Source organism: Crocinitomix algicola (genome assembly GCF_001661595.2).
Lineage (GTDB): Bacteria > Bacteroidota > Bacteroidia > Flavobacteriales_D > Crocinitomicaceae > Crocinitomix > Crocinitomix algicola.
This window is the reverse complement of sequence record NZ_LYPF02000020.1, coordinates 57,672-112,094: the sequence shown is the minus strand read 5'-3', so window position 1 is coordinate 112,094 and position 54,423 is coordinate 57,672. Positions and strand designations below refer to the sequence as shown.

Sequence of the window (54,423 nt, the reverse complement as noted above, 5' to 3'; positions counted from 1 at the left end):
AAGCATATAGTGATCATGCCCAGCAAAAGCTGGCCACACCGTGTATGCGAGACCGTTAAAACAACCTCAATAACCCGCAAATTTACTCACGTAAATACCCTTAAGCAACATTAAAATTAATGTGTTATATTTACGAAAAGCCCAACCCACACGATTAATTAATTTAAATATAAAGGAATAAAAGCCATGACTTTTATTAGGCTGTTAGGACGTCATTGGCGATTCTATTTGTCCAGTTCAATTTAATTACTTATCTTTGGCGTTAGTAACGCAATTCGTAACTATATTTATATGATTAAAAGTTTTGGTGACAAAGAGACCGAAAAAATTTGGAATGGCACTCGGTCTAAAAAGTTGCCAAATGAAATTCAGAATGTCGCAAGAAGGAAATTGAGAATGCTCAATAACTCTCAAAACATTAATGATCTACGAGTTCCCCCAGCTAACCGACTGGAAAAACTTAAAGGAGATTTGTCTGAATTTCACAGTATAAGAATTAACCAACAATGGAGAATTATCTTCAATTGGAAAAATGATGATGCTTACGAAGTTTTAATTGTTGATTACCACTAAAATGAAAAACATGGCTAAATTAGAAAACATACACCCAGGAGAAATATTGAAAGAGGAGTTTCTACTTCCTCTCGGAATCTCTGCGTATAAACTTGCAAAAGAAACTTTCATGCCACAAACAAGAATTAGCGAAATTTTAAAAGGCCGAAGAAGAATTACCGCTGATACAGCACTAAGACTTTCCAAATTTTTCGGAACTTCTCCTAAATTTTGGCTTGGATTACAAGACGATTATGATTTAGAAGAAGAACAGTTTGAGGTACAGAAGGAACTTGAACAAATCAAGCCAAACTCAGAAAACGCCGCCTAACACAAAATAAATATCAGCGCTACGCGCCGACAGCATAAATGCTTATATTTATTCAAACCGTTAAACAACCGTAATAACCCGCAAATTTACTCACGTAAATACCCCTAAAAGTAACATTAATTAGAATTAAAATTAATGTGCTATATTTACGAAAAACCCAACCCAAACGATTAATTAATTAGAACATTAATACAAATAAATATAAAAGGAATAAAAGCCATGACTTTTATTTGACCGTTGTGTACTATAAAGTCAAAAAATAAATTAACCAATAAACGAAAATATAAGTGACACGAGAAGAATTATTTCAAGAATATAAAGATAAAAGGCCTTTTTACGAAAGGTTCACAAATAAGTTATCTGAACTTATCGAAGAGTTAATTCGGGCTAATAAAATTGACTACCATTTAATTGATTCTAGGACTAAGGAGATTAAGAATTTTCAAGAAAAAATAATAAGAAAGCAAGATAAATATAATTCGTTAGAAGAGATTACAGATCTAAGTGGCATTAGAGTTATAGTGTATTACCCAGACGATATCGATGCCATAATTAGAATAATTCAAGATGAGTTTCTTCTTGATGAAGAAAATTCTGTGATTAAGGGTGCTGAGTTCAATCCTAATGAGTTCGGATATCGCTCAAGCCATATTGTAATTAAATTGAGTGACAATAGAATATCTCTGCCAGAATGGACTTCTTATCAGGAGTTTAATTGTGAAATTCAGATACGAACTGTATTACAACATGCATGGGCATCGATTTCACATGCACTTCAATATAAAACTACAAGAGACATTCCAATAAACTTACAAAGAAAACTATTTCAATTGGCTGGATTATTCGAAATAGCAGATGATCAATTTATAGAAATCCGTAATATTCATCAAGAATTAAAAAGACAAATCAATCAAGATGATATTGAAACTAGTAAGCGAGAACTTAATCTGTTATCAGTTTCTAATTTTATTAAAAAGTCAACTAAGTTAAAAGAGATTTATTCAATAGCTCTGCAAAACGGATTTACTGACGAAAATGACGATCCAACGATTGAGTCAAGCGAGACAAGTTCAATTTCAAGCATTCTCAAACTTTGCGAACATCTAAAAATTAAAACTATTCATGAACTTAACAGTATTTTAAATTCTATTGATAAGAATAAGATAGGATTGTTTTTTGCAAACCAGTTTACTGATGAAGAAAGAGGAGAAGGAGGAGTATGGTTTGTAAGCCCTGCCTTTATATTAATATTAACATTGATTTTTAAATTCAATAATGAAATAGATGATAATTTGTTAATAGAGACTGGATGGCATCCTCCTATCGCAGCCAGAGTAATTAAAGTTTCTAAAATGTAAATACAGTACACAACAAAAAGTATATGGCCATGTGATCATTTTAGCCATCACGCTTTCTGACCCGCAGATCACACGTCATATACTCAAACCGTAGGCAGCAATAAATATTAATATGAAGCAGTTTTTAACCTTTACCATTCTTAGCATTTTAATTTTGGGTTGTTCGTCACCCAAGAGTGAAACTAATGAAGAACCAATAGGTTCAATTAATGAAATTGCTTCATCCGAAATATTATTTCAAGTCAAAACGTCTGACAAAGAAGACTTGGAAATTTTTGAAGATGGAATTATACCTTGGATTTCAATTAATGATCCAGAGAATTCTCTTGACAACTTGCTTGAAAAGGATAAAATAGTTCTGAATACGAAAGAAGCAATTCTCTTAATTGATTACCCATTAAACAAACCTGTTGAAATTAAAATAAAATCTCAAAAAGATGTAGGGTTTAGCAGGGGTGAATTGATTCGATTGATAAGCCAAGAATATCACCGAATATACCAAGAGGAGGAAGAAACTGCAAAGGTAAAAACAGTACCTCTGGAAGAACGAGAAGGACTGATAAATCGGAATGAAACTGATGGGAAATATGGTATCTGGGGACATGACATAGGAGACCTTGATTTGTCTGCAATTATTGTGCATTTTAAAAATGGTAGTATACCAAAACTTGAGTTATACATAGAATCATAAAAATAAAGGTGCTAACAATGGCTAAAAAATCATAGCTTCCCTTCGGATAGCAACGCTTTTTAGCCGGACCGTTATAACAGCCTCAATAACCCGCAAATTTACTCACGTAAATACCTTTAAGCAACATTAAAATTAATGTGTTATATTTACAAGAAACCTAACCCAAAACGGTCAATTAATTAGAACATTAATACAAATAAATATAAAGGAATAAAAGTGATGACTTTTATTTGACCGTTAGCAAACAATAAAATTAAAGAATGAATAAATTCGACTTTTATAAAGAGTTTTACATAAAGGAAAATGAAAGAAGGCAAGAAGTTCTTAATTCATTCAATATCCCGATTGCTATAATTACAGCTCTGTCATCAGCTACATATTTTTTTATAACATCTTTTGATTACAAAATTGAAGTGTTTTTAACTGCAATTTTTATTGGGTTAATATCAATCACAATCGTTGGTCTACTTTTAGCCATTTACTATTTGATTCGAGCATTTAGTGACTTTACTAAAGGCTATGAATATTCTGGACTACCATACATGAAAGAATTGTATGACTGGAATAAGAACCTTGAAGAGTACTATGAGCATTACGAAAATGATTCAGGCATTGCAGACAAAAAATATGAAGAATATCTTATTGAGAAAATGGTAGAGCATACAGAACATAATATGTATGTGAATGATAAAAAACATGGATTCATATATAAATCCAAGAAATTTTTGATAGCATCATTGGTTTTGACCTTAATAACTTTGATCCCCTTTGGCTACAACTATTTTAACAAATCAGACAAAATTCATCATGTAGAACTAATAGGGTCAAAAAAAGTAGAAAATAAACAGGAAGAAATAATTCAAAAGTTAAATTACATAATTGATTCATTAAAAACCGATAAAAATGAGCGACAAAGAAAAGGAGCCGAAAAAACCGACTCCACCACCACCGCCACCACCAAAGGACAGGCTAATTAAGGAAGGTGCAAACCCTCCAAAACCAAAAAGTGATAAAAAATAATTAAATGAGTGATAAAGAAAAAAAGGAAAGTAAACCAAAACCTCCTCCTCCACCTCCTCCAAAAAGTAGGACATTTAGTGAATCTCCTAAAAAAGAGAAAGGGAAGGGGAATAAAAAATAATCGTTTGCTAACAAAACCTATACGCAATGCTGGCAGAAAGGATAACCGAAAGTTTGGAGCTTCTATTCCGCCAAAGCTACGCTTTGACGTTTTTCTTGTATAAATTTAAAAACACAAAACGCAGCTTTGGCTACCGTCAGTGTCGGTGGACAAGTACGATGTTCCAAAATCCGCACTGCGCATAGCCAAACCGTACAATTCTACCCGGCTTAGGGATAGAAATGGGTAGCCCGGACCCGTCTAAGACGGGGAGGACTATGAATGGATAGCCCGACCAGAACCGCTTTTCGCGGTGCTGGGAAGCCCCAAAAAAACAATATTATTTTCTAAGAAAGTATCGAAATTTTCACAGAGTTTGTCGTTAATGTGTTGATGATGAGAGTTTATAGGGATTTTATGAGCAAAAAGCAGCAATTTTGTATATTTGCTGTTCTTGTAAATTGAAATTTCAGATGGAAAAAATCGAACCTTATAAACCAAAACATAAAGTTAGAATTGTAACAGCGGCTTCGTTATTTGATGGACACGATGCAGCGATTAATATTATGCGTCGAATCATTCAGTCTACGGGCTGCGAAGTTATTCACCTGGGGCATGATAGAAGTGTTGAAGAAGTTGTTAATTGTGCCATTCAAGAGGATGTGCAAGCGATTGCCATGACCTCTTATCAAGGTGGGCATACGGAGTATTTAAAATACATGTATGATTTGCTAAACGAGAAAGGTGCGCCGCATATTAAAATTTTTGCCGGTGGAGGAGGAACCATTCTGCCTGAGGAGATAAAGGAGCTCGAAGAGTATGGTATAACGCGCATTTATCATCCGGATGACGGTAGGGCAATGGGATTACAAGGAATGATTAATGACTTGGTGGAACGGTCGGATTTTGCGGTGGGAGATGCTTTAAATGGAGAGGTTAATCATTTACAAGATAAAATTGTTCCTTCTATAGCACGTATGATCAGTGCGGCGGAAAATTTTCCAGAATTGGCGGATGCGCAGATGAAAAAAGTGCATGAAATGGCCGCTGAGGTAAAAACACCGATATTAGGAATAACTGGAACGGGTGGGGCAGGTAAGTCGTCACTTGTTGATGAATTGGTTAGGCGTTTTTTATTGGATTTTGAAGATAAGACGATTGCGATAGTTTCGGTTGATCCAAGTAAACGTAAAACAGGCGGTGCTTTATTGGGAGATAGAATTAGAATGAATGCGATAAAAAATGAGCGTGTTTATATGCGATCGTTGGCTACCCGTCAAAGCAATTTGGCATTGAGCAAACATGTGGCAGAAGCATTATTAATTTTAAAAGCTGCTCAGTTTGACTTAATTATTCTTGAAACTTCTGGTATAGGGCAGTCGGATACAGAGATTATGGACCATTCAGACGTTTCTTTATATGTGATGACCCCTGAATTTGGAGCCGCTACTCAGCTAGAAAAAATAGACATGTTAGATTTTGCTGACATTGTTGCCATTAATAAATTTGATAAACGTGGGGCACTTGATGCCGTGCGTGATGTGAAAAAGCAATACGTCCGTAACCATCAAATGTGGGAGGCCAAAGATGAGGAGATTCCCGTTTTTGGAACGATTGCTTCGCAATTCAATGATCCAGGAATGAATACGCTGTACAAAGCGATCATGGATAAAATTGTTGAAAAAACAGAAGGTAAATCTTTGGTTTCAGAGATGGAGATTACTGCTGAAATGTCGGAGAAGATTTTTATCATTCCGCCAAAACGTTCACGTTATCTTTCGGAAATTTCAGAGAATAACCGTTCGTACGATGAGGTTGCAGATGCGCAAATGGAAGTGGCGCAGAAATTATATGGAATATACAAGACCATTGAGTCAGTTGCTAAACAAAAGGTAACACTGACCAGTGTGGGGATTGATGATACGGATTTAGATGACAAGAATGAGTTTTTACAGTTATTATTAAAAGAGTTTGCCAGTGCAAAAATGGATTTGGATCCGTATAACTGGGAACATATTTTAAATTGGAATGATAAGGTAAAACGGTATAAAGATCCCATTTATTCGTTTAAGGTTAGGGATAAAGAAATTAAGATTGAAACACATTCAGAGTCTTTGTCGCATACGCAAATACCTAAAATTGCTTTGCCAAAATATTCAGCTTGGGGCGATTTATTGCGATGGATTTTACAGGAAAATGTTCCTGGCGAATTTCCGTATACTTCGGGATTATATCCGTTTAAGCGAACGGGAGAAGATCCTACCCGAATGTTTGCTGGGGAGGGAGGACCTGAACGTACCAACAAGCGTTTCCATTACGTGAGTTTAGGAATGCCAGCTAAACGTCTTTCTACAGCATTTGATTCGGTAACTTTATACGGTAACGATCCGGCAATACGTCCTGATATTTACGGTAAGGTTGGAAATTCTGGTGTTTCTATATGTTGTTTGGATGATGCTAAAAAACTGTATTCAGGATTTGATTTATCACACCCTTTAACTTCGGTTTCCATGACGATTAACGGTCCTGCACCAATGTTATTGGGATTCTTTATGAATGCGGCAATTGACCAAAATTGTGAGAAATACATTAAAGAGAATGGACTAGAGGCTGAGGTAGAAAAGAAAATCACTGCGATTTATAAGAAAAAGGGGGTTCAACGTCCAGCATATCAAGGAGAATTGCCAGAAGGAAACGATGGGTTAGGGCTAATGTTGCTCGGAGTAACGGGTGATGAGGTATTGCCTTTGGATATTTACCAAAAAATTAAGGCAGAAACCTTAACGCAAGTTCGAGGAACGGTTCAGGCAGATATTTTAAAAGAAGATCAAGCTCAAAACACTTGTATTTTCTCAACAGAATTTGCTTTGCGATTAATGGGTGATGTGCAGGAGTATTTTATTGACAAGGGGGTTAGGAATTTTTATTCTGTTTCAATTTCAGGATATCATATTGCTGAGGCAGGGGCAAATCCGATTACACAATTGGCTTTAACGTTGGCGAATGGTTTTACGTATGTGGAGTATTATTTAAGTCGAGGAATGGACATCAATAAATTTGGTCCAAATTTATCGTTCTTCTTCTCTAATGGTATTGATCCAGAATATGCGGTTATAGGACGTGTTGCTCGTAGAATATGGGCAAAAGCGCTTAAAAATAAATACAAAGCCAACCCAAGAGCGCAAATGTTGAAATACCACATTCAAACTTCAGGGCGTTCTTTACACGCGCAGGAGATTGATTTTAACGATATTCGTACAACATTACAAGCCTTATACGCGATTTATGATAACTGTAATTCTTTACATACAAATGCCTATGACGAGGCAATTACGACACCTACTGAAGAGTCGGTAAGAAGGGCGATGGCCATTCAGTTAATCATTAATAAAGAGTTAGGATTAGCGAAGAATGAGAACCCAATTCAGGGTGCATTTATAATTGAAGAATTAACTGACTTGGTGGAGGAAGCTGTGTTGCAAGAATTTGATCGTATTACTGAAAGAGGTGGAGTTTTAGGTGCGATGGAAACGATGTATCAGCGCAGTAAGATTCAAGAAGAAAGTTTGTATTATGAAACATTGAAACACAATGGCGAATTTCCAATCATTGGTGTAAATACTTTCTTAAACAAAAAAGGATCGCCAACTGTTGTTCCAGCAGAGGTAATTCGAGCAACGGATGAGGAAAAGAAATACCAAATTAGTATGCTGTCAGAATTGCATAATGGAAATCGAGATAAAGCGGAGGAGCAATTGAACATTATTCAGAAAGCTGCTGTTCAAAACGAAAATATTTTTGACCAACTAATGGAAGCTACAAAAGTTTGTTCTTTAGGACAAATTACACAAGCTTTATTTGAAGTAGGGGGACAGTACAGAAGAAATATGTAATTCTAATTTCAATAAGTAATTTTTAAAGAGGTTTTAGCGTTAAGTTAAAACCTCTTTTGCTTTTCATTCGGGATATAATTGATTTCAAGTCGACTAACATGGACTAAATTTTTCAGTTTGTGATGAATTGTTTCGGTTAAATTTTTTCATGTCAAAACTTTAATAAAAAACGCGCTAACTAGTAATCTTAAACGATTTGGTTAAGAATGTAACATAATACTTGAATATGACGCCAAAATAAATAAACCTTTGAAGTATTTATCTGTTTTAATATCAGATGATTGATTATGTTTGTTGTCAACTTTTTTAATATGAACGGAGGAAATATTTCTGTTTATTTTTATTATGCGTGAATAATTATTTATAAATTGTGAGAACCCAACTCAAAACAAACGAATGAGCGAACGATTTAAAGCCGCAATGTCTCCGGCCCTACTACTTGGAGCATTAATAAATGGAACGAATATTATTTTATTTCTTTCGCTCGGTGCATACCAAGCTGCGATCAGTCCAATAATAGCTGCTTTAATTTTTGTCGGGTTATATTATTCCTTACAATTCAAGAGAATCAAAGCGAAACACTCCTATTTAATAGGCGCTTATATTGTTTTGTTTGAAGTAATATTGCATACCTATTTTTTAGGGTTTCATCAAGGTTTTTATTACTTCGTATTTCTCTTGCCTATAATTTTCTTTCTCAATTCTTATTGGCGACCATTTGAAATGTATGGTTTTGTTGCTTCGTTAGTATTAGTGCTTTTTATTAGTTATTACTTTTTCGTGGATACAAGTCCAATTTATCCACTTTCGAACATGCAAAAGAACTTGGTTCAATTTTACAATTCAGCAGGAACAGGAATAGCCATTATTGTGGTTTTAATTTTTTACAATCGTTTACTCATGCGAAAAGACGAAGAGCTTTTAGCAGCTAATTTAGAACTTGCCATTCGAAATCATGAGATTTCCAAACAGCACGATCATTTACAATTGTTATTAAAGGAAGTTCATCATCGTGTTAAAAATAATTTACAAATCATTTCTTCCTTGATATCCTTACAACAACACGTTGTAGAAAATGATGACTTTGCTGAAATTTTAGATCAAACCAAACAACGAGTGGCAGCAATAGCTTTAGTCCATCAGAAACTATATCGAGACGGAGAATTTGATCGTGTAAATTTTAAAGCTTATCTAAATGACATAATACTTTCTCAACAAGTTGTAAATGAAAATGTGGTTTACTCTGTTGAGACGGAGGAGTTTAATTTAGATTTAGATACTGCAATTCCTTTAGGGCTGATTGTTTCGGAGTTAATCATGAATGCCTTAAAGCATGGGCTAGTTGATATTGAAAAACCGTTGTTGACTATTCGTTGCTTTCAGCAGAATAACGAACATACGCTGGTGGTACAAGATAATGGTATTGGATTACCAGATGATTTCAGTTTTGAAAACCCAACTTCTCTGGGTACGGAGTTAATTGTTGCTTTAACCGAACAAATTAAAGGGGATATTTCTTTCAAAAATAATAATGGAGCCCAATTTACGATTCAATTTAATAACTAACTTAGTCCCCACAATTGATCGACCTAACCTATGAGTAAACGTTTTAAAGATGTTTTACCTCCAGCTATTCTATTGGCCGGGGGAATGAATGTTGTTTTTATTTTTTTGTACCTATATTTAAACGAAACAGTTGCTATATGGAATCCAATCGTAAGTGCATTCCTTTTTTGTTTAATATATTTTTTTCTCAAGAAAGAACGGTTAAAACCAATCATAGGTTTTATTGTGGGGGCAACAATTGTCGTTTATGAAATTTATTTTCATACTTATTTATTCGGATGGGATGTGGGTTACTACATCTTCCTTTTTATTATTCCCGTGATATTTCTATTTAATTCAAACTGGACCAAAAAACAGGTTGTGATATTTATCGGTTTATTTATAATGGTAGTGAGTGGATTGATTTACTTTTTTTGGGCTGAGTTACCGGTGTATCCAATGGGGGAAGAAGAAAAGAATATTGTTAAAATATTTAATCAATACACAGCGGGATCTGCCGTATTTATTTTGCTCATTTATTTCAGTAGAACGATTGTTAAAAAAGATGCCGAATTACAAATAACCAACGAACGGCTTCTTCAACAAAATGAATTAATTTCTAATCAAAATAATCAGGCCCAGGTATTGCTCAAAGAGGTACATCATCGGGTTAAAAATAACCTGCAAATTATATCTTCTTTGATTTCTCTTCAAAAGAATAAAATTGAAAATGGAGAAGTGAAAAATGTCTTAATTCAAGCTAAAAGACGCGTGGAGTCAATGGCTAGGGTTCATGAAAAACTTTATGTTGATGATGAAAAAATTATCGTTGATTTCAAATCCTACCTCGAAGATATCGTACAAACACAACAAATTTTATCTGAGGATGTAAATATCACTTTAAAAGCTGATCAAGTGCGCATGCAATTAGATACGGCTGTTCCGTTTGGATTAGTGGTATCAGAATTAATTACAAACTCAATTAAACACGCTTACAAAAATATTGAACATAAAAAACTTTCCATTAGCTTTCAACATCAACCGAATGACTATCTCCTAAAAGTGATTGACAATGGTGTGGGATTGCCAGAAAATTTCTCATTCAAAAACGAACACTCCTTGGGAGCAGAGATCATTTACGATTTAGTCGATCAATTGGCTGGTGAAATCAACTATAAAAATGAGAATGGAGCCCACTTTATCATTCGCGTTGCCAAATGAGTTACTATTTATTGATTCTTTTCAATCGCGTATAACTCGTTCATAAAGTCCCATAAGTAGACTGCTCCATTTTTCGCCTTTTTAGGTATTTCAATGGTTACATTGCTTTTCATTCTACTTTCTTTAAGATTAGTTATTGCCTCAATTCTTCTGGTATTTTTTCGAGCATATTCGAGCAATTCCAATTCTTTCCCTCTAAACTCCTCGTTAGGCAATTGCTCTAATAATTTTTGAATATTCATACTTAAATACCCTTGATTTTTTTCAATCTTATTTCTGTGTATTTTATTGGTACCATTTGTTTTGTTTCCTTCAGCAAATCCCTCAATTTTTTTCAAGTCCGTTCCAATTATTAAGACATCATTTTGAATGGTGAATCCAATTTGAAAAGGGAGGTCTCTATTTTCACCAGAGGTATAATAATATTGATTGCCACGGTACATGACCTCATTTTTAACTGCTAACCCTAAGAGTTTTTCTAAAAAAGCCTTATTTCCTGTGGTGAATAAACCCATGAATTGAGGGCGAATTTCAGTTTTCGTTTTTTCGACTTCATAACGCTCGGAATAATCTTCAGTATACTCATAACTTGTATATTTTACTTCTGTTTGAACTAAGTCTTCCAACATAATGATTCCATCACCCAATAGAATTTTTCCAAGCGCTTCTTCATCCATAAAAATATCGATGAAATCTAATAGTACTTCAACTTCTTCTTTGTACCGATCATCTCGAGAAAATAAAGAAGAGTATATTTCAGCGTACATTTTTGGATAATATTTCCATAGCTTTTCAGCATTAAGAGAAAAAGCGTTTATGGCTATAGGATCAGCGTCCGAAACAAAAGACCATATTTTTGGTGAAATATTGGTTTTGTAAATTTCATTAAAATATTGAGCAATGTTTGCGCTATAATCGACATTTCCAAGTAGCTCAATGTTTTTCTCATTGAATAGAGCGTTAATCGAAATTTCATCACCAAAGTAACTGCCCATACTCATCATCATTTTACGATAATATCTGCGTCCACTGTAATAGAAATAATCTAAAAAACCGTTCGAACTAAGATCTTGATTCCGCTCAAACCAAAAATACAAATCTCCTTCATCATTTTTATTACTCGTGTACCCCTCGTTGGTCAAAATATTATTACGATTAGCACCTTTAAAATAAACCAGCAATGTATTATGATAAGCTTGTCTTAATTTCATCATGCGCTCTGCCTTTTTACGGCGTTCTTCCGCTTCAAGGGCTGCTTTTTTTGCGGCAATTTCAGCAGAATCTACTTGGTACACCTCCGTTTCAGGTTCTACTTCAATAATATCGCCATCATCGCAACTAGTCTCTTCAATTACTTCATATTCGATGACTTCTTCTACTTGTTCTGTAGAATAAGGATAGTAAGAATAGTCATTTGAATAATTGTTCGAAAGTGGCTTTAACGATTCATGTAAATAATCAATATTTAGATATAGAGCAAACTCATCATTCCATGCCAAAAGCGAATAGTTATCTTCGAAATAAAGCGCATTAAAACCGGTATACTTAATTAAGGTATCATTGACTGCATTTTCTCGAATATACTTTTCAAAGAGGTTGGAATTTTCAACTCCATAGAGCACACCTATATATTCCATACTAGTGTCTGCATTAAAAAACACGAGTAGGTCGGAAGCTACATCAATCCCCATCTCTTTCACATTTAAGTCTTCATTTCCTCTAAAGAAAAAATCGCGAATTATGGCATTAAAGCCATCTGACTTTTCAATTTTTTTCTGACCTATTTTGTCCGCTATTTTTGCTCCATCCACCTTAAACACAAATTCAGCAGTATTTGGAATAAGTTCTTCAAAATTTTGAGCAAATAAGGAGCTAGATAAGAGGAGGGATAGGGTTAAGGATAGTGTAAATTTCATTAGTTTAAATAAACAGTGTTATTAAATAGTTGAGGTTTTCGAATGAGTTCTAAAACTTTGGACTGCAAGATAAGTACTTTTTTGTTTGGTATTACTTTAGCGCTCGGATTAGATTGTTTTTGAATGGTTTCCTGAAATCGAAGAATTGAAGTGTAGTCAGCCCCAATTAATACCTCTCGGTCAGCTGGCGATAATCCGTTGAATAATTTGACTGCGCTATTCCCGATATTGACTTTCAGTTTTTTGTGTTCGAAAGTATAATATGAAATTTTTTCTGCTTTTTCAGGTTCGCTATTTTTCCACAAACTATAAATGCGCTCATTTAAAGTGTTCAAATTATCAAAATCACATGAAAATTCAAGGATATAGTCGATTTGATTAAAATGTGAATTCACATTACTTACTCCTGCAGTAACACGCGCGCTGTCTTCAAAAACTTTTAATTTCTGTGCTATTTCAATAGTTGAAGGTACATTGTGGCCATTCACTTCATCCAATAACAAAAGCATGTCAATTTTGGATTGACTCCTGCTAAAGTTAAGCACAACATTTAAATGTCCAGATCCATCACTATTCAAGTCCACTTCATGAATAAATTCAAAGCAACTTAAGAGTGGAAGGGTGAGAAGTAGAATTATAAATTTATGCATCATGTCACACTCGAATTATTAGGACTAAATTAGCTATTTTTTTCTTGGAGAAACAATAAGCATGCCTGTCTTAAATGGAACCGTATAATTTCTTATATTCACCCTGAATTAAATGCCCAAGAATGAGCAATCTATTAAATAGAATCGTGAGTAATTTAGCAACTCGTATGATGCTAATAATTTTCACGTGTATCATTCTTATCACTTCCTTTTTCATTATTTTTTCTTACTACAATGAATTGCGTTTACAAGAAGAACGTCAATATGATAAATTAAGAGCTATAGTATCTTCAGCGGCTATACATGTTAATGGCGATGAGCATACGGAGCTTCTGTCAACTTATTCGCAAGGAGATTCTTCAATTTTAAACGATTCTCGTTATCAAAAAATTAGTGAATCACTTCAGCACATTGTTTCTCAAAACAACCTCAGTCCAATGTACACCTTGTATTATGATGCATCGAAAGATGCATTTTATTATGGTGTCCGATCAGATGATTACTTGGATTTTAAAAATGAATATAAACAAACTCCGCCGGTACTAAAAAAGCAATATAAAAATGGTGGTATTATTCCAAAATATCAATCTGAAAATGGGACTTGGTTATCTGCTTTTTATCCAATTCTTAATTCGAAAAATGAAGTAATTGCAGTGGTTGAGGCCGATGTTGATTTTACACAATTTATTGATTTAGTTAACGCACATTATTTTCAAGAATTGCTCGTTGCTTTGGCGGTAATTTTAGTTTTAGCTTTGATATTGATTCCATATGCGAGACGAGTATTGAAGGAAGACGAGAAAAATAAAGCGTTATTGTTGCATCAAAAAGATTTGATTGAAGCTAAGAATCGTGATATAATGGATTCTATACAGTATTCATTGCGCATTCAAAAATCCATTCTACCATCCCTAGATATATTTGCAGAAAATAAACTAGAAGGATTCGTCTTTCATGAAGCAAAGGATGTCGTGGCTGGAGATTTTTATTGGATAGAACGTCACGATAATTACCTTTATTTTGCGGTTGCGGATTGTACAGGGCATGGTGTTCCAGGCGCAATCATGAGTCTAATTTGTTCCAATGCATTAAATAGGGCAGTGGACGTAATGAAGTTAAGGGATACAAATCTAATTTTAAATGCGGCACGAAAATTAATCAAAACTCAATTGGGTAAAGGCGGGGGAACTGTCAAGGATGGAATGGATATCGCCCTTTGTCGATTGGATTTGAAATCAACGAAATTACAGTTTACGGGTGCAAATAATCCAATTTACATTTATGAACAGGCAAAATCAAATTTCACGATTGCAAAACCATGTAAGCAACCTGTTGGATCACATGTGCAAGAAAAAGAATTTAAATGCCAATCATATCAGTTGCAAAAAGGGGATTTAATCTACCTTTTTACAGATGGCTATGCTGATCAATTTGGTGGGAATAATGGAAAAAAGTTAAAATATAAACCATTCAGAGCCCTGTTAGAAGAATATAAAAACTACCCCATGCAAGATCAAGAAGTAGCACTCCGTAAATTTTTAAGAAATTGGAAGGCAGATTTTGAACAAGTAGATGATATCTGTGTAATGGGGGTGAAGGTTTAATATGTTTAAAAGGTTTTTAGAAAACAATAGCCGCTCCGTATGGATGATTCTTTTATTGTTATTATTATGGCTTATTGCGATAATATATCAACAAACAAGTAATTCAGTTGATCGTTTTATTGGGGAACCACAAAAGGGACAGGTCTATATTTTTTCGGATAAACTGGAGTTCGCTCCTATGTTGTTGGACAGTGTTGACGGAGATTTTTGCTTTTTTAGGAATTATAACTATGTTTTTGTCGATGCAATTCCAGCTCGAAAACAAATTGAAACAAAGGAATTTGATTTTGACTTCTTCGCGATTTATGAGCAGTCTGAATTACGTAGGCTAGCGGAGAAGGGGCAAATAGTTGAGATTTATCCATAAAAAAACCTATGCCTGAAAAGACATAGGTTTCGATATTTAAATTTTAAATGTGAGTTTAGACAATAGCTTTTGCAGTAGGAGCTGCAGCTAAAATATCCTCACTTGCATTATCTGCAAATTGCTCAAAATTCTTATTGAATTGATTCGCTAAATGATTCGCTTTTTCGTCATAACCGTTTTTATCTTCCCAAGTATTTTTTGGATTTAAAATATCGGTTGGAACATTTGGACATTCACTAGGCATTGCCAATCCAAAAATTTCGTGGTTGGTATAATCTACATCGTTCAGTTTTCCTTCTAACGCCGAAGTAATCATAGCTCGTGTAAATTTAAGGCTAATTCTTTCACCAACACCGTACTCACCACCAGACCATCCAGTATTCACTAACCAAACGTTTACATCATTTTCTTCCATTTTCTTTCCTAACATTTCAGCATATTTTGTTGGATGTAATGGTAAAAATGGAGCACCAAAACAAGCCGAAAATACTGTTTGTGGTTCAGTAACACCTGCCTCAGTTCCAGCAACCTTTGCAGTATATCCTGAAATAAAGTGATACATTGCTTGACCAGGAGTTAATTTAGAGATTGGAGGTAAAACACCAAAAGCATCAGCGGTTAAAAAGAAGATATTCTTTGGAATTCCACCTTTTGAAGGCACCATAATATTGTCAATATGGTGAATAGGATATGATACACGTGTATTTTGCGTAATGTCACTATTCGAATAATCAGGTGTTGAACTACCGTCTTTAAATCCAATGTTTTCAAGGATCGCTCCAAACTTAATTGCTTTATAAATTTGAGGTTCCTTTTCAGCAGACAAATCGATTGTTTTGGCATAACAACCACCTTCAAAGTTAAAAATACCATTTTCAGACCATCCGTGCTCATCATCACCAATTAAACGACGGTTCTCATCTGATGATAATGTCGTTTTTCCCGTTCCTGATAATCCAAAAAATACTGCCGTATCACCTTCTTTACCAACGTTTGCAGAACAGTGCATTGACAGTACATTTTTCTCGTGAGGAAGGACAAAGTTCAATACCGAGAAAATACCTTTTTTAATTTCTCCAGTATAGCCTGTTCCTCCAATAATAATCATCTTCTCTGTAAAATTGATGATTGCAAAATTATGTTGTCTTGTTCCATCAATTTCCGGAACTGCCATAAAATCAGGAGCACATACGATATGCCACTCCGGAGTAAAGTTTTTAATCTCCTCATCGGTCGGGCGCAAAAACATATTGTTTGCGAACATGTTAGACCATGGTTTTTCAGTTGCAACACGAATGTTCAAGCGATAGTCATCATCAGCACATGCGTATGCATCTCTTACGTAAAGATCTCTACCATTGAGATATGCCTTCATTCGATTATACAAAGCAGCGAATTTGTCCGCTTCGAATTTTTTGTTGATATCTCCCCACCACACTGCTTCTTCAGTTTTAGCGTCACAAACGATGAATCGATCCTGAGGAGATCTACCTGTGAATTCTCCAGTCTCAATAGCTAATGCTCCTGTGTCTGTAAGGATTCCCTCACCATTAACGATTGCATCTTCAACTAATTCTGAAGGGGTTAGATTCCAGAAACAATTCCCTAGGTTTGTCAACCCAATTGATTCTAATGAAGCATTTTCTGCTCTTTTTCCATAATTATTCATGCGAATATTTTTTAGCCATTTTCTGTTTAAGACTAACAAAATTAAACTATTTCGTGGGTATGCCCAAGAAAAAAGTCCAGACTTTTCAATAAGATATTAACGATTTATTGATGAATTCGTAATTTTTACCCAATAAAACGGATTAATATTGCTTGATTTTTAATGAAGTACAACTTTGTTAAGGGTTGAGCTTTTCTCCGCAATATTTGCAAAAAATAGCATCTGGATCATGTCCTTCTTTCGCACAAGATTGGCAAACTTGGGTACTTTTATGCTTGCGATCAGTTGTTCCAGAGACAATTAGCTCATTCGTGACAATTCCGGTGGGAACCGCGATTATTCCATATCCTAAAATCATTACAATGGCCGCTATAAACTGCCCCAAGTCCGATGAGGGGTAGATGTCTCCGTATCCAACAGTAGTTAAGGTAACAATGGCCCAATATATACTTCGAGGTATACTTGTAAATCCTGATTCAGGACTTTCTATAAGGTACATAACAGTACCTAATATTATTACTATTGCCATCACGCTTCCTAAAAACACAATGATTTTACTTTTTGAGTTTTTTATAGCTAAGGCTAAAGTTTGAGCATCTCTTAGGTATTTTCCTAATTTCAAAATTCTAAAAACACGCAATAACCTTAACGTTCTGATTACCATAAGTGTGTGTGTGCCACTAATGAAAAGTCCAAGATATGTTGGAATGATGGAGAGTAAATCAACAATTCCATAAAAAGAAAGAATATAGGTAAAAGGTCTACGGATGGTCATTATTCTTAACGCATATTCTATGGTAAATAAAATGGTAAACGACCATTCAATGACCAAAAAGGTTGTTTTATACGCTTCTCCGTATTCTGGAACGCTTTCAATCATTACGACCAGTACACTTAGGATAATTGCGATGAGTAAAACAATGTCAAAAGCCTTACCAGAAGGTGTGTCTGCTTCAAAGATTATTTCGTGTAATCTTTTTTGCCAAGGTGTTAATTCTCGAATATTTTTTTCTTTCGGCATTTACAAGGGTAAAATTTCCAATTTACTATCCTTTTGCAACTGCATCTTTATGATGGAATGAAAGTCGCGGTTTGTTTCTTGTTTGGTTAGATATTTCTTAAATTTATTTCGGTCTCGTTTTAAGAGGTATCGATAAATATAACCATATCCTTCGTATTGTCCTTTTTTAATTGAAACAAAACTATATTCGTTCGAAGTTCTTCCTTTATCAATGATTAAAAAACTTTCACCGCCAAAATTGAGGTTAGAACAGAGTGCTTTTACCCTTTTATTATAATCTTCAACACTTTCTTTACCAACGCAAGCACCCAAACATTTTTCAATGGTATGATTAAAACAAGCTCCCTGAGTCTTGTGTAAATTACAATATCGCTGACAAAGCTGGAATTCATCCATCCAAAGTTCCAAATATTTTTTTCCACTTTGTAAAGAAGTGAAGGTTACTAACGGTTGCTCTGTTGTGTTGCGTTTTTTTACCAATAAATTTATTATGCCATTTTGATCTTCATAGGAATAAAGGCCATGGCTGAATTGAGTTGCTTTTTGAGCGCGATTATAACGAGGTTGGTGGTTTTTGATTTCTTCTGATTCTCTTAACAAGGCAATCAATTCTCCGCCTGTTAAAAAGTGATCAATATAGGCAACACGTTCGCGCATTTCAATCGCTTTTTGTGTTTTATTATTTTTAAAGTGTTGTTCGATTCTTTTTTTAATGTGGATACTTTTGCCAATGTATATTAACTCTTTTTCTGTATTGTAAAACTTGTATACGCCTATTTTGTTTGGAATTTCATCGAGCACATGAATATCTAGATTAGGATTCAATAGACTTGGATCAATCTCTCGTTTGACGAAATTAGTTAAATCTCCTTTCGCCGCTTCAAAAATGAATTTGAATAATTCTGCTGTTGCAAGTGTATCATCGATTGCTCTGTGATGATTTCCGAGTTCAATTCCTAAATCTTTTGTAATGTTTTTTAATCCGTATGAGTCGTGTCCGGGTAATAGAATTCGCGCGGATTGAATGGTGCAAAGATGATCTAAGCGATAATCATACCCTAATCGTTTATATTCCCTTCGAAGTACCCCGTAATCAAAACTAACATTATGTGCTACAAAAATCGAGTTGGCAGTAAATTCCACAATTTCTTTTGCAATTTCATAGAATTTTGGAGCCCCTTGTACATCTTCATCTGAAATTCCAGTTAATCTTGAGATAAAGGGAGATATCCGTTCTTCGGGATCAACAAAACTATGAAATCGATCAAGTTCTTGTATGCCATCATGCAGTACTATGGCTATTTCAATTACTTTAAAGTTTTTAGGTTTGTCACCGGTTGTTTCTATGTCTATTATAGCGTATTTCAAGTCAGAAGAGTAGAATTAAAATGCAAAACTATCCATTTTAAATTAAAGCTTTTAGAAATGACCGGTTTTTTTCGTTGTCCAAGCCTCCTGCACCAAAGTGCTTGTTAATAATGATTCCACCTTTGTCTAGAATAAATAAGCTGGGGTAGGACTGGATGTTAAACATGTTAGGATAGGCTGAAGTGGTATACAAGAAGGGGTATGTTTCACCTAGTCCTGAATTTACAACGGTATTAAAAGCTTCTTCCGAAACCGCTATAATGTGAATCTTATCTCCAAGTTCTTCATTTAATTTTGCCAATTCCTTCAATTCTACCCGACAAGGAGGACACCAAGTTGCCCAAAAAGAAAGCAGTATAGGACGATCAGTAAAATGGTTAAATTCGAATTCGTTTTGTTTGAGGTCTTGAATTGTCCATTGATTCATTATTTGCGCCGGTATTTCTTCTTCTAAATTACGTTCAAAGGCAATATCGTTTGCCATAAACCCTTGTATCCATCCTTGGAAACTAACTCGCCAAGAAGGAACCAGTAGAATAAGAACGATGATCCCAAGCAGTACAGTTGACCAATGTTTTTTTATTTTTTCTTTCATTAATTTATAATTCGGGAAATTGCTTCCATAATTGATTAAATTCTCTGTCGAACTCGCGTGCAACCTTTTTCGAATCGGTTATTAAAATATTCTCATGATTATATCGTTCTGCGCTTCTTGTCCAATTATAGCTGCCAGTTAATGTGATGGTGTCATCGAATAAAGCGAATTTATGATGCATATGACTATCAGTATTGTCAATCCTTACAGCTATTCCTGCAGATTTTAATGTTTCAATATCCGAACCTTTGTCGAATAGTTTGTCATTGTCCGTAATTACTAGAACCATTACACCATGGTTGTGTTTAGTAATTAATGCTTCTGAAATGCGATCATCTGAAATGGTAAAAAGACATATTTTAATACGGTTTACACTTGACTTAATATGCATTAAAATCGCTTGTAAACATTCTTCACCGGGAGAGAAATAAACACTTTCTTGTTGTACTTCGTATTTGTTTGCGGCCAAAATCAATTTATTAATTCCCTCTATCCAATTGATGACTTCAAGATAGTTTTCATTGTTAACACGATTTTTTGCAATATCAAAAAGTTGACTTCTAAGAAAATCACTAATCCGTTTGTCGGGATTTAGCGTCTTTAGAGCTTCTTTAATTTTTTTCTTCTCTCTTTTATCGAGAAAATTATCAGCTATTGATTGGTCAATTAAGTCAATGACATCTTCTTTCAAATTCATATTATTTAACGGTTAAGTTTTTGACTTAAATCATCAATTTTTTTAGTCAATTCGTCAATTTTTGTGTGCAGTTCTTGAATTTCACTTTCGTCAATTTTGGGCAGTTTAAAACCGGCTATTTTATTCACTGTTAACTCATTTTTAACCAATTCATCTAACGGAAGTTTAAAGTGGGAAGATATTTTAATTAATGTCTCTAATTTTGGTTCTGCTCTGCCTTCTTCATACGCACCAATACTTGACCTTGTCAAGTCGAATAAAGCCGCAAAATCATTTTGATTTAGACCTTTAAAGAGACGTAATTTTTTAAAATTTTTTGCGAGTAAAGTTCTTTTCATAATTGAATAAAACCATTTAAATTAGTTTTTAGCTAATTTTATTAGTATATTTGAATGAATTTGAATTATATAACGCATGAAATTAACAAAAAATCTGCTGTTTATATCGAATAATTCTCCACCTTTATAAATTTACGAGTAGGTTTAAAAAGAATAAAAGAATTATTTATATTTGGTAGAATTAAAAGTAAAAACTGTAAAATATTATGAGTCACTTTGATAAAGTTAGAGAATATCTGCTTGAGCTAGAATATTCCATTGTAAAAGAAGACAAGGAGAATGAAATCTTTGTAATTGAATCGCAAGAAGATGGAATACAAAATGTTTTAATTGGGATTGCTGACCCCATTTTGATTATTGAGCAATATTTGTTTGATTTACACGGGGAAACAGCTGAAGTGACGAGAGAATTATTGAAAAAGAATAGAGATATCGTTCATGGTGCATTTGCACTTGATGATTCTGGTTCAAAGGTTATCTTTAGAGATACTTTGCAAGTAGAAAGTCTCGATTTAAATGAGCTTGAAGGAAGTTTAACTTCACTCATTCTATTATTGAGTGAATACACAGAACAGATTATCCAATTCTCAAAAAATTAAAAATAAGTAAGATGAATATTTTTAGAAGATTATTTCGAATCGGTTCAGCAGAAGCAAACTCGCTTGTTGACAAATTAGAAGATCCGATTAAGATGACGGAACAAGGAATCCGTGATTTAAAAAGTGATTTAAGTAAAGCTCTCGAAGCCTTGGCTGAAGTGAAAGCACTTGCAATTCGTGCGAGAAACGATGCAGACGCAGATACTGAAAAAGCGAAAGACTATGAGAAAAAGGCCATCTTATTATTGAAAAGAGCTGAGAAAGGTGAAATTTCAATGGAGGAGGCAGATCGTTTAGCTAGTGAATGTTTGGTGCAAAAAGAGGCACATATCGCTAATGCTGCAACAAATCGCGCCAATCAACAAAAGTTTGAAGCAAATGTCAATAAACTTGATGCGAATATTAAAACCTTACGTTCTAATGTCAAAAAGTATGAAGTAGAACTTAAAACACTAAAAGCAAGGGCGAAGGTTTCAAAAGCGACAAAAAATATTAATAAACAACTTGCGGATATTGATTCAACAAGTACTGTTTCAATGTTGGAACGCATGAAAGAAAAGGTTGATCAAGAAGAGGCGCTAGCAGAATCTTATGCGGATATTGCTGGAGAAAACACGTCTATTGATCAAGAAATTGACAAGGCACTTGATTCAGGATCAGCAGAAGTAAAAGCTGCTGATAGTTTAGCAGCACTTAAAGCTAAAATGGGAATGTAACTTTGCTTTGATAAAATTTTATTCTACTGTCTCCAAATTTGCATCGTGCGAGTTGGAGACAGTTTTTTTATAACCAAAAATCATCGCGCAGTAATTACTACGATAAATTGCAATTTTTTACGTTTTCCCTTTATGGCAAATAAACACTTTTACTACACTTCTCTTTTTATACTACTTTTTATTAGCAGTTTCTCATTTGGACAAATTAACCCCAGTCGTATTGACCTGGATGCTGAATCCCAAGAAGAGTTTGAAATCTTATCTGATACTTTGTCTAAATATCAGGTTTATTTTACGGGCGAAAATCACCGGTTTGCCACTTTTAATTCCGAGTTTCAATTCAAATTTCTTAAGTATTTACATCAAAATCATGACGTAAATCATTTTATTTTTGAACAAAGTCCTGGTTTATCATATATCATTAACCAAATTATTATCCATGATAAACAAACCCATTTACATTATTTAAAAGATATTTTTTACGGAGCATTTTATGACCTCGTTGTAGACTTACAAACGTATAATAAGAATTTACCAGATAGTAGCAAAATATGGGTTCACGGGATTGATATAGAGCGTTTTCCTGCATTTTCGATTTATGCGTTAAATGAAATGGTTGATACCCTCAGCAACCGTGTGGAAGGCGGAGAGGTTTTTGAGCAGATTAAGGCATTGGCAACGAGCAAAGCAAAAAGAGAAGGACCTGCAACTTTTTACACTGATCAATCAAAAGATTTTTCATTTCAGTTTGGCGAAGTTAGTGCATGGAGTTCGCTGAAATCAATAATTATAGGTGCAAAAGAAAATCAGAAAAGTCTAAGTGTGGCTCTTGGTCAGGATAGCAGCTTATTTTATGCGATACTGGACGGGATGGAAGTGGGCCAAGAGTGGTTTATGACCGAAAAAATAGGCGATATAAAATCCCCAATTATTCGAGAAAGATACATGTCCGATGAATTTGAGAGGGTTTATAAGAATGATCCTACAGGTAAATTTTATGGTCAATTTGGACGTTGTCATCTTCATAAAGATCAAAAAGCGAGGTATTGCTATGATTATTATATGAATTCAATAGCTAATCGAATTAACGATATCAATCCCGACTTGAATAATAGAGTTTTAGTCATCCCAATTCTTTATGCCAATTCTAAAAGAATGGATAAAGAAATGATTGAGAATATGGACTTTGAAGAACAGTATTTAAATACTGATGAATCTTATATAATTGACTTGGCTTATTTAGAAGGGAATCATGTGATAGACGGATTTTATCATGATTTACCATTTGTTATTCTATCAAATGCAAAAGCAGATGAGGATAACTATTATGATTGGGGGAACCGAATTGAAGAAATTCATCTTGGTGCTTGGATTGGGAATAGCTATTTTAATAAAATAAGTAGTTTAAACTTTGCATTAGCGGATATTGGAGCAAATTCGTTCGATGCTCGGATGTTAACTTACGGTTTTTCTGCTGATTATATGATATTAAGAGAGTCGGGACAATCATTTTCTTTTATTTATTACCCTGCAATATCAAACGGAGACCGCTTTCAACTAAGTGGTTTTAACGTGACTTTTGGTGGCAGTTATCCAGTAGGTAATAAATATTTTTTAGCTGCTTTTGGACTGGATCTTGGTTATGGACAAATGAAATTATTGGAAGAGCAAATAGGAGGGGACCCGAATTTGATTCAAATTGATAATAAAAACATTAGCGTTTATCGAAATGACATCTTTACAATTGATCCAAATGTTCAATTTCGCCTAACATTGCCCGTTATTAGTTTGAATGCAAAAGCTGGGTATGCCTTTGATGCGTCAGGAAAATATTGGAAACTAGACGGAAAAGCCAAAGACTTTACTAAAACTAGCTTTACTGCGCCTTATGTAATGGTTGGAGCAAGTTTTAACTTCAAAAATGAAGAATAAGATAACCTAGGTTCAACACTTGGTTTCAAATGATAATTTTTCTGTTAATTCATTAACGATTCTTCCATTTTATCTTATAAATTTGATACTTTATTATTATCAATTTACAAGATGACAGTGCTTAAAAAACAATATATAGAATACGATAGAAAAAACTTGACTGATGATGAGTTGATTAGGATATACAAAGCACTGGTTAAACCCCGTTTGATTGAAGAGAAAATGTTAATCCTCCTTCGACAAGGTAAAATTTCAAAATGGTTTTCAGGATGGGGACAGGAAGGAATTTCAGTTGGTGTTGGTTTGGGATTGGATCAAGATGAGTATATCTTACCAATGCATCGTAACTTGGGTGTTTTTACATCTCGTGAAATTCCGTTAAACCGATTGTTCGCGCAATTTCAAGGTAAAATGACGGGGTTCACAAAAGGTCGTGATCGTTCATTTCATTTTGGCACAAAAGAACATCATTTAGTTGGAATGATTTCTCATCTCGGACCTCAATTGGCAGTAGGTTCAGGTATTGCCTTAGCACACAAGCTGAAAGGTGAACAAAAAGTTTCACTCGCGATTACCGGTGACGGAGGTGCAAGTGAAGGCGATTTTCATGAAGCGCTGAATGTTGCTGCTGTTTGGGATATTCCAGTGATCTTTCTCGTTGAAAATAATCAATGGGGACTTTCAACTCCTTCGAATGAACAATTTAGGTGTAAACAATTCGTTGATAAAGGAATTGGTTATGGGATCGATGCTTTTCAAATCGATGGGAATAATATTTTGGAAGTTTACCATGCTATTCAACAAATATCTTCTTCGCTCAGAGAAAAACCTCGACCTTTTTTATTGGAGTGCGTAACCTTTAGAATGCGAGGACATGAAGAGGCATCTGGTACGAAATATTATCCGGATGGTATTCAGGATGAATGGGCGAAAAAGGATCCGGTTGATAACTATGAAAAATATTTAATTGATCAAAATATTCTTTCGCAAGATAAAGTTGATGAAATTCGAAAAGGAATAAAGAAGGAAATTCAAGATGAACTTGAAATTGCTTATGCTGAACCGAACATTACGCCGAATACGCAAGTTGAGATAAGTGATGTTTACGCACCTTATCAACCTAAAATTATCACTCCTAATTCAAGTGCTAAAACTGAAAAAAGGTTTGTTGACGCCATTTCCGATGGACTAAAACAAGCAATGGAAAAGCATGATGATTTAATTGTTATGGGGCAAGACATTGCTGAATATGGAGGGGTATTTAAAGTAACAGAAGGGTTTGTAGAACAGTTTGGTAAAGATCGGGTGAGAAATACGCCAATTTGTGAATCGGCAATTATTGGAGCATCTTTAGGCTTATCAATTAATGGAATGAAAGCGGTAATGGAGATGCAGTTCGCTGATTTCGTAACAGTTGGTTTTAATCAAATAGTAAATAACTTAGCAAAACTTCATTATCGATGGGGTGAAAATGCGGACGTTGTGGTTAGAATGCCTACAGGAGGTGGTTCTGCTGCTGGTCCTTTTCACTCGCAAAGCAATGAAGCTTGGTTTACGCATACACCAGGATTAAAAGTGGTTTACCCTTCTAGCCCCAGTGAAGCTAAAGGATTGTTAGCGGCGGCAATAGAGGATCCAAACCCTGTTATTTTCTTTGAACATAAAGGGCTGTATCGAAGCATACGTGAAGACGTGAATGACGACTATTATACATTAGAGATTGGTAAAGCCAATACGGTTAAAACAGGGGGAACTGCCACTGTTATAACTTATGGAATGGGCGTTCATTGGGCTGTAGAAGTTGTGGAGAAGCACGGGTTGGATGTTGAGATATTAGATTTGCGAACTTTACTTCCTCTAGATTTGGATGCAGTTTATGCTGCTGTCAAAAAAACTGGCCGTGTACTTTTATTGCACGAAGATTGCCTAACTGGAGGAATTGGTGGTGAGATTTCAGCATTAATAGCTGAACATTGTTTTGATTATTTAGATGCACCAATTATGAGGGAAGGTAGTTTAGATACACCTGTCCCGTTTGATGGTAATTTAGAGTTAAACTTTATGCCAAAAGAGCGATTTGAAGAGAAACTCTTGCGTTTAATCGCTTATTAATTTTTTGAAAGAAAGTGATTTTAGATTTAAAGTCGCTTTCTTAAATCTTTTTTGCAAGAATCAGCGAGGTGCTGAAAATCTACAGCAAATTCAAGCAACTCTTTATTGGGTTCTTTATCATATAGGAGGTGCCAAACCTCTAACAAACCAATTGAATCGTGCAATCGTTCTGATAGGTGCATCTGATCACCTGCTTTCACAGCTCCTTCTTCAATAACTCGAACGTAAATCCCTGGGAATGGAGCAGCAATAAATGATTTTATTATTTTTTGAGTATCGAACCTTATTCCAAGTTTAAAACATGGTTGTCTAGGCTGTGAAACCTGAACACGAGCATCGCCGAGGTGAAAAATATCGCCTATTTGAATTTGACTTTCATTTAATCCTTCAACTGTAATATTTTCTCCAAAAAAACCTGGATGAAGATCAACCTCTGGAAACTTTTTCCGCCAATACGAATAATGGTCCGCAGAGTATATATAGCATGCTTTATCAATTCCACCATGGTATTTGCGATCTATAACATGGTCTTTAACAACATCAGTTTTACCTAACCAGATAGCAGTGTTTACAGGTCGTTTAAAAATACCTGTTGTTACTTGTTTACCTCGCCATTCTACGGTCTTTTTTTCACCAATGTTTACGCTAAGAACTTTCATTTAAGGTGTTGAAATTGATACTGGAATAACTTTGCCGTTGATCCATTTATTCGCGTTTAAACTGAAGTCAGCAATAAATTCAGCCATTTCTTGGGCAGTTATTGGAGCTTGGTAACCTGGAAAAGCTTCTTCCAACATTTCTGTTTGAACCGCACCTAACGCAAGACAATTAACTTGGATATCTAGTTCTTTTAATTCTTCAGCAAGGCATTCGGATAGACCAGCGACCGCAGATTTTGAAGCACTATAAATTGATAAACCTGGAAACTTTGAACTTCCTTGAAATCCTCCCATAGAACCAGTGTTTACGATGTGTCCACCGTTTGTCATAAAGGGGATTGTAACTTGGCAGGATTGTAGTAAGCCAGATACATTGGTTTGCAAAGTTGTGTTTATTTCGTCAGGCGTCAATTCTAGCACGGGCTTATTGATCAAGAAACCTGCATTATTTATGAGTACATCGACAGAATCAAAACATTCTGAAATAGAATTGTGTAAAGTTTGTTTTAGATTCTCTGCCTTTAAATCCAGTGTACCAAACTTCAAATTGCCTGTGTTGCATTTTTTCTTTAAGTCGACAAGTTTCTCGACACTTCTAGCCAGTACAAGTACGTTGTGTGATTGACTTAGAGATTCTGCCAAAGCACTTCCAATACCACGACTTCCACCAATAATAACTATGTTTTTCATAACCCAAAATTAGATAAAATTATCAATTGGGTGATGATGTTGTATCGATTAGTATTCGTCAAAAGAAACAACAACTTTTTCGGAAGTAGGGTGAGCTTGACAAGTTAAAATGAATCCGTTTTCAACTTCATCTTCTTCCAAAGCAAAGTTTAAATCCATTCTCACTGTTCCTTCTAAAACCTTTGCTCGACAAGTACAACAAACACCTCCTTTACATGAAAAAGGTACATCAGCGTCTTCATCTTGAGCGGCCTGAAGGATATTTGTTCCATTCGAATTCAACTCAAACTCATATTCCTCATCATCAATTATTACTGTAACTTGACTTTCTATTGGAGCTCCGCTTTCAACTGAAACATTTTCCGTAGGAACAGAAACTGTGAATAATTCAAAATGTATTTTTTTACTATCGATTCCTTCTGCCAAATAAAAGTCTTTTATAGTCATAATCATCTCTTCAGGTCCACAAGCATATATACCAGCTATTGCTTTTCCTGCTTGATCTTTACTGAAGAATTCTGCACATTTTGCACGATCAATTCTTCCTGTTGTCAAAGCATCACCAGAATTTTCTTGGCTGTAAATATAAGTCAGTTTAAATCCATCATTAGCCGATGACAATGCATCTAGTTCATCTTTAAAGATTACACTTTCAGTGTTTTTATTACCATAGTATAATTGTATCGTACTCTCAGATTCTTCGTTGAGAATAGCTTTAATCATAGATAATACAGGTGTAATACCTGAACCAGCTGCATAAAAAACATAATGCGCTGAATTACCTTGCTTAGGGTTTACTTTAAAATTTCCCATTGGAGGCATTACCTCTAATTCATCACCCGATTTTAGCGTATTATTTGCAAAAGATGAAAATAAACCATTTTCTATCTCTTTTACCGCTACTGTTAATTGATGCTCATGTGGGGCAGAGCAAATTGAATAAGAACGTCTTACATCTTCACCGTTAATCAATGTTTTCAACGTTAAGTATTGACCAGGTTCAAATTTGAATTCACCAGCTAAAGTGCCCGGTACATCAAATGTAATCGAGACTGTATCTGCAGTTTCTTTGTTAATGTTAGCAACTTTTAAATTGTAAAACGACGTGCTCATATTTCTAAAATTTTGCGTAAAAATAACAGTATAATCTTTATAAACCGTGAATGAATAGAGAGAAATTTTAACAGTTTGATGTAAATATTTGAAATATTATTGTCATCTATTTTAAGTTTTTCTTTTTCAATCTAAATTTCAATCATTATCTTTAAGCTTTATTGATGATACTTGACAACTGTTCGGTATCCCTTACTCAAAACAATGCAAAAGATAAATTACCTCAAAGGCTTACTAATAGTCTTTATTACGTTTCCTTGCTTCTGCTTTTCCTATGATTTGGAAGAAGTTTCAAACTATAAAAAAAAATTTCCGGAAAACCTCGCCGTAATTTTAAGTCAACATGAAATAGTTGAAATAGAATTGGATAAAAAAACGGCTGATTTACAAATATTTGAAACTTGGACGGAAGAAGTCTTGTATTTGAAACCAACAGCAAAGTATTATACAAGCGATGCAATTTATACTTCTGAGTTTTTTGAGGATATTGTTTCTGTAGATGTAACTGTTTACACCAATGAAGGTAAAAAATTTAAGTTAAAAAAAGACGATTTTAATTTGGTAGATTCTCCACCAAGTAGTTGGGTCTTTCATGATGATGATAAGGAATTAGTGTTTGATTTAAAGGAATTAGGGGAAGGGTATAGAACAGTAATTTCATATAAAAAGAGGATTAAAAAACCAGAATTTTTTGGTTCATTCAATTTTATGGCACATTACCCTATAGTTGATAAACAAGTGGAAATACATTATCCCATAGAAGTGAAGATGAAATTTTACGAACGAAATTTTCATGATTTTGGAATCGTAAAGCATCAAGAAGAATCAAAAAAAGGAATGGTGTCGACCTGGCGAGTGAAAGAAGTAAAAGCGTTTGAAAAAGAAAAAGGGGCAACTAACATGAAAAATCACATCCCCTTTTTAATTGCTCAAATTGAGTCTTACAACAAGAATGATAAAGTGGAAAAATTGATCGGTTCTGTTGATGATTTACACAGTTATTTTCAAGAATTTTTATTGTTAAGTGATCAAATCCACAAAGGCGGAGAGGAATACGCTGAATTGGAACAGAATAAACCAATGGAAGACTTGGTTGATAGTTTACTTCTCGGAGTAGAGGGGCGGGTTCAAACAATCGATACAATTTTCAAATGGGTACAAGCGAATATTAAATATATTGCTTTTGAGGACGGAATTAATGGGTATGTACCCCGTTCATGCAGCAAAACACTTTCCAATCGCTATGGGGATTGTAAAGATATGGGAAACCTATTGGTTGCAATGTTGTCTCATGCTGGTATAGATGGTGCAAAAGTTGCATGGGTTGGTACACGAGATATACCTTTTTTGATGAGCGAAATCCCAACACCGCTGGCCTGTAATCATGTAATTTGTGTTGTTCAAAAAGAAGATAGTTCTTATTTTTATTTAGATGCAACTTCTTCTGAAGGTTCGATCTTCTATCCACCGAAAGGAATCCAAGGAAAAGATTTATTAATTCATGATGGAGTCGATGAATTTACCCTATTTGTTGTTCCTCCAGTAAAAGCGGATAGCAATTATTTGAAAAGTACCATACGTTATTACTGGGATGGTATAGACTCCCTCAGAGGATCAGGCGAAGATTCTTTTAGCGGTTATGAAAGAGAGCGAAAAACATATCGCTTAAATAATTCGGATGATGAAGATTTGTACGATTATGTTAAAGGAATAACCCTTGGAGGTTTAAATCGGTTTAAGTTAAATGATTTTAAAATTGAATATCTCGATGAAAGAAAAAAGCCTTTAAAAATCACTTATGATTTTGCAACTGATGATCCTTTTATTCGACATGACAGCGCCTTGATTTTTAATCCGACAATTTTTAAACCAAGGTTGACAAAGTATAACAAAAAAGACCATTCTTTAGCGCGATTTAAAAACCATCATCGTGTGGTTGATTATACTTTTGAATTTGAAATACCAAAAGGGTATGAAATCGATTATATTCCAATTGGAACTTCATTTAAGAGTGAATATTTTCATTACCAATCAACATTTAGCGTGCAAGAGACTAAAATTGTGGTAAACCACACTTATAAATATCATTTATTAGAAATTCCTCCAGCCTTATACGAAGATTGGAACAAGATGGCAGATGCAATAAATGCGTCAACAATTCAAAACATTATCCTCAAAAAAATAAAATAATTATGCGTGTAATTTTTGTGTTTCTCTTGGCGAGCTATGGTCTAAATTCGTGGGGTCAACAATATCCATTTCATAAGCATTATGATTTGGGTGAGGCATCAACTTACGCAACGGATGATGGAACTAAGCAGCTCTATTATTACACGAAATATCTGATGACAATTGAATATGATTATATTCCATATGTTGGTCACGTAAAATATAAAACAAAACATTATCGTGTTAAACTTAATGCTGATGTAGCTATTGAGGAGTTTAATAAAGTTTATATTCCAATGGAAAATGCGTATGGCATCATGAAAGCTGAAGCTCGGGTTATTAAACCAAACGAAGTGATTGATGTAGATGTTGATCTCGAACAATTTTACAGTGAAGAAGAGGGGGAGAACTATCAATATTTTCCAATTTCAGGATTGGAATTGGGAGACGAGGTTGAGATATTTTACTCATTAAGAATGGCACCATCGTATAATGGAGAACAATTTTTGTTTCAAGGAGAAATGCCGATTTATGATTTTGACTTTAGGTTAATTGCTCCAATTGATACTTATTTCAACTTGCTCTCGCAAAACGGACTTCCAGAACCTCAATTACTGGATACTATCCTACAAAAAAATGAATATTGGATCCATTTAGATACAATTCCAGCACTTAAAAGTGAATATTTTTCAGAATATAACAACGTATGTATGAGATTAGATGCTTCTTTGAGCAGCATTAAAGGAACTGTAGATGAAACTTATTCTCCCTATGATTCATACAGCTCATATGCAAAAGGAGCCTTTGCTTATTCATTATCAAAAAAAGATTTAAAAGCTTTAGAACAATTGTCTAATCGCTTAGGAGTTTCTAGGCTGAATAAGGAAATTGATAATATCAGAAAGATAGAAAATTACATGAAAAATGATTTTCTAGTAGGGTATGGAGAGCGCGATTTAAGTATTTATGAAATTATTGAACAAGGTAAATCTGATGGGATTGGAGCCATGAATTTATTTATGCGGCTATTAAGTTTTGTAGGAATCGAATTTGAATTTGGTCTTGTTTCCGACCGTTACGATTCTTACTTTTCTGATGAGATAGAGTCCGATAAGTTTATGCAAAATTATTTCATTTATTTCCCGCGAATTGACGAATACCTCGCACCATTAGATTTTGGTTCAAGGCTCGGTTATTTAGATCATGATTGGACTCCAAATAACGGTCTTTTCTTTAAGATGGAGAAAAACTACCTGAATGATAAACTGGAAGGAACGATCAAGCCCATTAAAACAACTCCATCAGCCTCTAATAGCGATAGCACTGTAATTGTCATTAATGTACATGACGACTACGCGTCAGCAGATATCACTATTGAGCGTTATATTAAAGGGTTTAAAGCAGGTGAACATCAAGTTTATTACCAAGTATACAATAAACAGAAAAAAGAAGAGGTGCACGATGAGCTATTGGATATTTTCAAGAACAATTCGAGATACGAATTAAAAGAAATAAAACATGCTAATTCAGCGGATGCTTTCCACAAACCTTTAATCGTTAAGGGAACAGTCACGTCCATGCATGCTCCTTTGTTTGAACGTGCAAACAAAATGGTTATACTGGATTTTGGAGTGTTTTTTAAGGAATATGTCGATCCAAAAGAGCTGGATAGAAAACAGTTTGATTTTGTCTTTGCTCATGCGCTGGTGAGGAGTAAAGAGATCCAAATAAACTTTCCAAATGACGTTAATTTGTTGAATACAGACGCCATTCCTGTATTTGATGATTTGGTGGACATCGAATCCATTCAGATTAGCTCGAACTTAAAACTTGAAAAAAACAAGATGATTTACAAGGTTCGAGATGAATATAAACAACAACGATACCCGGTTGATTTGAAGCAAGATATAATTAAAGTCTTTGACTTTCATGATGAATTAACGAAGGTTAAATTATTGATTGAGGAACAATAAAATAAAATCAATCCAATTGGATGAATTAATTGTTAATTACATGTTGAAAACTACTTTCAAATGCCAAGAACATCTTCGTTTTTAAGAATCTGAATTTGTATCTTTGCTTATTGCGAGTCTACACTCGTAGAGATGAATAAATGCGACTTCTTGATTCGTATTTAGAGGTAAATTTAAAAAGATTTATGAGCGAAGAACAAAGTAAAAAAGGCGGTTACGGTGCAGATAGTATTCAGGCCTTAGAAGGAATGGAGCACGTGCGTATGCGCCCTTCAATGTATATTGGTGATGTAGGAATTAGAGGACTTCACCACTTAGTATATGAGGTTGTAGATAACTCGATTGATGAAGCATTAGCAGGACATTGTGATCGAATTGAAGTAACAATTCTTGAAGGAGACGGGATACGAGTGTCAGACAATGGTCGTGGTATTCCTGTCGGATTACATGCTAAAGAAAAGGTGTCTGCCTTGGAGGTTGTTATGACCAAAATTGGTGCTGGAGGTAAATTCGATAAAGATTCTTACAAAGTATCAGGAGGTCTCCACGGGGTTGGTGTTTCGGTTGTAAATGCCTTATCTCGTCATTTAGAAGCTGAAGTTCATCGTGAAGGGAAAATTTGGCGTCAAGAATATGAACGTGGAAAAACTCTATATGCTGTAAAAGAAGATGGTGTATCGAATGAAAATGGAACGACGGTTACATTTTTTCCAGATCCACAAATTTTTGATCAACTTACCTACAATTATGACACGCTTGCTGCTCGTATGCGTGAATTGGCATATTTAAATAAGGGAATCACGGTTACTATTATTGATGAACGTGAAAAGGATGAAGAAGGCAATTTCAAACAAAATGTGTTCTACTCAGAAGAAGGATTAAGTGAATTTGTTAAATTCTTGGATGAATCACGGGAGGCTTTAATCGAAGAAGTGATACATATTGAAGGTGAAAAGAGTGGTATTCCGGTTGAAGTTGCCATGATCTATAATACTTCTTATGCTGAAAACCTTCATTCGTACGTTAATAACATCAATACCCATGAGGGAGGAACTCATTTGTCTGGATTTAGAAGAGGTTTAACAGGTACGTTAAAAAAGTACGCTGAAGAATCTGGGATGCTGGATAAATTAAAGTTTGAAATTGCGGGAGATGATTTTAGAGAAGGATTAACGGCTGTAGTTTCAGTGAAGGTTGCTGAACCGCAATTTGAAGGTCAAACCAAAACAAAACTAGGAAATAGAGAAGTTAATGCTCCAGTATCTCAGGCTGTTTCAGAAATGTTGACGGACTATTTAGAGGAGCATCCGAAAGACGCGAGAAGAATTATCGAAAAAGTAATTCTTGCTGCCACAGCGCGACACGCAGCGCGGAAAGCCCGTGAAATGGTTCAACGTAAAAATGTTCTAACAGGAGGTGGTTTACCAGGTAAGTTGGCAGATTGTTCTTCAAAAGATCCGGCAGAATCAGAAGTTTATCTAGTTGAGGGAGATTCAGCGGGAGGTACTGCGAAACAAGGGAGAGATAGACATTTTCAAGCCATTATGCCGCTTAGAGGTAAAATCTTGAATGTTGAAAAGGCAATGCAGCATAAGATTTTTGAGAATGAAGAGATAAAGAATATTTATACCGCATTAGGTGTTCGAGTTGGTACAGAAGATGATGAACGGGCATTGAATTTAGAAAAACTGCGCTACCACAAAATCATTATAATGTGTGATGCCGATGTGGATGGATCTCATATCGAAACGCTTATATTGACTTTCTTTTTTAGATATATGAAAGAGCTAATTGAAAAAGGTTATGTCTATATTGCGACTCCACCACTTTATCAAGTGAAAAAGGGAAAACGTTCAGAATACGCATGGAATGATGATCAACGCGATCGATTAATTATGGATATGAAAGGTTCAGGATCTGATTCAAGTGTGAGTGTGCAACGTTATAAGGGTCTTGGAGAGATGAATGCGGAACAATTGTGGGATACAACAATGAACCCTGAATTTAGAACTTTGCGCCAAGTCCAAATTGAAAATGCAATGGAAAGTGATAGAACTTTTTCTATGCTTATGGGTGACGAAGTAGCTCCAAGAAGGGAATTTATCGAAAAGAATGCGAAATACGCAAATATCGATACTTGATTTATTTTGAGTTTATTCATAAATGCCTCTTCAGATATGTTGAGGCATTTTTTTTTATCTTTAGCTTAACGGAATTTAATTTTATGGTGAAACAAGGCAAAATGCCCACTTTTGAAACAGTTGACGATTATATTCGTTCACAATCTGTTGAAGCGCAAGATGTATTAAATGAAATAAGGACCATAATTAAAGAAGTCGTTCCTGACGCCGAGGAGCTCTTAAACTATAAGGTGCCATCTTATACCTTAGTTCCAAATGGAAAAAGGGACCATCAAATTATGTTTGCGGCTTATGCAAAATTTATTGGTTTTTATCCTTTTCCCACAACAATTGAAGCATTTAAATCTGAACTTAAGAGTTTTAAAACAGGTAAAGGGTCAATTCAATTCCCTTTTAACAAACCCTTACCCAAGGATTTAATACGCAAAATGGTTCAATTCAGGTTGAACGAAATTCATGATTCTAATTTAAATGGTTAAAGATTCAAGCTTAATTTTTCTCCTTTTGACTGCACTTTTGTTCAGTTGCAGAGTGGCTTACCGTGTAATTTTAGGTGTGGATAGTACGCCAGAGTTTTATACAGAAGAAGATTTAAAAAAAGAGTGTAAAAAATTTGACATCCCACTTGAACAGGCTTGGATAATGGATACATCAATTTATTATCATGAAATAAAAAAGTACTATAAATCAATTTTTGAAAAAATAGACAAAAAAGATTCAATCGCCCTAAAACAAATTTATAGGGTTGCCAAAGATGATAGTCAACCCGTGCAATTACGTGTATTTGATCGGGAAGGAATTGAAATTTTTAAAACGGTCAATTGCTATCTCGACCCGCCAATTCCAATGGACTGGAATAGTAGGGGAGCCTTTAATCAGTTTCCTCCAAAAACTAAAATTGAAAGTTTGAATCAACATCACCTAAATTATGATTTCTTTCTTAACGCTGCTCACCCCATAGATAAAACTACCGCGGACAATGTAGGTAAAGTCGACCCTGACTATTTTGTGATTGTTATATGGAATACATACATGAAACGCGCCTCTCGTAAATTGATTAAGTTGATTGGTGAAAAATTTAGTAACCTTGAGCAGTCAATAGAATTCAAATACATTAATAATAACAATGCACTTATCTGGCAATTAGCCAATGATGAGCAGAAGGAAAAAATATTAAAAGCACTAAAAAAGAAAAAAAATGTCAATCACTAAAGAGTCTGAATTAATAGGAATGCAACGCGTAAGTCAAGCAGTTGCAAAGACGCTAAAGCTAATGAGAGAACATGCTAAAGTAGGTATGTCAACGAAAGAATTGGACGAATTTGGCGGACAAATTTTGAAAGAATTTGGAGCTAAATCAGCGCCATATTTGACCTATGGCTTTCCTGGTTACACCTGTATTAGTGTGAATGAGGAAGCTGCGCATGGAATACCTTCACCGTTCAAGATTTTGAAAGAAGGTGATTTGGTAAATATTGATGTTTCGGCAGAACTAGATGGTTTTTGGGCTGATAATGGAGGCTCGTTTGTTCTAGGAAAGGATTTGTACAATCATCAACCGCTTGTAGATGCTTCAAAAGCTATTTTAAGGAAAGCAATTTTTGCCACTCGTGGAGGGATTAAAATTTCTGACATTGGTGGTTTGATTGAAAAAGAAGCGAAGAAACGAGGTTTTAAAGTTATTAAGAATCTCGCTGGCCATGGAGTTGGTTTGAGCTTACATGAAGCGCCTGAAAATATTCTCAATTATCGTGTTCGTATGAATGGTGAACGATTCAGAAAGAATACTACAGTTGCAATTGAAACCTTTATTTCAACTAAATCAACTATAGCTGTTGAATTACAAGACGGATGGACCTTAGTTGGGAATAAAGGAGGTTATGTCACACAACACGAACATACTATTCTAATTACAGATAATAAACCAATTGTTCTTACTGCAGAGAATGAAATATGGGAGGCTGCTAGTTAATTAAATTTTAGTGCAACATTGTTGCATTACTTATATTTTCATTATTTTTACGATTCAATTCGTAAAACAGACTAATGAAAAGGAGAAACGTACTTAAAACAATTTTTTGGTCGGGTATTGTTATCAATTTTCAATTGCCACTTTGGGCAAAACAATCTAAAATAATGAAAATGAATCAAGAAAAGTATGACGTAATTATTATTGGAGGAAGTTATGCAGGTTTATCAGCTGCAATGGCCCTCGGACGATCCACTCGAAAAGTGTTGATTATTGATGGTGGTAAACCATGTAATCGATTCACCCCACACTCTCATAATTTTATTACCCACGATGGAGCTGAACCAGCAGCTATTTCTCAAAAAGCCAAAGAAGAAGTTCTTGAATACAATACTGTTGAATGGGTAAATGGAATGGCAAATAAAGTTGTTAGAGTAGATAATGGTTTTAAAATCTCCTTATCCGATAACCAATCTTTTTTATCGCAAAAAATAGTACTGGCAACTGGTATTAAGGATGTTTTAATGGAACAGCCGGGATTTAAAGAAGCTTGGGGGAACTCAATCATTCATTGCCCTTATTGTCATGGTTATGAGTTTAAAGAGAAATATACGGGAATTATCGCTAATGGTGATAAGGCGATGCATTTAGCAGGAATGGTGAATAACCTCACTAAACATTTAACAATTCTTACAAATGGAATGCCTCAATTTAATGATGATGATTTAAAAAAACTTGCAAATCACCAAATTGATGTAGTGGATAAAGAAATTTCAGCATTTAAACAAACTAATGGAAAGTTAGAGGCTGTAGTTTTTTCTGATAAAACTGAACTGTTATTTGAAGCGACATACGCTGCCTTACCGTTTGAACAAGCATCTGTCATAAAATCAACAGGTTGCGATTTGGATGAAGCTGGTTTTATCAAGGTAGATGAATGGAACCGTACTTCTGTCGAAGGGATTTATGCTGCGGGGGATAACTGCACTTTTATGCGATCTGTGGCAAATGCCGTAGCAGTAGGAAACAAAGTTGGTGCTGTTGTTAATATGGAACTTATCCACGAAAACTTTTAGAAGTCTCGATGAATTTTTGGGAACGTCATTTTCGAGAAAAAAAGAAAATGTGGGGATTGACACCTGCAAATTCGGCTTTGATAATAAGTGAATTGTTTAATAATGAAAACTTTACTAATATTCTTATCCCTGGTTTTGGATACGGTAGAAACGCTCTCCCTTTTTTGACGTATGGGGCAAAAGTAACAGGAATTGAAATTTCAGAATCAGCATTGAATTTGCGTTCTGAAGAATGGAACGAAAATCTTAAAATTCATTTAGGTTCAGTCTCCGAAATGCCTTTTGATAAACAAGTCTTTGATGGGATTTATTGTCACGGATTAATTCATTTGTTAGATCAGGTTGAGTGTAAAAAATTTATTAACGCATGTTATAATCAATTGAAAATGGGTGGAATTATGACATTCACTGGAATTTCCAAACACGATTTAAGTTATGGTAAGGGAGAACAAATTAGCGAGGATCGATTTGAAACACACCCCGGTGTATACATTCAGTTTTTTGATTTGAAAAAGCTGAAAAGTTTATTTTCGGGATATGGAATTGTATCAATCGAGCCAATAAATGAAGGACAGGAAATGTTTTTGATAAAATGTTTGAAAGAGTAGACTAACCAATCTATGAACAATTATTATTTCTTTTTTGGCCTAATTATTGGAAGGGAGTTGGAAACCAAAAAAGGTTTTAATATCTTGGTCGACAAAATGGTGTTTTTCAATGATGAATTACCTTTATATTTCGATTAGTTAAAAAAACCGTATACAATAACTAAAAAATAAACTATGAATTTAAAAAAACGTCTGATTAAAATTTCATTCGCTCTAACTTTATTGCTTGGCTTTGGAGCTAGTGCTAATGCTCAGGTAGAAGAAGGATCTATTATTATTGACCCTTATTATGGAGGACCAAATTTTGGAAAATATTTTGCCCAAGCAATTGTAACTTCTGCAGGTGAGGATGCCGAAGGAATTAAAATTGGAGGAGTTGGACCTGCAGGTCTTCGAGCTGAGTACATGGTAGGGGACAAATTGGGGGTTGGAGTTGATTTTATTTATAACACTTGGAGCGCAACATTCGATGTAGATTCCACAAATCCTGAGGGTATAACTAATCAATATGAAACCACCCTTAAAATGACAAGAATAAGAGTATTGGCAAGACTAAATTATCATTTCGCAACAACGGATCAATTAGATGCTTATGTTGGTTTCGCTGCTGGGTATAATGGAAGAAACTATAGTTTAAAAACGGAGCTTGAAGGGTATGATGATGATTTTATCAATGAACTTACAACGCTTCCAGCTTCTGCAAGAATTGCAATTGGGATGCGATACTATTTTACTGATAATATTGGCCTCAACGGAGAGTTAGGTTTAGGCGGACCATTATTTTCTGCTGGTCTGTCATTGAAATTTTAACACTTCAAAGAAATTTCAAAAGAGGAAGCAACCAAGCTTCCTCTTTTTTGTATATTTAATTCGTTATGCGTCTAAAAGAAATTTTATTTGTGCTTTTTGTCTCAATATTTTGTTGTGTTCCAAAAGTTAACGCTCAAGTACTTGAAGCCAAAGATTTAGTGTTAGAATTAAATATTGGGTACCCAAATATTAAACCTGTTCTAGGTAATTTAGGTGGGATTTCACATGGTGGTTTCGGTTCAGTTTTGAATGAAAAGTCAAGAGGCATAGGACAATTTACGGTAAAATCAGAGTTTTTGATGTCTGATCGAATCGGTTTTATAGCCTCGTTAAATTATCGCTATTTTTACGAGTTTGCACAGCGCGAATATGATATTTACGATGGTGATACCGATACATGGAGCGTTGGACGATATGATTATGAATCAAAATGGCATTATTTTAGATGGTTGTTCGGTTTTAATTTTCACTTATTACGCACTGATCGATTAGATACTTACCTAGGTATTCTTGGAGGTGGGAATTTTTCGTTAAGTAGCTTTTACTCAAATGATCCAAATGCCTCTCAACAAGAAGGTTTTAAACTACCTTTGAATGCGAGAGTTCATTATGGTTTGCGTTATTTTATTGATGATAATTGGGCCGTTAATGTGGAATTTGGTTTAGGTGGACCGCTCGTTAATGGAGGTGTTACATATAAATTTTAATCGTAATGAAATCTTTTTTATTTTTTTTAATAGTGCTCGGCAATTTTAGTTCTTATGCTCAAAACATAAATGAATACCTTAAAGTTCGGGTGCAATACAAGATAAAGTTTGGACAATATGACTATGAAGTATATGTGGATATTGGTAAAAACGGATCTCATTCGTTAGCAGGAAAAGTTGAGAACATGAATGAAAAAGTCAAAATTCATGATGACAACGGGCTGCTTGAATTTGAAAGCGACATTGATATCTTAAATTATTTAGGGGAACAAGGTTGGCAAGTAATTCAATCAAATAAAAATAAAATTTTAGATACAGAATACACGGAGTATTTACTAGAAAAACAGCATGAATAATAGATTAAATCAATCAAATAATTCTATCATTCTAGCTCGACAACTGTATACGGTATAACTTCGTGAATTTAAAAATTAACCCATGCGTTCTTTATTCTTTCTATTTGTAATATTTTGTCAGCTTAATACATGGTGTCAGGACTATGAAAGGTATAAAAGGTATTCTGATACAACTTTTAAGTCATTAGCGCTTGGATACAATCGGGAACTTACGATCACAGTGCCATTTGAATGGCAAAAAAATGTGGATAAGAAGTTTCCTGTAGTTTTAATTTTTGACCGCCAGAATCCAAGAAGTCACAACTATATCATCAATTCAATTGACTATTTAACAAGCAATGAGCAGATGCCAGCTTCAATTATTATTGGAATTGAATCGACAGTCGAACATAGAAGAGCTGAAACTACACATCTTGCATCTCATTTAAATGGTCTTGCGGCTGCGAATGAGTCTTTTATTTTTGAAGAGCTTTTACCATTTGTGGAGAATGAACTGAATGGAAGTCAATTCAGAATACTTATAGGTCATTCAAGGTACGGTTATTTCACCACCGCTTTAATGCATAGTCGATTGAATGATTTAAATGCGGTAATAGCCATGGACCCCTTTTTTGAACAAGATAATGTAAATCTTTGTGATTCAATCGCGGCACTAGCAAACGTTGAACTAACTTCAAAAAAGTTTTATCAGTTTGCAATAGGGGAGGTGTTTAAAGATCAGTATGAATGTATGAAAAAACATATTGATTATTCATCAAACCCTAATTTAATCATTAAGGGAACTTTCTTTCCAGAAGCTGATCACAACGTGGTTCCTGGTTTAACAATTAATTCAGCCTTGTACACAATTTTTGAAGAGTGGAGTAAATACCAAAATATTTACTTAGATAATGATTTTAAAGATCTTGAAAAGTATGTCCAACATCAAGAATTTATTAAGACTTATTACGGCCATAAAATTGGCGGCTCATTAGGCTACCTAAATGGTAAAGGTTGGTATTTCTACGGCGAAGAGGATTATCCGAAAGCCATTCAAGCATGGGAAATTTTAATGAAAGAATATCCGAATTTCGCGGATGGATTGTTGTTTATATTGGATGCGGAATATCAAATGAATGGAAAGATTAATCAGGAAACAAAACAACGTTTTTTAGATGTGCTCAATCATTCTGAAATTCACACAAAAGAAGAAAAAAGTGAGTTATTGAAGGAATTGGAATTGTTGGAGTAATTCACGATGTTTTCAATTAAAGACTAACTTAGCTCTCATTTAATTTTTAAATTTAATGCTATTCAAGAGTTAGGATGAGTGAAATATACCAAGTTCTTAAATCAACATTTAAACGTCCGGTTTATAGCAATACAAGTATCGCATTTCGGTCGACCCAAGCTTTAGTTTTTGGAGGATTTGTAGCATTATTTCTAATTGTCTTTGAACCATTTCAAATTAGCACCTATGGAAAAGGCTGGCAAGTTTTTGCTTTGGGATTCGGAAGTATAACCTTCGGAGTGATGTTTATTTTGAATGTCATCATTCCTCAATTCTTCTACCAATTTTTCGAAAATGAAAACTGGATGTTATGGAAAGAGGTTTTCTACAGTTTGTTAAACGTTCTAACCATCGGAGCAGTTAATAGTGCCTTTTTTTTATTTATGATTTCTGGTGTATTTAATTGGAATATCTATTTTAGGTTCCAATTCTATACCTTTTGCGTTGGTTTACTGCCAATATTTGTAATAGCATTATTAAGAGAAAGGTATGATTACGCCAAATATGCAAAAACTTCAGCCTGGCTCAATAAGCAAAGAAACGGTATCCGAAATAAATCGAAAGACATTCAATCGGTAATTACGCTAACATCTAAAAACAAAAATGAAAACATAGACATCAAAATTGATAATCTACTATTTATTCGATCAATGGATAACTATCTTGAAATTCATACAAAAAATGAAAAATACATCATCAGAAATACACTAAAACAATTAGAAGAGGATTTTAAGAAATACCATCACTTATTCCGTTGTCACAAAAGTTATCTAGTGAATTTTAACCAAGTCGAAGAGGTTCAAGGAAATGCTCAAGGATATAAACTGTCACTCTATTTTACTGATATCAAGGTACCGGTTTCTCGAAAGTTAAATGAAGAAATTAAAAAAAGACTCTTAATATAAACCTTGAGGTTTACCATTGGCCAATTTCATTTCCATTCACCACTTTTTCTTTGCCATTCCTCCCAAAATATCGATTGTTGATTCTTTCTGCATTCAACAACTTTAGATTTGCAAATAAAAAATAGCATGGAAAATATAATTTTGTTTGCGCATGTTTTAACAGGCTTTATAGCTTTATTTGTTGGTTCTTTAATAATGACTAAAAAGAAAGGTACGAAGTTTCATCGTCTTTTAGGAAGAGTCTTTTTTTGGTCAATGAATGGTGTGGTGTTAACAGCACTGTACTTGTCTGTGATTAAGAATAATCTATTCTTATTGCATGTAGGAATTTTTGTCTTTTATCAAAATTTTGCCGGTTGGAGAACTGTTAAAACAAAATCGGTTCTTTTTAAATGGTATGACGTTGCAATAGCAGTTATTTCTGTCCTTAACGGTTTTGCTATGGTGATTGGTGGCAATATCGTTCTGATCATTTTTGGAGGAATTTCAATCTTCTTGTTTTTTGGGTATTTGCGATCATTTATTCTGCTTAATAAGAATAAAAAATTAAAAAGAATTGAATGGTTGGTGCAGCATATTAGTATGAAGGTTGGAGCGTACATCGGAACTTTCACGGCATTTTTAGTTGTTAATATTAACCTTGGTGAATTTAATTGGATCGTTTGGATTGCTCCAACCATAGTTTTTGTGCCAATTCTGAATTATTGGAACTACAGGTTTGCTTTTAAAAAGGAAAATGTTGGATAATATATTTTATTTAACGGGCATACAGCATTGATCTGATTTACAGTTGCAGTATTTTAGATTATAGAGGTGTAGAATTGCCAGTGAAATCGCCAATATATAATTAATGTAATGGGGGAGTTCAAAAAATACGAATTTATCATTAAGTACGGCTAACGCTAACAATGACCAGTTAATCCATAGCGCTAAACTTATTCTTTTTTTTGTTTGGTGTTTGACAGCATGCTTAATCGCGAAAAAAGCGATACCAAGGAATAAAATATCGATACCTGACCACCATAAGGGAGTAACATCGGATTCATGTATTGAGCAGGCATGCGCCACAAAAATTACAGGGGTAGCAATACAGTGGATTATGCATAGTAGACTTGCAAAAGCTCCGACAGCATCAGGTTTTATTTCAGCGATTTTCATTTCTATTTGCTTTTAGGTTTGCATTGGTTGACAAATATAGCAGGTTTGCGCAACTTTTTGCATCAATGTTGCAAATAAAAAAGAGGGTTGAACTCCCCCTGTTTTAATAAACTAAAAAGTCTAATTTTCAATCATTGATTTTATGTCTGGTTTAAAATATAAATCCGACTTTAAAACCTTGCCGTCTTCACGATAAATCGGTTTACCATTTGCATCTAATTTACTCATATTACTACGCTGTATTTCTTCGAAAACTGCTTCCATTTTATCTTGCATTCCATGTTTTAATATTGTACCACATAAAATGTATAACATGTCGCCTAAAGCATCTGCAATCTCCACTAAATCACCGTTTTTAACAGCTTCATAATATTCTTCATTTTCCTCACGCATTAAGTCGTAACGAAGCTTGCCTTCTTGTTCAGATATTTCAGCAGTTGGGGCGTATTTGTTTTCAATTCCAAACGAATCATGAAATTTTTCTACATGTTGAATAACGTTCTTTAAAGTGATGTCTTTTCCCATTATTTTATATTTTTGATAAAGATAATCCAAGTATAAATAATATGAGGTTGAAGAAACAGCTTTTACTAACAATCTGTTCACTTTGCTGTTTCATGGCATTGACTCAAAATTTCTATCCGCCAATTGTAAATTATTCAATCAAGGATTATGGGAAAGATAGAAATCCCGAAAACTTTTGTGTAATCCAAGATCATCGCGGAGTAATGTATTTCGGTACTTCTCATGGCGTACATGAGTTTGATGGAGAAAAATGGAATTTTATTCAGGCTGGATTCGGGGCCTTTACTCGCTCTTTAGCATTGGATTCAAGCGGTGTTATTTATGTTGGAACTTATGATGATTTTGGTTTACTTGCACCTGATTCAACTGGTGGATTGAAGTTTGTATCTCTAAGGTCCGATTTACCAGAAAACCTTTTTTTTAGCAATGTTTGGCGCATTCACGCGACACAACAATTTGTATACTTTCAAGCGGAAGAAGTCTTAATTACCTATGATATTCAAACTAAAAAAACGAACTACTTAATTCCCTCTACAAGTTTTCATACAAGTTTTTTAATCAATAATGAGTTGTATTTGCGACAACGTGAGGTGGGCCTTGTGAAAAAGGTGAAAGACGAATTAATTCAACTCAAAGGTTCTGAGATTTTTGCTAATTATGGTGTGTTTGGTTTACACGAGATCGAGGGAGATAGTTTATTGATAATAACACAGGAATTAGGGGTGTTTAAATGGTCGAACAATCAGATTAAGGTTTTGCCTGATCAAAACCCTTTACCAACGCATGAGTGGGGAATTTATGGTTCAATTCGTTTAAGAGATGGAACTTTTGCGCTGAATACCTTGACAAAAGGAGTTCTGGTTATTGATAAAAATGCAAATTTAATTCGTAAAATTGATAGAAGCGTAGGTATTCGATCTGATGTTGTACATGCAATTTTTCAAGATCGTGATCTAAACCTTTGGCTAGCATTAGAAAATGGGATTTCAAAAGTGAATTATCATTCCCCGCTTTCATATTTTGATGATAAAACGGGCATTGAAGGAAATGTTGAAGCAATTATCCGATATAAGGATAAACTATATGTCGGTACCTCTTATGGACTTTTTGTCCAAGACCAAGATGCCTTTGGAGCACGAATATTTAAAAATACAAGAGTTCTAAAAGGGCAAGTTTGGGATTTTGAAATCGTTGATGATATTCTCTATGTGGCTTCAGCGAATGGCGTACTTGCAACAAAAGATGGATTAAATTATCAACAAACTACAGATGTCAATTCAACTACATTAATTTTTCATCCAATCAAAGACTATTTTATCGTTGGTGGAGCGGATGGAATTTTCATTTTTAATAAAGACTTCGATGTCATTTGGTCGCATAACCAGTCATTTTCAACTTTTTTAGGTGGCGAACTTGATCCAAATGATGTGAACACAATTTGGTTAGGAACAACCGCTTCAGGAGCTTTGCGAATTATTGATAAGGGAAATAAGACTTTTAAACTCGATCAATATGGCGATTTTGATGGGTTGTTGGATGGAATGGGAAAACCTATTTTATATGGAGATAGTCTGATTTTTGGTGCAAAAGACGGTCTGTATTATTTCGTTCATGAAGATATCATGAAAGCGGAACTAAAAGAACAGCTGACAGAAGAAGAACTTAATGATCCCGACCTTGTTAAAGGAATTTTTGAAACCTATGAGTTAAAAGATTCTTTATTCACTGGACAGTTTTTATTGCTAGAAAAAGGAATTGATCGAACATGGTATTGTAATGAATTTAAAGTTGGGTACTATGATGAAAATACGAAATCATTTATCAATCGACCTTTTTGGGGGATAGATTATGGACGAATTAATAAGTTTTACCTCGAGGATAATGGTGTTTTTTGGATTGGCGCAGCTGAAGGCCTTATTCGCTATCAACAAAATGATTTTAAGAGATATCATTCTGATTTTTCAGCATTAATTAGACAAGTAAAGCTTATCAAAGGTGATGTTTTATTTAACGGAGTGCATCCAGGTGCCAAAGATAAATCAACTGGACTTCAGAGGCAATCTGACGTTCCTGCTATTCACTATGCGCTGAATGATGTTCAATTCTCTTTTTCAGCACCGTATTTTGAAGATGAACATCAACCCGAATACCGATTTTTACTAGAAGGTTATGATGATGATTGGTCAAATTGGAATCTTAAAAGTGAAGTAAGTTATAATAATCTTGATGAAGGGAATTATCAATTTAAAGTGGAGGCAAAAAATATTTACGGACAAATAAGTCGAATGGCAACTTATTCATTTACGGTTTTACCTCCTTGGTACCGAACCGGATGGGCCTATTTATTATATGGATTTGCGTTTTTGTTTGTGCTATTTTTAGGAGTGAAAATTAGCTCAATGCGGTTAAAATCAAAAAACTTGTGGCTTGAAGGGGTTGTTGAAGAACGAACGAGTGAAATTTCTCAGAAAAATATTGTGCTTGAGCATCAAAAAAAAGAAATAGAAGATAGTATAAATTATGCTCAACGAATTCAAGAAGCGATTTTACCCCTTGAAGAACAAATGAAAAAATGGTTACCAAACTCTTTTGTGCTGTTTCGTCCTAAAGATATTGTAAGTGGTGATTTTTATTGGTTTTTAGCACGTGAAAACAAGCTTATAATAATTTGCGCAGATTGCACAGGTCATGGTGTTCCTGGTGCTTTTATGAGTATGATAGGATCGGATAGGTTGAATAATATTGTATCGGAAAAGAAAATTACCTCACCGGCTCAAATTTTGTCTGAGCTGAACCAAGCGATTAAAAAATCGCTGAAGCAAGATGGTCAAAAAAATGCGACAAGAGATGGTATGGATGCAGCGGTATGCACTGTTGATTTAAACAAGAAAACACTTTATTATGCAGGAGCAAATCGACCGTTATGGATCTTTAATGAACATAATGAATTGACTGAAATAAAAGCAACTAAAGTGGCAGTTGCGGGCTTTACACCAGAAAATCAAGTTTATGAGGAACACGAAATACCCTTGTCCTTAGATATGAAATTTTATATGACTACGGACGGCTATGCAGATCAGTTTGGAGGTGAATTTGACAAAAAGTATAAAGTCAAAAACATGAAAAACTTTATTCGCAAGATTGCGAATGAAAATTTCGTGGTCCAAGGTCAACTACTCGAAAAAGAACTACTAAATTGGATGGGAAATACAGAACAAGTAGATGATATTTGTGTTGTGGGATTTAAAATTGGTGAAAAGGTTTTAAATGAACAAAATGAAGTTGAAAACAAATTGTAAAAAAAACTAAAAAAAAAGGGGTTACCGTTGTGTTATATAATTTATTCTTCGTAATATTGCACCCCCGTAATTAAGGGAGCCAAAGATTATTGACATGAGTAACATTATAAAAGAAGTTCAGGAAGAGTTAAACGGGAAAAACGAATTTCCTGATTTTAAAGCGGGTAGTACAGTAACTGTGCACTATAAAATTAAAGAGGGTAACAAAGAAAGAGTTCAGTTATTCCAAGGCGTTGTAATTCAAAGAAGAGGTTCTGGAGCTACAGAAACTTTTACAGTGAGAAAAATGTCTGGTAATATCGGTGTGGAAAGAGTTATTCCTTTTAATTCACCATTCATCGAAAAAATTGAAGTGAATAAAGTTGGTGATGTACGTAGAGCAAGAATCTACTACTTTAGAGAGAGAAGAGGAAAATCAGCTCGTATCAGAGAGAAAAAAGTTTACGCTACTAAGTAAAAATAGTATTCAGATAAATCTGAAGAAAATCCTACCATTTTGGTAGGATTTTTTCGTTTATAACCATTTTTAATTAAATTTAGCTGAAGTAGGAGTCGAATGAGAAAATTCATAATATCAGCTTTATATTGGTTATGTTTCCAGGTAGTGGCACAAACAGATTCGTTGCAACTTTATAAATACCACTCTATATTTGGTGAGTTTGGGTTGAATTATGACATTAATCAAATTAAAGAAAATCAATTCGAATTTCAGACTTACTCTTATGATTTAGGAATTTCGATAGGGGTGTCAGAATCTTATCACTTAAACTTGGAGTGGAATATTGGTTTGACGATGATGGATCAATACGCTTTGCAGGGTGAAGTCGGTAATTTTATAAATTACCCAAATTTAAAGGAATCAGAACCCTACCGATATTGGGGTGGATATACGGGGCCCTCCATATTTTTAGGTCGTTACCATCAATTAGAACTTTCAACATTCTTTGGGGTAGGCAGGTACACTAGAAATAATCCTTTTGTCAAAAGAATGGATGCGGAATGTAGGTTTAGGTTAGGCTATAGATATATTACCCCAAAACGACTTATTTTTCACCCTAATATTAGCGTAAATCTTGCGAGGTTAGGGTTTAACGAACCACTCTATAGTGCGAAATTGCGAATAGCCTACTTTATAAGTAAACCAACCTCAAAAGTTTTACCCAACGCTCATGTAAAACAAAAACTTCCGCATCAGATACATCTATCTGCCTTTGCTTATTGCTTTAGTTTTAATGGGGATTTTATTGGAGGTGGTTTGTCAGTAGATCATTTTTATTTTAATCGTAAAGGTGTTCAATTAGGTTATGGTGTAGCGGGTCGATATGGTTGGCAATATGAAGGAGGAACCTTGTTCTCAACGCAAGGTTATTTGATCGGTTTAATCGGTACTTCACCCTTAAAAATAGAAATAGCAACAGGAATTAATATTCCTTTTAATGAGTATTCAGGTTTCGGTTCGGACATAGAGCAATACCATATCGGTCTTGGGCTGAGGGCTGTACCAGAGGACGACCCAATCATAGTTCGCGCCGGAGTATCGACTACTGGTTTTATCTACAGTTCAGTAGGTATAAATATTCGAACGAAAAAGGAGTAGAGAATTATGCTTCTTTTAATTTTTCAATTAAGAATTCTCCGGTCACACTTTCAGAGCATTTCACAAGGTCTTCAGGTACCCCCTCAAACAAAACTTGACCACCATGTTTTCCACCGCCGGGTCCAATATCAATTATCCAATCAGCTGTTTTTAAAACATCTCCATTATGCTCAATAACTAAAACAGAATGTCCTTTTTTTATTAATTGATTGAAGGAGAGTACGAGTTTTTCTATATCGTGAAAATGAAGTCCCGTTGTCGGTTCATCAAATATGAATAGAGTAGGGGTTACTTTGCTTTTATTTGTGGTTAAAAAAGAGGCTAACTTTACACGTTGAGCCTCACCACCGGATAGAGTGCTCGAAGATTGTCCAAGTTTTAAATATCCTAATCCTAATTCATATAGTGGACCAATGCGTTCAATTATTTTTTCCTCTAAACGGTTGCCTCCATCAAAAAAGGACATAGCGTCTTCTATCGTCATGTTTAAAACATCATTGATGGTTTTACCATTAAATTCTACCTCTAAAGCTTCCGTAGTAAACCGTTTCCCTTTGCATTCTTCACACTCCAATTTTACGTCTGCCATGAATTGCATTGAAATGGTAATTTCACCTTCACCTTTACATACTTCACACCTTCCGCCAGGAACGTTGTATGAAAAGTAACCTGCTTTATATCCTCTAACTTTTGCCAGTTGTTGTTTAGCGAATAAATCGCGGATGAAATCAAAAGCTTTCACATAAGTTGCTGGATTACTTCTTGATGAACGACCAATGGGATTTTGATCAACCATTTCAACATCTTCGATGCGATCTATATCTCCTGATAATCCATTAAAATCTCCAATTGTGGAGCTGGACTTTCCTAATTGTTTTAAAAGTGCAGGATAAAAAATCTGTTTAATGAGTGTTGATTTTCCAGAGCCTGAAACTCCGGAAATACAAACCAAACCGTTAAGGGGAATTTTTACATTAATATTTTTTAAATTATTCTCACGAGCACCTTCAATGAATATTGCACTATTCAATTTTCGCCTGTTTGTTGGAATAGGTATAGATTTTCGCTTGGTGAGATAATCAGCCGTTAGACTATTTTTTGCATTGAGTAATTCTGCGTGTCTACCTTGAAAAACAATTTGTCCACCGTTAACACCTGCCATTGGACCAATATCTATGATTTGATCAGCTGCTTGCATCATCTCTTCTTCATGTTCAACTACAATCACAGTGTTTCCAACATCCCTGAGTTGATTTAGAATGCCAATTAAACGATGAGTGTCCTTAGGGTGCAGGCCAATACTTGGTTCGTCTAATATATACATCGAACCTACAAGACTACTGCCAAGTGAAGTGGCTAGATTAATTCTTTGGGATTCACCTCCAGATAAGGTTGCCGATTGACGATTCAAGGTTAAATACCCTAATCCAACTTCACATAAATAGGAAAGTCGGTTTTGAATTTCTATTAACAATCGCTCTGCAATTTCTGTCTGGTATTTGTCGAGTGTAATTTGTTTAAAAAGTTCCGTTAATTCATCGATTGGCATCAACATTAAATCACTCAATTGATGTCCGTCGATCTTAACATAATTTGTTTCTTTTCTAAGTCTCGTTCCTCTGCAATCAGGACATTTCGTTTTACCACGGTAACGTGATAACATTATACGATACTGAATTTTGTAGGTCTTAGATTGAACGTACTCAAAAAAATCATCTATTCCTTGCATGCGGCCACTACCTTTCCAAAGGAGCGTTTTTTCTTCTTCCGTCAATTCACTGTATGCTCGATGTATAGGGAAATTATGATTTGCTGCATGTGCAATAAACTGATCGCGCCATTCTCGCATCTTTTCTCCTTTCCAAGGTGCTACAGTTTCTTCATAGACACTTAAATTTTTATCGGGAATTACTAATTCCGGATCAATTCCTATTATACTTCCATAACCTTCGCATGACCTGCATGCTCCAAATGGGTTATTGAACGTGAAAAAATTAACAGAGGGCTCAATAAATTCGATACCATCTAATTCAAAACGATTGGAGAAATCGGTTTGATGGTTGGTTTCCATTTGGTGAATCGTACAGGTACCAAACCCTTCATAAAAGGCAGTCTGTACGGAGTCAGCAAGTCGCGAATCATAATCTTCATCATCTTTTATATGACTTAATCTATCGACAATTATAAAACGTTCGCCCTGATCATATGTTTTTTTATCAATTTCGTCTAGATTATAAGCCTTTCCTTTCACGAAAACCTTAGTAAATCCTTGAGAAATTAATATCTCAACCGCTTTTTTAAAGCTGATTTTTTCGCGTATTATCCAAGGACTTAATACCATGAATCGACAGCCTTCATCCAAAGTTTTGACGAAGTTAACCACATCAGATACGCTGTGTTTTTTTACTTCATCACCACTTATTGGACTATACGTTTTACCCGCACGTGCAAAAAGGACCTTCAAGTAGTCATAAATTTCCGTAACCGTACCAACTGTCGACCTGGGATTGGTTGAAATCACTTTTTGTTCTATTGCAATTCCTGGAGAAATTCCTTTGATATAATCAACATCAGGTTTATCTAGTTTGCCTAAGAATTGCCTGGCGTAAGAAGAAAGGCTTTCAACATATCGGCGCTGTCCTTCGGCAAACAAAGTATCAAAAGCGAGCGAGCTTTTACCAGAACCTGATAGCCCAGTAATTACAATGAATTGATTATGAGGAATATTTACGTCTATATTTTTTAGGTTGTGTACTCGAGCCCCTTTAATGGCAATACTTCTATCTGCTTTCGACATCTTCTTTTTTTTACGCGATAACTCAAAGATAAAGTTAATCTAGCCAAAAAAAATATTTTTTTTATCAGATTTCCAACCATTCATTATTTTTTGCGTTATCTAGTTCAAACGAGTTCATTTTATAAGTTTTTTAGTATGATTTGGAACTATTGATTAGATTCAAAGTTCACATAATTAACAATGAATATTTATTTTTTGCTAAATTGTTAATTTTGATAATTTGTACAATTACCTTATATTTGAGAACATTAAATTAATATTTGCCTATAGGTTATACTGTTTACTCTTTGATAATTGAAATGAAAAAATACGTGCTTCAATTTTTGGTGCGCGACTAAAACGAGTAAGCTTATGGCAAATGAAATTCTGTCTGACAAGGACTTGATACGATCGTATCTAGAGGGTAATGAAAAAGCTTTTGAAACATTACTAATGCGTAACAAAGATCGCATTTTTGGATATATTGTTTCAAAAGTTCGAAATCAGAATTTAGCAAATGATTTGTTCCAAGATGTGTTTATAAAAGTCATACGCACATTAAAAAACGGTTCTTATAATGAGGAAGGAAAATTCCTACCTTGGGTTCTAACCATTTCTCACAACATGATTGTTGATCATTTTAGACGGTCGAATAAAATGCAAATGATTTCTGAATCAAGTTCAAAAAGTGAAGATTATAATATTTTTTCTGTACTAAAATTGACAGATAATAATATAGAAGACGAAATGATTAAAGGTCAAATCGAAACTGATTTAGTTAGATTGGTAGAATACTTACCAGAAGAACAAAGGGATGTGCTTCAAAACCGAATTTTCAAAGGAATGTCGTTTAAAGATATTGCTGATAAAGAAGATATAAGTATTAATACTGCACTTGGTAGAATGCGTTATGCGCTTATCAATTTAAGAAAACTAGTTGATAAACACAAAGTTAGTATAACTGTATAATAATTAAAGAAGTATTTTTTTTGGGTTACAAACAATAAGTGAATGAACTTTACGTTTACTTGTAAAAAAAAGAGTAAGTAGCCTATGATGAAAATCTACACGAGTAAAACAAAATCTTCAAACGAAATTAATCAATCTCCAAAAGCCGAAGTGCTCAGTCAGATATTAAATTTCTCAAAGTCATTAGAAGTGCATCAACTAACTTCTGAGGATGAAAGGAAGAAAAAAAGTGTTGAACTAATTTTAAACTAAAAAAGGGGCCTGCAAAAGGCCCCTTTTTATTTTACTTGTTTAATATTTCCTATTCTTCTTCCGAAGCTGCGTTATCTTCACCACGTACCACAAATCCTTTATCGACAAGAATGTTATACCATTGAAACAATTTACGAATATCTGATTCATAAACACGGTCTTCATCATAATCCGGCAAAAATGCACTTAATTCATCTTTCAGACTCTCCGCTTTTTCTTTATGACTCAAAGACTTTTCATAGTTTGCATGTTCAGCCATTTTAGAATAAACTTCTACCAATGGTACATCTTCTTCATAAGTGTAAATACTAATGTCTTCTAGTGCAGAAATTTTATCTGTCGCAAAAGCTGGAAATTTTTTACCATTATCTAGAGATTCAACAATAATGTTGTTTCTACCTTGAGCAGCAACCTTAAATAATCCCGATTTTCCTGATATTGCAATTAGTCCTTTTAAATTCATTTGTAGTTTTTTTCTGTAGTCGGCAAAAATATAAAATTATCAATTCAGACCTTCTACTTCCGTAAGTTTTATTTCATTTATTGTTTAATAACACGAAATGTGCTAAAGTTATTATCATAGTAAAAAGTGAGGACGTATACTCCGTTTTCTAAATGACTCAAATTAAATGTGATAAACAAGCTTTCTGCGGGAATGTTATTTTCAAAATAAACTTGTTTGCCAGAGATATCGGATATGGATATGTCAACTTTATGGTGTTCCCCTTTAATTATTTTTAACTCATCTTGGAATGGGTTGGGAAATATTAAAAAATCAGTACTCCCCATTTCTTCAATTGAAGCGGATTCTACTATTATTGGTTCTGAGAACAATGAACAACCATCTTCGCTAATTACTTCAACAACATAACTTCCGGATGAGTCCGGGTTTAAGAATTGCGTATTCGAATCGTCAATGGGCTCACCATTAAAATACCATTGATAATTTGCTGCGGGTGTACTTACTAATCCTCCGCCAATTTGATTAATAGATGGCGGAATTGGCATGGTTCCTTTTGCTACTTCGAGGGTGTCAGTGTATGCAATACAACCTTTATCATTTTTGATGATAGCGTATACATTTGCGGTTTCGTTTAAAGTTACGG

49 protein-coding genes (1 of these 49 cut by a window edge) are annotated in these 54,423 nt (G+C 34.6%); 33 read left to right on the top strand and 16 right to left on the bottom strand.

All coding sequences use genetic code 11. The annotated features are described in order from the left end of the window. The first annotated feature begins 291 nt into the window (after positions 1 to 291). From A8143_RS13415 to A8143_RS13380, 8 genes are all read left to right on the top strand, one after another. Positions 292 to 573, top strand: coding sequence for a type II toxin-antitoxin system RelE/ParE family toxin (locus A8143_RS13415; RefSeq protein WP_066759366.1), 282 nt, complete (start codon positions 292 to 294; stop codon positions 571 to 573). Between the two features lie 10 nt (positions 574 to 583). After that, positions 584 to 883, top strand: coding sequence for a HigA family addiction module antitoxin (locus tag A8143_RS13410; RefSeq protein ID WP_066759384.1), 300 nt, complete (start codon positions 584 to 586; stop codon positions 881 to 883). A gap of 287 nt (positions 884 to 1,170) precedes the next feature. Further along, positions 1,171 to 2,241 (top strand): GTP pyrophosphokinase, encoded by a 1,071-nt coding sequence (locus A8143_RS13405; protein ID WP_066759365.1) that lies wholly within the window; start codon positions 1,171 to 1,173, stop codon positions 2,239 to 2,241. Positions 2,242 to 2,353: 112 nt separating this feature from the next. Next, positions 2,354 to 2,932 carry a hypothetical protein gene (locus A8143_RS13400; RefSeq protein WP_066759364.1) on the top strand — a complete coding sequence of 193 codons (579 nt, stop codon included), beginning with the start codon at positions 2,354 to 2,356 and terminating at the stop codon, positions 2,930 to 2,932. A gap of 260 nt (positions 2,933 to 3,192) precedes the next feature. Next, positions 3,193 to 3,909 carry a hypothetical protein gene (locus tag A8143_RS13395; RefSeq protein ID WP_066759363.1) on the top strand — a complete coding sequence of 239 codons (717 nt, stop codon included), beginning with the start codon at positions 3,193 to 3,195 and terminating at the stop codon, positions 3,907 to 3,909. 616 nt (positions 3,910 to 4,525) lie between these two features. Next, positions 4,526 to 7,945, top strand: a complete 3,420-nt coding sequence (locus tag A8143_RS13390) for a methylmalonyl-CoA mutase family protein (RefSeq protein ID WP_066759362.1) — start codon at positions 4,526 to 4,528, stop codon at positions 7,943 to 7,945. Between the two features lie 396 nt (positions 7,946 to 8,341). After that, entirely contained in the window at positions 8,342 to 9,511 is a 1,170-nt protein-coding gene (locus A8143_RS13385) for a sensor histidine kinase (protein ID WP_066759360.1), read from the top strand. A 30-nt stretch (positions 9,512 to 9,541) separates the two neighbouring features. Continuing rightward, positions 9,542 to 10,711: a sensor histidine kinase gene (locus tag A8143_RS13380; protein ID WP_066759358.1), complete on the top strand. Its 1,170-nt coding sequence runs from the start codon at positions 9,542 to 9,544 to the stop codon at positions 10,709 to 10,711. Positions 10,712 to 10,719: 8 nt separating this feature from the next. Here A8143_RS13380 and A8143_RS13375 read toward each other — a convergent pair whose 3' ends face one another. Both A8143_RS13375 and A8143_RS13370 read right to left on the bottom strand, forming a co-directional pair. Continuing rightward, positions 10,720 to 12,627 (bottom strand): hypothetical protein, encoded by a 1,908-nt coding sequence (locus tag A8143_RS13375; protein WP_066759356.1) that lies wholly within the window; start codon positions 12,625 to 12,627, stop codon positions 10,720 to 10,722. Continuing rightward, positions 12,627 to 13,280 (bottom strand): hypothetical protein, encoded by a 654-nt coding sequence (locus tag A8143_RS13370; protein ID WP_139134359.1) that lies wholly within the window; start codon positions 13,278 to 13,280, stop codon positions 12,627 to 12,629. The genes A8143_RS13375 and A8143_RS13370 overlap by 1 nt, the downstream gene beginning before the upstream one ends. A gap of 119 nt (positions 13,281 to 13,399) precedes the next feature. Here A8143_RS13370 and A8143_RS13365 point away from each other — a divergent pair, with 119 nt between their 5' ends. Further along, on the top strand, positions 13,400 to 14,881 hold the full coding sequence (locus tag A8143_RS13365) for a PP2C family protein-serine/threonine phosphatase (protein ID WP_083261389.1): 1,482 nt from the start codon (positions 13,400 to 13,402) through the stop codon (positions 14,879 to 14,881). A 1-nt stretch (position 14,882) separates the two neighbouring features. Then, complete coding sequence (locus tag A8143_RS13360) at positions 14,883 to 15,248, top strand: hypothetical protein (RefSeq protein ID WP_139134358.1); 366 nt, start codon at positions 14,883 to 14,885, stop codon at positions 15,246 to 15,248. 55 nt (positions 15,249 to 15,303) lie between these two features. On the opposite strand, the gene pckA is transcribed toward A8143_RS13360, so the two are convergent. The 6 genes from pckA to A8143_RS13330 form a co-directional block, all read right to left on the bottom strand. Then, positions 15,304 to 16,917, bottom strand: coding sequence for a phosphoenolpyruvate carboxykinase (ATP) (pckA, locus tag A8143_RS13355; protein ID WP_066759350.1), 1,614 nt, complete (start codon positions 16,915 to 16,917; stop codon positions 15,304 to 15,306). 178 nt (positions 16,918 to 17,095) lie between these two features. Next, positions 17,096 to 17,938, bottom strand: a complete 843-nt coding sequence (locus A8143_RS13350) for an ion transporter (RefSeq protein ID WP_066759340.1) — start codon at positions 17,936 to 17,938, stop codon at positions 17,096 to 17,098. Continuing rightward, positions 17,939 to 19,306 (bottom strand): exonuclease domain-containing protein, encoded by a 1,368-nt coding sequence (locus tag A8143_RS13345; protein WP_066759338.1) that lies wholly within the window; start codon positions 19,304 to 19,306, stop codon positions 17,939 to 17,941. A gap of 37 nt (positions 19,307 to 19,343) precedes the next feature. Further along, positions 19,344 to 19,901 (bottom strand): TlpA family protein disulfide reductase, encoded by a 558-nt coding sequence (locus A8143_RS13340; RefSeq protein ID WP_066759336.1) that lies wholly within the window; start codon positions 19,899 to 19,901, stop codon positions 19,344 to 19,346. A gap of 4 nt (positions 19,902 to 19,905) precedes the next feature. Continuing rightward, positions 19,906 to 20,598 carry a phospholipase D-like domain-containing protein gene (locus tag A8143_RS13335; protein ID WP_066759334.1) on the bottom strand — a complete coding sequence of 231 codons (693 nt, stop codon included), beginning with the start codon at positions 20,596 to 20,598 and terminating at the stop codon, positions 19,906 to 19,908. A 5-nt stretch (positions 20,599 to 20,603) separates the two neighbouring features. Next, positions 20,604 to 20,936, bottom strand: a complete 333-nt coding sequence (locus tag A8143_RS13330) for a helix-turn-helix domain-containing protein (protein WP_066759333.1) — start codon at positions 20,934 to 20,936, stop codon at positions 20,604 to 20,606. A 203-nt stretch (positions 20,937 to 21,139) separates the two neighbouring features. Between A8143_RS13330 and A8143_RS13325 the strand changes: the two genes are divergently transcribed. The 4 genes from A8143_RS13325 (at position 21,140) to A8143_RS13310 (ending at position 26,295) form a co-directional block, all read left to right on the top strand. Then, positions 21,140 to 21,535 carry a YbjN domain-containing protein gene (locus tag A8143_RS13325; protein ID WP_066759332.1) on the top strand — a complete coding sequence of 132 codons (396 nt, stop codon included), beginning with the start codon at positions 21,140 to 21,142 and terminating at the stop codon, positions 21,533 to 21,535. Between the two features lie 11 nt (positions 21,536 to 21,546). Continuing rightward, entirely contained in the window at positions 21,547 to 22,251 is a 705-nt protein-coding gene (locus A8143_RS13320) for a PspA/IM30 family protein (protein WP_066759327.1), read from the top strand. A gap of 132 nt (positions 22,252 to 22,383) precedes the next feature. Beyond that, positions 22,384 to 24,183, top strand: a complete 1,800-nt coding sequence (locus A8143_RS13315; protein WP_139134357.1) for a TraB/GumN family protein — start codon at positions 22,384 to 22,386, stop codon at positions 24,181 to 24,183. Between the two features lie 111 nt (positions 24,184 to 24,294). Further along, a complete protein-coding gene (locus A8143_RS13310) occupies positions 24,295 to 26,295 on the top strand; it encodes an alpha-ketoacid dehydrogenase subunit alpha/beta (RefSeq protein ID WP_066759324.1) in 2,001 nt (666 codons plus the stop codon). Between the two features lie 26 nt (positions 26,296 to 26,321). Here A8143_RS13310 and A8143_RS13305 read toward each other — a convergent pair whose 3' ends face one another. Genes A8143_RS13305 through A8143_RS13295 form a run of 3 tightly spaced genes read right to left on the bottom strand, consistent with a single transcriptional unit; the run spans position 26,322 to position 28,757 of the window. Next, a complete protein-coding gene (locus A8143_RS13305) occupies positions 26,322 to 26,954 on the bottom strand; it encodes an MOSC domain-containing protein (RefSeq protein WP_066759322.1) in 633 nt (210 codons plus the stop codon). Next, positions 26,955 to 27,644, bottom strand: a complete 690-nt coding sequence (locus A8143_RS13300; protein WP_066759321.1) for an SDR family NAD(P)-dependent oxidoreductase — start codon at positions 27,642 to 27,644, stop codon at positions 26,955 to 26,957. Between the two features lie 48 nt (positions 27,645 to 27,692). Further along, positions 27,693 to 28,757 (bottom strand): 2Fe-2S iron-sulfur cluster-binding protein, encoded by a 1,065-nt coding sequence (locus A8143_RS13295; protein ID WP_066759320.1) that lies wholly within the window; start codon positions 28,755 to 28,757, stop codon positions 27,693 to 27,695. 204 nt (positions 28,758 to 28,961) lie between these two features. Here A8143_RS13295 and A8143_RS13290 point away from each other — a divergent pair, with 204 nt between their 5' ends. The 14 genes from A8143_RS13290 (at position 28,962) to A8143_RS13225 (ending at position 43,488) form a co-directional block, all read left to right on the top strand. Beyond that, positions 28,962 to 30,947: a DUF3857 domain-containing protein gene (locus tag A8143_RS13290; protein WP_083261387.1), complete on the top strand. Its 1,986-nt coding sequence runs from the start codon at positions 28,962 to 28,964 to the stop codon at positions 30,945 to 30,947. A gap of 2 nt (positions 30,948 to 30,949) precedes the next feature. Next, the gene (locus tag A8143_RS13285) at positions 30,950 to 32,899 is read left to right on the top strand and encodes a DUF3857 domain-containing protein (protein WP_066759318.1); all 1,950 of its coding nucleotides are present in this window, start codon (positions 30,950 to 30,952) and stop codon (positions 32,897 to 32,899) included. A gap of 185 nt (positions 32,900 to 33,084) precedes the next feature. After that, positions 33,085 to 35,040, top strand: coding sequence for a DNA topoisomerase (ATP-hydrolyzing) subunit B (gene gyrB, locus A8143_RS13280; protein WP_066759383.1), 1,956 nt, complete (start codon positions 33,085 to 33,087; stop codon positions 35,038 to 35,040). Between the two features lie 83 nt (positions 35,041 to 35,123). Continuing rightward, positions 35,124 to 35,519: an iron chaperone gene (locus A8143_RS13275; RefSeq protein WP_083261386.1), complete on the top strand. Its 396-nt coding sequence runs from the start codon at positions 35,124 to 35,126 to the stop codon at positions 35,517 to 35,519. A gap of 25 nt (positions 35,520 to 35,544) precedes the next feature. Next, the gene (locus A8143_RS13270; RefSeq protein WP_175437544.1) at positions 35,545 to 36,252 is read left to right on the top strand and encodes a hypothetical protein; all 708 of its coding nucleotides are present in this window, start codon (positions 35,545 to 35,547) and stop codon (positions 36,250 to 36,252) included. Next, positions 36,239 to 37,012, top strand: coding sequence for a type I methionyl aminopeptidase (map, locus tag A8143_RS13265; RefSeq protein ID WP_066759314.1), 774 nt, complete (start codon positions 36,239 to 36,241; stop codon positions 37,010 to 37,012). The genes A8143_RS13270 and map overlap by 14 nt, the downstream gene beginning before the upstream one ends. Positions 37,013 to 37,086: 74 nt before the next feature. Beyond that, positions 37,087 to 38,085, top strand: a complete 999-nt coding sequence (locus A8143_RS13260) for an NAD(P)/FAD-dependent oxidoreductase (RefSeq protein WP_245676511.1) — start codon at positions 37,087 to 37,089, stop codon at positions 38,083 to 38,085. An 8-nt stretch (positions 38,086 to 38,093) separates the two neighbouring features. Then, positions 38,094 to 38,693 (top strand): class I SAM-dependent methyltransferase, encoded by a 600-nt coding sequence (locus A8143_RS13255; protein ID WP_066759309.1) that lies wholly within the window; start codon positions 38,094 to 38,096, stop codon positions 38,691 to 38,693. A gap of 174 nt (positions 38,694 to 38,867) precedes the next feature. Further along, positions 38,868 to 39,503, top strand: a complete 636-nt coding sequence (locus tag A8143_RS13250; protein WP_066759304.1) for an outer membrane beta-barrel protein — start codon at positions 38,868 to 38,870, stop codon at positions 39,501 to 39,503. Between the two features lie 65 nt (positions 39,504 to 39,568). Continuing rightward, positions 39,569 to 40,210 (top strand): hypothetical protein, encoded by a 642-nt coding sequence (locus tag A8143_RS13245; protein WP_066759303.1) that lies wholly within the window; start codon positions 39,569 to 39,571, stop codon positions 40,208 to 40,210. Between the two features lie 5 nt (positions 40,211 to 40,215). Next, positions 40,216 to 40,566 carry a hypothetical protein gene (locus tag A8143_RS13240; protein WP_066759302.1) on the top strand — a complete coding sequence of 117 codons (351 nt, stop codon included), beginning with the start codon at positions 40,216 to 40,218 and terminating at the stop codon, positions 40,564 to 40,566. Between the two features lie 82 nt (positions 40,567 to 40,648). Beyond that, complete coding sequence (locus A8143_RS13235) at positions 40,649 to 41,797, top strand: alpha/beta hydrolase-fold protein (protein ID WP_066759301.1); 1,149 nt, start codon at positions 40,649 to 40,651, stop codon at positions 41,795 to 41,797. A 74-nt stretch (positions 41,798 to 41,871) separates the two neighbouring features. Further along, positions 41,872 to 42,741 carry a LytR/AlgR family response regulator transcription factor gene (locus tag A8143_RS13230; protein WP_066759300.1) on the top strand — a complete coding sequence of 290 codons (870 nt, stop codon included), beginning with the start codon at positions 41,872 to 41,874 and terminating at the stop codon, positions 42,739 to 42,741. A 126-nt stretch (positions 42,742 to 42,867) separates the two neighbouring features. After that, complete coding sequence (locus A8143_RS13225; protein WP_066759299.1) at positions 42,868 to 43,488, top strand: DUF2306 domain-containing protein; 621 nt, start codon at positions 42,868 to 42,870, stop codon at positions 43,486 to 43,488. A gap of 6 nt (positions 43,489 to 43,494) precedes the next feature. Here A8143_RS13225 and A8143_RS13220 read toward each other — a convergent pair whose 3' ends face one another. Continuing rightward, a complete protein-coding gene (locus A8143_RS13220; protein ID WP_066759298.1) occupies positions 43,495 to 43,899 on the bottom strand; it encodes a MerC domain-containing protein in 405 nt (134 codons plus the stop codon). Positions 43,900 to 44,019: 120 nt separating this feature from the next. Beyond that, positions 44,020 to 44,424: a pyrophosphohydrolase domain-containing protein gene (locus A8143_RS13215; RefSeq protein WP_066759380.1), complete on the bottom strand. Its 405-nt coding sequence runs from the start codon at positions 44,422 to 44,424 to the stop codon at positions 44,020 to 44,022. Between the two features lie 92 nt (positions 44,425 to 44,516). On the opposite strand from A8143_RS13215, the gene A8143_RS13210 reads away from it, so the two are divergent. From A8143_RS13210 to A8143_RS13200, 3 genes are all read left to right on the top strand, one after another. Next, entirely contained in the window at positions 44,517 to 47,723 is a 3,207-nt protein-coding gene (locus A8143_RS13210; RefSeq protein WP_066759292.1) for a SpoIIE family protein phosphatase, read from the top strand. A gap of 94 nt (positions 47,724 to 47,817) precedes the next feature. After that, positions 47,818 to 48,180 carry a 50S ribosomal protein L19 gene (gene rplS / locus A8143_RS13205; RefSeq protein WP_066759290.1) on the top strand — a complete coding sequence of 121 codons (363 nt, stop codon included), beginning with the start codon at positions 47,818 to 47,820 and terminating at the stop codon, positions 48,178 to 48,180. 99 nt (positions 48,181 to 48,279) lie between these two features. Further along, positions 48,280 to 49,320, top strand: coding sequence for a hypothetical protein (locus A8143_RS13200; RefSeq protein WP_066759287.1), 1,041 nt, complete (start codon positions 48,280 to 48,282; stop codon positions 49,318 to 49,320). A 4-nt stretch (positions 49,321 to 49,324) separates the two neighbouring features. Here the strand turns inward: A8143_RS13200 and uvrA are convergent, their stop codons facing one another. Beyond that, entirely contained in the window at positions 49,325 to 52,117 is a 2,793-nt protein-coding gene (gene uvrA, locus A8143_RS13195; protein ID WP_066759286.1) for an excinuclease ABC subunit UvrA, read from the bottom strand. Between the two features lie 351 nt (positions 52,118 to 52,468). Between uvrA and A8143_RS13190 the strand changes: the two genes are divergently transcribed. Both A8143_RS13190 and A8143_RS17065 read left to right on the top strand, forming a co-directional pair. Then, entirely contained in the window at positions 52,469 to 53,065 is a 597-nt protein-coding gene (locus A8143_RS13190) for an RNA polymerase sigma factor (RefSeq protein ID WP_066759285.1), read from the top strand. 84 nt (positions 53,066 to 53,149) lie between these two features. Beyond that, entirely contained in the window at positions 53,150 to 53,317 is a 168-nt protein-coding gene (locus A8143_RS17065; protein WP_175437543.1) for a hypothetical protein, read from the top strand. A 49-nt stretch (positions 53,318 to 53,366) separates the two neighbouring features. Here A8143_RS17065 and A8143_RS13185 read toward each other — a convergent pair whose 3' ends face one another. Both A8143_RS13185 and A8143_RS13180 read right to left on the bottom strand, forming a co-directional pair. Then, positions 53,367 to 53,780, bottom strand: coding sequence for a DUF5606 family protein (locus A8143_RS13185; RefSeq protein WP_066759284.1), 414 nt, complete (start codon positions 53,778 to 53,780; stop codon positions 53,367 to 53,369). Positions 53,781 to 53,857: 77 nt separating this feature from the next. Beyond that, positions 53,858 to 54,423, bottom strand: partial view of a S8 family peptidase gene (locus tag A8143_RS13180; RefSeq protein ID WP_066759282.1) — the final stretch only. It continues 1,993 nt past the right edge of the window; only the last 566 of its 2,559 coding nucleotides appear in the window; its start codon lies beyond the right edge, outside the window — the gene reads right to left on this strand; its stop codon occupies positions 53,858 to 53,860.

Excerpts from the sequence above, each read along its gene's own strand:
- A8143_RS13335 (WP_066759334.1), bottom strand. The coding sequence starts at position 20,598 with ATGAATTTGAAAGAAGATGTCATTGACTTAATTGACCAATCAATAGCT.
- A8143_RS17065 (WP_175437543.1), top strand. The coding sequence starts at position 53,150 with ATGATGAAAATCTACACGAGTAAAACAAAATCTTCAAACGAAATTAAT.
- A8143_RS13320 (WP_066759327.1), top strand. The coding sequence starts at position 21,547 with ATGAATATTTTTAGAAGATTATTTCGAATCGGTTCAGCAGAAGCAAAC.
- A8143_RS13315 (WP_139134357.1), top strand. The coding sequence starts at position 22,384 with ATGGCAAATAAACACTTTTACTACACTTCTCTTTTTATACTACTTTTT.
- A8143_RS13255 (WP_066759309.1), top strand. The coding sequence starts at position 38,094 with ATGAATTTTTGGGAACGTCATTTTCGAGAAAAAAAGAAAATGTGGGGA.
- A8143_RS13410 (WP_066759384.1), top strand. The coding sequence starts at position 584 with ATGGCTAAATTAGAAAACATACACCCAGGAGAAATATTGAAAGAGGAG.
- A8143_RS13250 (WP_066759304.1), top strand. The coding sequence starts at position 38,868 with ATGAATTTAAAAAAACGTCTGATTAAAATTTCATTCGCTCTAACTTTA.
- A8143_RS13390 (WP_066759362.1), top strand. The coding sequence starts at position 4,526 with ATGGAAAAAATCGAACCTTATAAACCAAAACATAAAGTTAGAATTGTA.
- A8143_RS13350 (WP_066759340.1), bottom strand. The coding sequence starts at position 17,938 with ATGCCGAAAGAAAAAAATATTCGAGAATTAACACCTTGGCAAAAAAGA.
- A8143_RS13215 (WP_066759380.1), bottom strand. The coding sequence starts at position 44,424 with ATGGGAAAAGACATCACTTTAAAGAACGTTATTCAACATGTAGAAAAA.
- A8143_RS13370 (WP_139134359.1), bottom strand. The coding sequence starts at position 13,280 with ATGATGCATAAATTTATAATTCTACTTCTCACCCTTCCACTCTTAAGT.
- A8143_RS13300 (WP_066759321.1), bottom strand. The coding sequence starts at position 27,644 with ATGAAAAACATAGTTATTATTGGTGGAAGTCGTGGTATTGGAAGTGCT.
- A8143_RS13245 (WP_066759303.1), top strand. The coding sequence starts at position 39,569 with ATGCGTCTAAAAGAAATTTTATTTGTGCTTTTTGTCTCAATATTTTGT.
- A8143_RS13190 (WP_066759285.1), top strand. The coding sequence starts at position 52,469 with ATGGCAAATGAAATTCTGTCTGACAAGGACTTGATACGATCGTATCTA.
- A8143_RS13220 (WP_066759298.1), bottom strand. The coding sequence starts at position 43,899 with ATGAAAATCGCTGAAATAAAACCTGATGCTGTCGGAGCTTTTGCAAGT.
- rplS (WP_066759290.1), top strand. The coding sequence starts at position 47,818 with ATGAGTAACATTATAAAAGAAGTTCAGGAAGAGTTAAACGGGAAAAAC.
- A8143_RS13260 (WP_245676511.1), top strand. The coding sequence starts at position 37,087 with ATGAAAAGGAGAAACGTACTTAAAACAATTTTTTGGTCGGGTATTGTT.
- A8143_RS13415 (WP_066759366.1), top strand. The coding sequence starts at position 292 with ATGATTAAAAGTTTTGGTGACAAAGAGACCGAAAAAATTTGGAATGGC.
- A8143_RS13360 (WP_139134358.1), top strand. The coding sequence starts at position 14,883 with ATGTTTAAAAGGTTTTTAGAAAACAATAGCCGCTCCGTATGGATGATT.
- A8143_RS13380 (WP_066759358.1), top strand. The coding sequence starts at position 9,542 with ATGAGTAAACGTTTTAAAGATGTTTTACCTCCAGCTATTCTATTGGCC.
- A8143_RS13330 (WP_066759333.1), bottom strand. The coding sequence starts at position 20,936 with ATGAAAAGAACTTTACTCGCAAAAAATTTTAAAAAATTACGTCTCTTT.
- A8143_RS13365 (WP_083261389.1), top strand. The coding sequence starts at position 13,400 with ATGAGCAATCTATTAAATAGAATCGTGAGTAATTTAGCAACTCGTATG.
- A8143_RS13395 (WP_066759363.1), top strand. The coding sequence starts at position 3,193 with ATGAATAAATTCGACTTTTATAAAGAGTTTTACATAAAGGAAAATGAA.
- A8143_RS13275 (WP_083261386.1), top strand. The coding sequence starts at position 35,124 with ATGGTGAAACAAGGCAAAATGCCCACTTTTGAAACAGTTGACGATTAT.
- A8143_RS13305 (WP_066759322.1), bottom strand. The coding sequence starts at position 26,954 with ATGAAAGTTCTTAGCGTAAACATTGGTGAAAAAAAGACCGTAGAATGG.
- A8143_RS13200 (WP_066759287.1), top strand. The coding sequence starts at position 48,280 with ATGAGAAAATTCATAATATCAGCTTTATATTGGTTATGTTTCCAGGTA.
- A8143_RS13285 (WP_066759318.1), top strand. The coding sequence starts at position 30,950 with ATGCGTGTAATTTTTGTGTTTCTCTTGGCGAGCTATGGTCTAAATTCG.
- A8143_RS13230 (WP_066759300.1), top strand. The coding sequence starts at position 41,872 with ATGAGTGAAATATACCAAGTTCTTAAATCAACATTTAAACGTCCGGTT.
- A8143_RS13225 (WP_066759299.1), top strand. The coding sequence starts at position 42,868 with ATGGAAAATATAATTTTGTTTGCGCATGTTTTAACAGGCTTTATAGCT.
- A8143_RS13210 (WP_066759292.1), top strand. The coding sequence starts at position 44,517 with ATGGCATTGACTCAAAATTTCTATCCGCCAATTGTAAATTATTCAATC.
- A8143_RS13290 (WP_083261387.1), top strand. The coding sequence starts at position 28,962 with ATGCAAAAGATAAATTACCTCAAAGGCTTACTAATAGTCTTTATTACG.
- A8143_RS13235 (WP_066759301.1), top strand. The coding sequence starts at position 40,649 with ATGCGTTCTTTATTCTTTCTATTTGTAATATTTTGTCAGCTTAATACA.
- pckA (WP_066759350.1), bottom strand. The coding sequence starts at position 16,917 with ATGAATAATTATGGAAAAAGAGCAGAAAATGCTTCATTAGAATCAATT.
- A8143_RS13185 (WP_066759284.1), bottom strand. The coding sequence starts at position 53,780 with ATGAATTTAAAAGGACTAATTGCAATATCAGGAAAATCGGGATTATTT.
- map (WP_066759314.1), top strand. The coding sequence starts at position 36,239 with ATGTCAATCACTAAAGAGTCTGAATTAATAGGAATGCAACGCGTAAGT.
- uvrA (WP_066759286.1), bottom strand. The coding sequence starts at position 52,117 with ATGTCGAAAGCAGATAGAAGTATTGCCATTAAAGGGGCTCGAGTACAC.
- A8143_RS13385 (WP_066759360.1), top strand. The coding sequence starts at position 8,342 with ATGAGCGAACGATTTAAAGCCGCAATGTCTCCGGCCCTACTACTTGGA.
- A8143_RS13240 (WP_066759302.1), top strand. The coding sequence starts at position 40,216 with ATGAAATCTTTTTTATTTTTTTTAATAGTGCTCGGCAATTTTAGTTCT.
- A8143_RS13340 (WP_066759336.1), bottom strand. The coding sequence starts at position 19,901 with ATGAAAGAAAAAATAAAAAAACATTGGTCAACTGTACTGCTTGGGATC.
- gyrB (WP_066759383.1), top strand. The coding sequence starts at position 33,085 with ATGAGCGAAGAACAAAGTAAAAAAGGCGGTTACGGTGCAGATAGTATT.
- A8143_RS13375 (WP_066759356.1), bottom strand. The coding sequence starts at position 12,627 with ATGAAATTTACACTATCCTTAACCCTATCCCTCCTCTTATCTAGCTCC.
- A8143_RS13400 (WP_066759364.1), top strand. The coding sequence starts at position 2,354 with ATGAAGCAGTTTTTAACCTTTACCATTCTTAGCATTTTAATTTTGGGT.
- A8143_RS13295 (WP_066759320.1), bottom strand. The coding sequence starts at position 28,757 with ATGAGCACGTCGTTTTACAATTTAAAAGTTGCTAACATTAACAAAGAA.
- A8143_RS13310 (WP_066759324.1), top strand. The coding sequence starts at position 24,295 with ATGACAGTGCTTAAAAAACAATATATAGAATACGATAGAAAAAACTTG.